At 59.1% G+C, this 57,210-nt stretch carries 48 protein-coding genes (1 of these 48 only partly in view); 22 read left to right on the forward strand and 26 right to left on the reverse strand.

The window, feature by feature from the left end:
• Window positions 1-300 precede the first annotated feature (300 nt).
• Window positions 301-1,083 carry a DUF932 domain-containing protein gene (locus tag H5P28_RS10315; protein WP_185675623.1) on the forward strand — a complete coding sequence of 261 codons (783 nt, stop codon included), beginning with the start codon at window positions 301-303 and terminating at the stop codon, window positions 1,081-1,083.
• A gap of 324 nt (window positions 1,084-1,407) precedes the next feature.
• Here the strand turns inward: H5P28_RS10315 and H5P28_RS10320 are convergent, their stop codons facing one another.
• The gene (locus H5P28_RS10320) at window positions 1,408-2,367 is read right to left on the reverse strand and encodes a DNRLRE domain-containing protein (protein WP_246456042.1); all 960 of its coding nucleotides are present in this window, start codon (window positions 2,365-2,367) and stop codon (window positions 1,408-1,410) included.
• Here H5P28_RS10320 and H5P28_RS10325 point away from each other — a divergent pair.
• Both H5P28_RS10325 and H5P28_RS10330 read left to right on the forward strand, forming a co-directional pair.
• On the forward strand, window positions 2,366-2,995 hold the full coding sequence (locus tag H5P28_RS10325; RefSeq protein ID WP_185675625.1) for a sugar transferase: 630 nt from the start codon (window positions 2,366-2,368) through the stop codon (window positions 2,993-2,995). The genes H5P28_RS10320 and H5P28_RS10325 overlap by 2 nt on opposite strands.
• A 63-nt stretch (window positions 2,996-3,058) precedes the next feature.
• Window positions 3,059-3,628: a DNA-3-methyladenine glycosylase I gene (locus tag H5P28_RS10330; protein ID WP_185675626.1), complete on the forward strand. Its 570-nt coding sequence runs from the start codon at window positions 3,059-3,061 to the stop codon at window positions 3,626-3,628.
• 150 nt (window positions 3,629-3,778) lie between these two features.
• Here the strand turns inward: H5P28_RS10330 and H5P28_RS10335 are convergent, their stop codons facing one another.
• Window positions 3,779-4,867: a ligand-gated ion channel gene (locus tag H5P28_RS10335; RefSeq protein ID WP_185675627.1), complete on the reverse strand. Its 1,089-nt coding sequence runs from the start codon at window positions 4,865-4,867 to the stop codon at window positions 3,779-3,781.
• Window positions 4,868-4,939: 72 nt separating this feature from the next.
• Entirely contained in the window at window positions 4,940-5,671 is a 732-nt protein-coding gene (locus H5P28_RS10340; protein ID WP_185675628.1) for an exosortase C-terminal domain/associated protein EpsI, read from the reverse strand.
• A 152-nt stretch (window positions 5,672-5,823) separates the two neighbouring features.
• On the opposite strand from H5P28_RS10340, the gene H5P28_RS10345 reads away from it, so the two are divergent.
• Window positions 5,824-6,957, forward strand: a complete 1,134-nt coding sequence (locus H5P28_RS10345; RefSeq protein WP_185675629.1) for a DegT/DnrJ/EryC1/StrS family aminotransferase — start codon at window positions 5,824-5,826, stop codon at window positions 6,955-6,957.
• Here H5P28_RS10345 and H5P28_RS10350 read toward each other — a convergent pair.
• The gene (locus tag H5P28_RS10350; protein WP_185675630.1) at window positions 6,945-8,081 is read right to left on the reverse strand and encodes a glycosyltransferase family 4 protein; all 1,137 of its coding nucleotides are present in this window, start codon (window positions 8,079-8,081) and stop codon (window positions 6,945-6,947) included. The two genes, H5P28_RS10345 and H5P28_RS10350, sit on opposite strands and share 13 nt — an antisense overlap.
• A gap of 319 nt (window positions 8,082-8,400) precedes the next feature.
• Between H5P28_RS10350 and H5P28_RS10355 the strand changes: the two genes are divergently transcribed.
• Window positions 8,401-10,263: a polysaccharide biosynthesis protein gene (locus H5P28_RS10355; RefSeq protein WP_185675631.1), complete on the forward strand. Its 1,863-nt coding sequence runs from the start codon at window positions 8,401-8,403 to the stop codon at window positions 10,261-10,263.
• 220 nt (window positions 10,264-10,483) lie between these two features.
• Here the strand turns inward: H5P28_RS10355 and H5P28_RS10360 are convergent, their stop codons facing one another.
• The 3 genes from H5P28_RS10360 to H5P28_RS10370 are packed head-to-tail and all read right to left on the reverse strand — an operon-like array spanning window position 10,484 to window position 13,441.
• A complete protein-coding gene (locus H5P28_RS10360; RefSeq protein ID WP_185675632.1) occupies window positions 10,484-11,626 on the reverse strand; it encodes a hypothetical protein in 1,143 nt (380 codons plus the stop codon).
• Window positions 11,586-12,626: a hypothetical protein gene (locus tag H5P28_RS10365; protein ID WP_185675633.1), complete on the reverse strand. Its 1,041-nt coding sequence runs from the start codon at window positions 12,624-12,626 to the stop codon at window positions 11,586-11,588. The genes H5P28_RS10360 and H5P28_RS10365 overlap by 41 nt, the downstream gene beginning before the upstream one ends.
• The gene (locus H5P28_RS10370; protein WP_185675634.1) at window positions 12,623-13,441 is read right to left on the reverse strand and encodes an ExeA family protein; all 819 of its coding nucleotides are present in this window, start codon (window positions 13,439-13,441) and stop codon (window positions 12,623-12,625) included. Before H5P28_RS10370 ends, H5P28_RS10365 begins: the two co-directional genes overlap by 4 nt.
• Window positions 13,442-13,623: 182 nt before the next feature.
• Between H5P28_RS10370 and H5P28_RS10375 the strand changes: the two genes are divergently transcribed.
• From H5P28_RS10375 to H5P28_RS10390, 4 genes are all read left to right on the forward strand, one after another.
• Window positions 13,624-13,923: an FtsB family cell division protein gene (locus tag H5P28_RS10375; protein WP_185675635.1), complete on the forward strand. Its 300-nt coding sequence runs from the start codon at window positions 13,624-13,626 to the stop codon at window positions 13,921-13,923.
• A 156-nt stretch (window positions 13,924-14,079) separates the two neighbouring features.
• Entirely contained in the window at window positions 14,080-14,469 is a 390-nt protein-coding gene (locus H5P28_RS10380; RefSeq protein WP_185675636.1) for a hypothetical protein, read from the forward strand.
• A 325-nt stretch (window positions 14,470-14,794) separates the two neighbouring features.
• Window positions 14,795-16,222: a UTP--glucose-1-phosphate uridylyltransferase gene (locus H5P28_RS10385; protein ID WP_185675637.1), complete on the forward strand. Its 1,428-nt coding sequence runs from the start codon at window positions 14,795-14,797 to the stop codon at window positions 16,220-16,222.
• A 153-nt stretch (window positions 16,223-16,375) separates the two neighbouring features.
• On the forward strand, window positions 16,376-18,340 hold the full coding sequence (locus H5P28_RS10390) for a phospho-sugar mutase (RefSeq protein ID WP_185675638.1): 1,965 nt from the start codon (window positions 16,376-16,378) through the stop codon (window positions 18,338-18,340).
• A gap of 158 nt (window positions 18,341-18,498) precedes the next feature.
• Here H5P28_RS10390 and ppnP read toward each other — a convergent pair whose 3' ends face one another.
• Complete coding sequence (gene ppnP, locus H5P28_RS10395; protein WP_185675639.1) at window positions 18,499-18,819, reverse strand: pyrimidine/purine nucleoside phosphorylase; 321 nt, start codon at window positions 18,817-18,819, stop codon at window positions 18,499-18,501.
• 208 nt (window positions 18,820-19,027) lie between these two features.
• Here ppnP and H5P28_RS10400 point away from each other — a divergent pair, with 208 nt between their 5' ends.
• On the forward strand, window positions 19,028-19,297 hold the full coding sequence (locus H5P28_RS10400) for a hypothetical protein (protein WP_185675640.1): 270 nt from the start codon (window positions 19,028-19,030) through the stop codon (window positions 19,295-19,297).
• A 116-nt stretch (window positions 19,298-19,413) separates the two neighbouring features.
• On the opposite strand, the gene H5P28_RS10405 is transcribed toward H5P28_RS10400, so the two are convergent.
• The 9 genes from H5P28_RS10405 to H5P28_RS10445 all read right to left on the reverse strand — a co-directional run bounded on the left by H5P28_RS10405 (window position 19,414) and on the right by H5P28_RS10445 (window position 30,892).
• Window positions 19,414-22,872, reverse strand: a complete 3,459-nt coding sequence (locus H5P28_RS10405; RefSeq protein ID WP_185675641.1) for a PAS domain S-box protein — start codon at window positions 22,870-22,872, stop codon at window positions 19,414-19,416.
• A 32-nt stretch (window positions 22,873-22,904) separates the two neighbouring features.
• Window positions 22,905-23,357 carry a response regulator gene (locus H5P28_RS10410; protein WP_185675642.1) on the reverse strand — a complete coding sequence of 151 codons (453 nt, stop codon included), beginning with the start codon at window positions 23,355-23,357 and terminating at the stop codon, window positions 22,905-22,907.
• Window positions 23,338-25,212 (reverse strand): sensor histidine kinase, encoded by a 1,875-nt coding sequence (locus tag H5P28_RS10415; RefSeq protein ID WP_185675643.1) that lies wholly within the window; start codon window positions 25,210-25,212, stop codon window positions 23,338-23,340. Before H5P28_RS10415 ends, H5P28_RS10410 begins: the two co-directional genes overlap by 20 nt.
• Window positions 25,213-25,393: 181 nt before the next feature.
• Window positions 25,394-26,785 (reverse strand): pyruvate dehydrogenase complex dihydrolipoamide acetyltransferase, encoded by a 1,392-nt coding sequence (locus tag H5P28_RS10420; RefSeq protein WP_185675644.1) that lies wholly within the window; start codon window positions 26,783-26,785, stop codon window positions 25,394-25,396.
• A 134-nt stretch (window positions 26,786-26,919) separates the two neighbouring features.
• Window positions 26,920-27,309: a GxxExxY protein gene (locus H5P28_RS10425; protein ID WP_185675645.1), complete on the reverse strand. Its 390-nt coding sequence runs from the start codon at window positions 27,307-27,309 to the stop codon at window positions 26,920-26,922.
• Between the two features lie 70 nt (window positions 27,310-27,379).
• The gene (locus H5P28_RS10430; RefSeq protein WP_185675646.1) at window positions 27,380-27,829 is read right to left on the reverse strand and encodes a GIY-YIG nuclease family protein; all 450 of its coding nucleotides are present in this window, start codon (window positions 27,827-27,829) and stop codon (window positions 27,380-27,382) included.
• 314 nt (window positions 27,830-28,143) lie between these two features.
• Window positions 28,144-29,118 carry an alpha-ketoacid dehydrogenase subunit beta gene (locus tag H5P28_RS10435; protein WP_185675647.1) on the reverse strand — a complete coding sequence of 325 codons (975 nt, stop codon included), beginning with the start codon at window positions 29,116-29,118 and terminating at the stop codon, window positions 28,144-28,146.
• Window positions 29,119-29,224: 106 nt separating this feature from the next.
• The gene (pdhA, locus tag H5P28_RS10440) at window positions 29,225-30,283 is read right to left on the reverse strand and encodes a pyruvate dehydrogenase (acetyl-transferring) E1 component subunit alpha (RefSeq protein WP_185675648.1); all 1,059 of its coding nucleotides are present in this window, start codon (window positions 30,281-30,283) and stop codon (window positions 29,225-29,227) included.
• An 87-nt stretch (window positions 30,284-30,370) separates the two neighbouring features.
• The gene (locus tag H5P28_RS10445) at window positions 30,371-30,892 is read right to left on the reverse strand and encodes an NUDIX hydrolase (RefSeq protein ID WP_185675649.1); all 522 of its coding nucleotides are present in this window, start codon (window positions 30,890-30,892) and stop codon (window positions 30,371-30,373) included.
• Between the two features lie 134 nt (window positions 30,893-31,026).
• Here H5P28_RS10445 and H5P28_RS10450 point away from each other — a divergent pair, with 134 nt between their 5' ends.
• The 6 genes from H5P28_RS10450 to H5P28_RS10475 all read left to right on the forward strand — a co-directional run bounded on the left by H5P28_RS10450 (window position 31,027) and on the right by H5P28_RS10475 (window position 39,203).
• Window positions 31,027-31,617, forward strand: coding sequence for a hypothetical protein (locus H5P28_RS10450; protein ID WP_185675650.1), 591 nt, complete (start codon window positions 31,027-31,029; stop codon window positions 31,615-31,617).
• A gap of 86 nt (window positions 31,618-31,703) precedes the next feature.
• Entirely contained in the window at window positions 31,704-33,344 is a 1,641-nt protein-coding gene (gene pilM, locus H5P28_RS10455; protein WP_185675651.1) for a pilus assembly protein PilM, read from the forward strand.
• A gap of 9 nt (window positions 33,345-33,353) precedes the next feature.
• The gene (locus H5P28_RS10460; protein WP_185675652.1) at window positions 33,354-34,442 is read left to right on the forward strand and encodes an Amuc_1100 family pilus-like protein; all 1,089 of its coding nucleotides are present in this window, start codon (window positions 33,354-33,356) and stop codon (window positions 34,440-34,442) included.
• A gap of 16 nt (window positions 34,443-34,458) precedes the next feature.
• Complete coding sequence (locus H5P28_RS10465) at window positions 34,459-35,403, forward strand: hypothetical protein (protein WP_185675653.1); 945 nt, start codon at window positions 34,459-34,461, stop codon at window positions 35,401-35,403.
• A 45-nt stretch (window positions 35,404-35,448) separates the two neighbouring features.
• A complete protein-coding gene (locus H5P28_RS10470; RefSeq protein ID WP_185675654.1) occupies window positions 35,449-38,244 on the forward strand; it encodes a type II secretory pathway, component PulD in 2,796 nt (931 codons plus the stop codon).
• An 80-nt stretch (window positions 38,245-38,324) separates the two neighbouring features.
• Window positions 38,325-39,203 (forward strand): 5'-3' exonuclease, encoded by an 879-nt coding sequence (locus H5P28_RS10475; RefSeq protein WP_185675655.1) that lies wholly within the window; start codon window positions 38,325-38,327, stop codon window positions 39,201-39,203.
• Window positions 39,204-39,267: 64 nt separating this feature from the next.
• Here H5P28_RS10475 and H5P28_RS10480 read toward each other — a convergent pair whose 3' ends face one another.
• Together H5P28_RS10480 and H5P28_RS10485 are read right to left on the reverse strand one after the other, a co-directional pair.
• Window positions 39,268-40,017, reverse strand: a complete 750-nt coding sequence (locus H5P28_RS10480; RefSeq protein WP_185675656.1) for a PEP-CTERM sorting domain-containing protein — start codon at window positions 40,015-40,017, stop codon at window positions 39,268-39,270.
• Between the two features lie 276 nt (window positions 40,018-40,293).
• A complete protein-coding gene (locus H5P28_RS10485; protein WP_343075475.1) occupies window positions 40,294-41,031 on the reverse strand; it encodes a response regulator transcription factor in 738 nt (245 codons plus the stop codon).
• Between the two features lie 179 nt (window positions 41,032-41,210).
• Here H5P28_RS10485 and hisG point away from each other — a divergent pair, with 179 nt between their 5' ends.
• From hisG to H5P28_RS10510, 5 genes are all read left to right on the forward strand, one after another.
• Window positions 41,211-42,071 carry an ATP phosphoribosyltransferase gene (gene hisG, locus H5P28_RS10490; protein ID WP_185675657.1) on the forward strand — a complete coding sequence of 287 codons (861 nt, stop codon included), beginning with the start codon at window positions 41,211-41,213 and terminating at the stop codon, window positions 42,069-42,071.
• Between the two features lie 434 nt (window positions 42,072-42,505).
• Window positions 42,506-43,363: a carbon-nitrogen hydrolase gene (locus tag H5P28_RS10495; RefSeq protein ID WP_185675658.1), complete on the forward strand. Its 858-nt coding sequence runs from the start codon at window positions 42,506-42,508 to the stop codon at window positions 43,361-43,363.
• A gap of 115 nt (window positions 43,364-43,478) precedes the next feature.
• The gene (locus H5P28_RS10500) at window positions 43,479-44,510 is read left to right on the forward strand and encodes an agmatine deiminase family protein (RefSeq protein ID WP_185675659.1); all 1,032 of its coding nucleotides are present in this window, start codon (window positions 43,479-43,481) and stop codon (window positions 44,508-44,510) included.
• Window positions 44,511-44,833: 323 nt separating this feature from the next.
• The gene (rpsA, locus tag H5P28_RS10505; RefSeq protein ID WP_185675660.1) at window positions 44,834-46,495 is read left to right on the forward strand and encodes a 30S ribosomal protein S1; all 1,662 of its coding nucleotides are present in this window, start codon (window positions 44,834-44,836) and stop codon (window positions 46,493-46,495) included.
• Between the two features lie 263 nt (window positions 46,496-46,758).
• The gene (locus H5P28_RS10510) at window positions 46,759-49,683 is read left to right on the forward strand and encodes a hypothetical protein (RefSeq protein WP_185675661.1); all 2,925 of its coding nucleotides are present in this window, start codon (window positions 46,759-46,761) and stop codon (window positions 49,681-49,683) included.
• 52 nt (window positions 49,684-49,735) lie between these two features.
• On the opposite strand, the gene H5P28_RS10515 is transcribed toward H5P28_RS10510, so the two are convergent.
• The 7 genes from H5P28_RS10515 to H5P28_RS20000 form a co-directional block, all read right to left on the reverse strand.
• On the reverse strand, window positions 49,736-50,713 hold the full coding sequence (locus H5P28_RS10515; protein ID WP_246456044.1) for a sigma-70 family RNA polymerase sigma factor: 978 nt from the start codon (window positions 50,711-50,713) through the stop codon (window positions 49,736-49,738).
• A 175-nt stretch (window positions 50,714-50,888) separates the two neighbouring features.
• On the reverse strand, window positions 50,889-52,400 hold the full coding sequence (gene trpE, locus H5P28_RS10520) for an anthranilate synthase component I (protein WP_185675663.1): 1,512 nt from the start codon (window positions 52,398-52,400) through the stop codon (window positions 50,889-50,891).
• A gap of 15 nt (window positions 52,401-52,415) precedes the next feature.
• Entirely contained in the window at window positions 52,416-52,670 is a 255-nt protein-coding gene (locus H5P28_RS10525; RefSeq protein WP_185675664.1) for a Txe/YoeB family addiction module toxin, read from the reverse strand.
• A 5-nt stretch (window positions 52,671-52,675) separates the two neighbouring features.
• The gene (locus tag H5P28_RS10530; RefSeq protein WP_185675665.1) at window positions 52,676-52,927 is read right to left on the reverse strand and encodes a type II toxin-antitoxin system Phd/YefM family antitoxin; all 252 of its coding nucleotides are present in this window, start codon (window positions 52,925-52,927) and stop codon (window positions 52,676-52,678) included.
• A gap of 35 nt (window positions 52,928-52,962) precedes the next feature.
• Window positions 52,963-53,532: a hypothetical protein gene (locus H5P28_RS10535; RefSeq protein ID WP_185675666.1), complete on the reverse strand. Its 570-nt coding sequence runs from the start codon at window positions 53,530-53,532 to the stop codon at window positions 52,963-52,965.
• A 76-nt stretch (window positions 53,533-53,608) separates the two neighbouring features.
• On the reverse strand, window positions 53,609-55,243 hold the full coding sequence (locus H5P28_RS10540; protein ID WP_185675667.1) for a recombinase family protein: 1,635 nt from the start codon (window positions 55,241-55,243) through the stop codon (window positions 53,609-53,611).
• Window positions 55,236-55,835 carry a tyrosine-type recombinase/integrase gene (locus H5P28_RS20000; RefSeq protein WP_185675668.1) on the reverse strand — a complete coding sequence of 200 codons (600 nt, stop codon included), beginning with the start codon at window positions 55,833-55,835 and terminating at the stop codon, window positions 55,236-55,238. Before H5P28_RS20000 ends, H5P28_RS10540 begins: the two co-directional genes overlap by 8 nt.
• Before the next feature lie 214 nt (window positions 55,836-56,049).
• Between H5P28_RS20000 and H5P28_RS10550 the strand changes: the two genes are divergently transcribed.
• On the forward strand, window positions 56,050-57,210 hold the 5' portion of the coding sequence (locus tag H5P28_RS10550) for a hypothetical protein (protein ID WP_185675669.1). It continues 348 nt past the right edge of the window; 1,161 of the gene's 1,509 nt are visible here — the first part of the coding sequence; the start codon lies at window positions 56,050-56,052; its stop codon lies beyond the right edge, outside the window.

Raw genomic sequence — 57,210 nt, forward strand, 5'->3', positions numbered from 1 at the left:
GTCGGGGCCGTCGATGAGGCCAGGGAGGTCCTCAGCCCCTTCCTCGTCGTCTCCGTGGCCATCCTCATCGGATCCATCGGCTACGCCGTGGGGGCCGTCAGGCGCTCCCCCTTCGTCCCCGAGTACCCCGAGCGCGAGCACCCCTACCGCTGAGGCGGTCAGGGATACGTGTACCCAAAACCCAATACAGCCCCGTCCCGGTCCCTCCGGGGCGGGGCTTTTTGCTTTCCCGAAACCAACCACACAAAACCCACAACCCGAACCCAACAAATAACCACCAACCGAAAGGAAACCCGACTCATGATCCATACATTACTGGAACCGCCCGCAGCGGCGGCCACCGTCCATCCCCAACCCCGCTGCAACCTCCTGCTGCACTGCGGCTCCCAGGCCGTCAACCGCAGCCGGATCGCGGAGGTCCCCACGCCGCCGTCCACCCGCACCTGGCAACCCGTTGCCCACCTCACCGTCCTCAACACGGTCGAGCGGGCTCTGCTCGGACGCGGCCTGGCCATCGTCAACAGCGCCTACGCCCTGGACAAGGAGGCCAACCGCTTCTTCGCCCTGCTGGAGATCCGCACCGCCCGCGACGCCGGGGACTACAGTTGGATCGTCGGCGTCAGAAACTCCCATGACAAGAGCTTCCCCGCCGGCATCGTCGCCGGGACACAGGTGCTGGTGTGCAGCAATCTGGCCTTCTCGGGCGAGATCAAGCTTGCCCGCAAGCACACCCGCTTCATCCTGCGCGACCTCGACGAGTTGGCCGACAACGCCGTCCAACGCCTCGTCGGGCGCTTCGGCGAACAGGCCCGCCGCATCGAAGCCTACAAGCAGGCCCGCCTCCGCGACACCCGCGCCCACGACCTCATTATCCGGGCCGTCGATGCAGGGGTCTGCTCCAACCAACACATCCCCAAGGTCCTCGACCACTGGAGAAACCCCGAGCACCCCTGCTTCCGCGAGCGCACCCTGTGGTCCCTCCAGAACGCATTCACCGAAGCCCTCAAGGGAAACCTCAACCTCCTGCCCACCAGAACCGAGAAGCTACACTACCTTCTCGATCATCACGCCGGGATCAACTGAACGAGCGAACGGCGGAAGCAGCCTAAGGGCTGCCTCCGCTGTCCCCGAGCAGGCCGGAGGCGAACAATAAAAGAAGCCGCTTGGGGTGCGGCTTCTTTTTAGCTCGAAGCAAGGTTAGCTCATTGCGTAAGAAACTGTAGGATAAGTATTACTCCTGAAAATTAAGTTATTTTTGCTATTTATTGTGAGTGATGTAATGGAGGGCAAATTAGGTTTGACTGCTGTAAGTAGAGCATGGTGGTTTTAGCCTCAGAGCAGGCATGCTCATGCTTAGACGCGAATTGCTGCCATCGTATGGGAATGATGCAGTGGTAGGCGCTCAATTCATCCGTTCGCAGCGACAGTTTTACGGCGGTAATGAAGCGTGGTCACGCTGGCGGCAAGTCCGAGCACTCCAAGCGTCAGCACGTAGGTTGAGGCTTCCGGGATGTTGACGCTATACTCAATCTGTAGTTTCGGCGCCATGCTTCCGTTTTCGGAGGAATAAAACCAGGCCAGTTGGCGGGTGCTCTGGGCTTCCACTGCGTCTGTAGCCCTCAGCAAAAGCAGCAACGGGGAATCCGAGTCATAGGCGGATGCTGTCAGGGCGGTCAACGCGACGGAACTCCAGAAATATTCCTGGGCGTCGTTGCCCATAGTGACGTCTTGGGAAGCCAAAATCGTGGGTGTGTAAGAACCTCCTGCTGTATCCCATTCATTTTTAACTCCGTCGATGACACTGGAGCTGTTCCAGGTTGCCGTATCTATGTCGAAGTCCTGGGCGAGCTCAAACAGGTTGATGGTCAGAGGTCCGCCCGAGGCCCTTGCGACGGACGTTAGGCTGAGTTGAACTGAGGTGATCGTGATATTGCTGGGTAAGAAACCCAAGTCGATGGAAAGAATCGACCGGTACTTGCGGTACTCGTTTAAAGTTCCAACTGTCAGCGAGTCGTTTCCATTCAGGGCACGTCGGCGCTTCCGCCGCTGAGCAGTCCGGTGTCTTTTAGGACAGGGATTTCGACCGTAACCGCCCCCAGTGAGGACAGGAACAAGTATACAATGCCTGTTGTCAAAATTGCTTTGGAAAGTCGCATAGGTGTTGTAATGAAGAGTGAAGAGAACTAATTCCAACCTCAGGCTAGGTCCGCGTGTATCCGTGTCAATAACGTGAATTTGCTTTGAGTCTGGCTGACAGGTGGTGGGGCGGAGATGGCATTGGCAAAGCCAGGGCCGGGCGATACTTCTGCTTGTTGAGGCGGGGAAATCCTGAAAGAGTCGGGCCTGACCGCGAATTTCCTTTCTCATGGCCAAGCGTATCTTCGACCTCGTAGCCTCCGCCTGTGCGCTGCTCGTGCTCTGGCCACTGCTGGCGGTGTTGTATCTGGTTTCGTGGCGTATGCTGGGGCGTCCGGTCTTTTTCCGCCAGAGGCGGCCCGGCCTGCACGGGAAGGTCTTTAACCTCATTAAGCTGCGGACGATGAGCGATGCGCGTGGCCCGGACGGCCAGCTCTTGCCCGATGCGCAGCGGCTGGACAGCTATGGGCGATTCCTGCGTTCGACCAGCCTGGACGAGTTGCCGGAGTTAATTAACATCCTGCGCGGCGACATGAGCGTGGTCGGCCCTCGCCCGCTGTTGGTGCGGTATCTGGAGCGTTACTCGCCCGAGCAGGCGCGGCGGCACGAGGTCCGCCCCGGCCTGACCGGCTGGGCGCAGGTCAAGGGCCGCAACGCGCTCTCCTGGCCCGAGCGTCTGGCGCTGGATGTGTGGTACGTGGACAACCGCAGCTTCTGGCTCGACCTGAAGATCATCCTGCTGACTGTGCGGGCCGTCCTGCTGCGGGAGGGGATTTCCGCTCAGGGCGAGGCCACGATGGGCGAGTTCATGGGCGAGCCCGCGACGGGCGAACAGGACCGGGGACAGAAGGGCGAGTAATAATCCCGCTGATTCGTATCCGGTGGATTGCTTCCGGTGGCGGGGGCGTGCATCTTCGCAGCCATGCCAACACAGATCAGCCGGTGCGGGTGGGCCAACCACAGCGAACTTGAAATCGCCTACCACGACGAGGAGTGGGGAATACCTGTCCACGACGACCTGTACCTGTTCAAGATGCTGATCCTGGAGGGCAAGCAGGCGGGCTTGAGCTGGTCCACCATCCTCGCCAAACGCGAGACGATGTGCGCCGCTTTTGATAACTTCGACCCGCACGCGCTCATCCGCTACGACGAGCGCAAGATCGAGGAGCTGTTGAAAAACGACGGCATCATCAAGAGCCGCCAGAAGATTAACGCCGCCATTCATAATGCGGGCGTTTACTTTGAGATCGTGCGCGAATACGGCTCGCTGGACGCCTTTCTGTGGCGCTACGTCGATCACCAGCCCATCGTCAACGGCTGGGAGCGGCTGGAGCAGATACCGGCCAGCACGCCACTGTCGGAGCAGATCAGCCGTGACCTGAAGAAGCTCGGCTTCAAGTACGTGGGGCCGACCATTATGTACGCCTTCATGCAGGCGGTGGGGATGGTCAACGACCACCTGACCTCGTGCTTCTGCTACCGGCGTGGCTGATCGAAGGGTCGACTGGGATGTTTATCTGAACAGGCCGTAAATGACCAATGGTTGATTGTTGGATGCTGAACGTAGTAAACAACAATTAGCCATTTAATCATTTAGCCATTCGATTTTTAGCAGACGGCTACGACTTTATTTAAGAGGGCTCTAATTGTAAACGAAGTAGCTGACGATCAGCCCGATAAAGTACACGATGGGGAAGAACCAGCGGAACACGTGGTCGAGCTTGTCGGCCAGCGGGCGGTGCCCGTTTTTGCACAGCGAGTACAGCAGCAGGCTCTCGAAGATGGCCAGGCACATCACGACGAACGAGTACAGCAGGACCGCATCAGTGAAGGTGAAGTAGTCGATCCGCGGCATGGAGCCGTCGATCAGGAACTGGTAGGCCACGATGGTGAGGATGCCGATGAAGGCGACATTGAGCCGGTCGGAGAGGTTGTCGGCCTCCAGCCAGAAGACCGCCCACATCAGCAGCACGAGGATGATGAGCGGGAGAATCACCTTCCAGATCATGTTGGCGGACTTGCGCTCCATTGTGATTACCAGCGTCAGCTCGGAGAAGGCCTTCTTGCTCCCGTAGTAGCTGAAGTCGGCTTCGCCCGCCTTGAGGTCGAGGTGGCGCAGCTTCCACTGGGCGATGTTGACCTTTTGCTGGACCTCGGCGTACTCCTCGCTGGCTCCGAGTACCCGCTCGTCCACCACGAGCTTGACCTCGTCGCTGTAGTCGCCGAACGACACGATACTGGCTTCCAGCTTCTGCACATCGAAGGGAAAGGCTTGCAGGTCCATCGGCGTTTCCAGCAAGACGCTGCGCTGGTCCAGGTAGCGCACCCGCCCGTCGGGGTAAATGCTGATCTTGATGGCGTTGTACTCGCCGCTGCCGATCTGGTTGACGAAGAGCAGTTGCGGCCACCAGGCCGAGTAGATTTCGTTAAACTGGAACGTGCCCTGGAAAAGTTTCACCGGGACGCCTGCCTCTGCCGGGTCGAAGGCGAGGCGGGGGTCGTTCCACTCGGCGGTGAGGATCAGCTCGGCCTCGAAGGTCTCGTTCAACTCGTCCAGATTGATGATGTCGGCCAAAAAGATGCCTACCTTCACCTCTGTGGGGCTGTTGGGCGGGTTGGGCATACCGGGTTCCACCTCACGTTGGGCTTGCGCGCTTGAGAGCCCGACCAGGGTGAATACCGCGCACGCGAGACAGGCCAGCTTGAGACGTGTCCGGATAGTCCTCATCATAGGAGAGGACGGTAGGTTCAGGGCCGTCGCTGTCCAGCGATTTCCCGCAAAATCGGCGGAATCTTTACCTGCTCAGGATGCGCCCACTGGGGCGGCCTGGTCGCTGGGAGGAGGCGGGGGCGCGGCCAGAGTGATGTCGGCCAGTTCCTTCATCAACTCGCGCATGCCGGGGTCGGTCTGGAAGATTTCACCGAAGGGCTTGTTACTGGAGATGCGGACGAAATACTGCTCCTGCATCTGGTCCAGTCCATACCTGAAGACGGTCTTGATCGGGTCGAGCCGGTCCCATTCGCCGACGGTGCGGTTGACGTAAATGGTGTCGCCCACCGTGTGCCAGTAGTAAACGTAGGTCAGGTTGCCGCCCTCCTGGCGGTTGTAGGCGCGGTACTCGGCGGGGTGCAGGGGGGTGCCGTCGGCGCTGAGGGAGACGCCTTCCTCGGCCTCGCGCTGGTGCCAGCCGTTGCGGACCCAGCAGATGTCGGGGGTGTGGGCCTCCACCTGCCGCACGGGCATTTGTTTGGGCTTCCAGTAGGCGACATAGACGCCTATTTCACGGTCGCCCTGTTTGTAAACGCGGTACACGGCCTGCTCGAAGTTGAGGATCTGTTCGGTGCGCTCCTGCATCTCGGGCGAATCGGCCAGCGGGAGGTCTTCGCTGGTCCAGCCGGGCAGGTCGGGCGAGATGATTTCGGCCAGTTCCCCCTGGAGCGTGCTTACCGGATGATAGAAGTACTCCTGGCGGATGATGACGCCAATCAGGGCTACGGCGATGACGGCTCCAAGGCCGAGCAGGATCTTTTTCATGCGGAGACAGAAAGGGTTTGTGTTGGGGGACCGGTAAAATACGGTAAAGTTCATCGTCAATTTTGCAAGCGTAACCCCCTTTCCGTCCCCGGCTGGCCTATGCGGATCAAAAACTCCCTGAGGGACGGCTGAGCGGGAGACTTTTCAGCCCTATGAGCGCCGAGCGTATCTATCTTTCTCCGCCGGATATGTCCGAGGCCGATCTTGCGGCCCTGACCGATGCCTTTCGCAGCAACTGGATCGCCCCGGTGGGGCCGGCGCTGGCGGCGTTCGAGGCGGAGATGTGCCGCCAACTGGGGGTGGCCCACGCGGTGGCGCTGGCTTCCGGCACCGCCGCCCTCCACCTCGCCCTCAAAGAAACCGGAGTCAAGCCCGGCGACCGGGTTTTCTGCTCGACCATGAGCTTCGCCGCCTCGGCCAATGCCGTGGTTTACTGCGGGGCTGAGCCGGTTTTTATCGACTCGGAGCGGGCGGGCTGGAACATGGACCCGGCTTTGCTGGAAAAAGCCCTGCGCGAAGCCGCCGCGTCCGGGCAGCTACCCGCCGCCGTCGAGGTGGTACAAGCCTACGGGCAATGCGCGGACATGGATGCCATCTGCGCCCTGTGCGACCGCTACGAAGTCCCGCTGATCGAGGATGCCGCCGAGGCCCTCGGCGCGAGTTACCGGGGACGCGCCGCCGGGAGTTTTGGACGGGCGGGTGTTTTGTCTTTTAACGGGAACAAGATCATCACCTGCTCGGGCGGGGGGATGCTGGTCACGGACGACGCCGCGCTGGCCGCGCGCGTGCGCTACCTTTCGACGCAGGCACGGGAGCCGGGGCGGGAGTATATCCACCGCGAGGTCGGCTACAACTACCGGCTCAGCAACCTGCTGGCCGCGTTGGGCTTGTCGCAGCTCAACGGTCTGCCGCAGCGGGTGGCCCGGCGGCGGGAGGTTTTTAACCACTATGTGAAGCGCCTGGGCGCACTGCCGGGGGTGACATTTATGCCGGAGGCCGAGGGGGGCACCTGCACGCGCTGGCTCAGCTCCCTGCTGATCGACCCGCAGGAGGCCGGGTTGACGAGTCACGAACTGATGGACGCTCTGGAGGCTGAAAATATCGAGGCCCGTCCGCTCTGGCGTCCGCTGCACACGCAGCCGTGTTTCGCCCATTGCCGTAGCTATGGTGGCGAAGTGGCCGAGGAATTGGCCTCACGCGGTCTCAGCCTGCCCAGCCAGTTGACCGATGAGCAGCAGGAGCGGGTTTGTCGCTGCGTGGAGCGGGCCTTCGCTCAGAAACGGTAGGGGAAGGCTCCGCCGGTCGAGAGCAGGCCGCGATGCTTGGGCTTGCGGCGCTTTTTGAGCATCTCGCGAATGTTTAGATACCCCAGTCGCCAGACGACCGCGACGATGTAGAGGGCCGCCAGGAAGAGGATCAGCAGGGCCATCCAGTCGTTGGCCAGGCACAGCAGGATCGCCAAGGCGCCCAGTACGAGATTGATGTAGTACAGGCGGGCGACGGCAATGCGTTGCGTGCCGCCGAAGACCTTGCGCACGCGGTGGTGGATATGGTCCTTGTCCGGGTAGAAGACCGGACGGCCCCTCAGGGCGCGGCGGCTCATCGACAGCAGGGTGTCGAAGACGGGCAGGCCCACGGCCAGGATCGGCACCATGAACATGAAGTAATTGTCCCCGAGCGTGCTGGTCTTGAGCGAGTAGCAGGCGATCACGTAGCCCAGGAACAGACTTCCGGTGTCGCCCATGAAGACCTTGGCCGGGTGGGTGTTTAGGGTGAGGAAGCCCAGGACGGCTCCGCTCACGGCAAAGATGAAAACCAGGTCCAGTGTGCTGCCCATCAGCCAGTAACAGATGGTGAGCGTGAGCAGTGAAATCATGAACGTCCCCCCGGCCAAACCGTCCATCCCGTCGATGAGGTTAACGGCGTTGATGACTCCGATGATCCACAGGAATGTCACCGGAATCGAGACCATGTGCGCATAGCCGGGGAAAATGCCGAAATCCAGCTCCAGCCGGTAACCGGCCAGGATGATGTAAACCGCGATCAGGCACTGGGCGACGAGCTTTTGCCGGAAAGTGATGCCCTTGAAGTCGTCCACCAGGCCGGTGACGGCAATGACGATGCCCCCCGTCATGAAGTAAATATTGGGCATGGCCAGCGCTCCGACCTCCAACGGCCAGGCTTGGCGGATAAACGAGAAATACAGCAGGCTGACCATCAACCCGGCAAAAATGCCCAATCCGCCGATTCGCGGGATGGGCGTGCTGTGAATTTTCCGGTGGTCGGGTTTGTCGATCAGCCCGAGCCGCTCGGCGTACTTGCTGAGGACGAGTGTGGTGGCGATGGTTACGACAAAGGCCGTGGCCAAGCCACCCAGAAGCAGCAGTATTCCGAATTGTTCGCTGAACATGGTGAGTAGAAAGAGAGGGAGCAGACACTACCGGGCCTGTCCGAACCGGTCAAGCTGGATGCGCGAGAACGGATAGATGCCTTTGGGCTTGTTTCGGCGGGGTAGATAAACTAGATATCCCGCCCTTTGAGGCATGTCTTCAAATCATGAAACCAGCCAGTAAAAGCTGATTTTGAGAACGTTTTCCGTTTTTCAAGGCGAGCAGTGCCTCGGCCGGCGAAATCAAAAACGACCCCAAACCCAGCCCCGCGAGAGAATCTGGAATGATTTTTGGACATGGCCAACGCCTGTAACTCTCGACTAAAGCGCTCTCACTCTCATGGCTAAGAAAATCAACCGGGAAGGTCTCGTTTACGCCGCCTTGATCGCGTTCCTGTGCGTTGCGGGCTTTTACTTCGCCTACGAGATCCGCTGGGAATTCCAGGTTCCGAGCGAACCGACCAACCACCAGCGCCTGCGCGTTGAGATCATGCTCTGGCTGATCCCGCTCGAAGTCGTCGTCCTCTACGCCTTTGGCCAGTTCGAGGTGGCGGCAGCGCGTTTCCGCAGTTACGATTTCTTTCAGTTGGCCATGGCCTTGGGCGTGACCACGTTGTTCCTGCTCTATCTGTGGTATGTCTTTGGGGGCAAAGACTGCCCCTCGCGCGGAGTGATTATGATTAATTTCATGACCACGCTGTTGGCGTTGACGCTTTTCCGGGGCGTGCTGCAATACGTGCGCGGAGACGCCCTGGGCATCGACGAGCGTTCGGGTTTCCGCAATAACCGCGTCGCCATCTACGGGGCCGGTTTTGTCTGCGATTCGCTTATTCAGGAGCTTCAGTCCAAGCGCGGTTTCGGGATGCAGCCGGTCACGATCCTCGACGATAATCCCGCCGTGATCGGACACAAATACCAGGGGCTGCGTGTGTTTGGCGGCATCGAGACCCTCAGCCGGGCGGTGGCCCGTTATGACCTCGACCGGTTAATCATTGCCCGACCGGATATTTCCCCTTCGGCCATCCGCGAGGTGCTCCTGCGCACGCGCCGGGAGCGTCTGGACACGCTGATTGTGCCCTCTCCGCAGGAGCTGCTCTACGGCCAGGTACGGGCCGAGCAACTACGCCCGGTCGAGCTGGAGGATTTTCTGGGCCGTATCAGCCTCGATACCAACGCCATCGAGATTCATCAGTTAGTCAGCCAGAACGTGGTCATGGTGACCGGGGCCGGGGGCAGCATCGGGGGCGAGCTTTGCCGTCAGATCGCGGCGAAAAACCCGTCCCGTATCCTGCTGGTCGAGCAATCGGAGGCGGCGCTCTTTGTCATCGAACAGGAACTGCGTTCGGAGGGCTTCGGGGCTATCTTGTTGCCGTTGCTGGCGGATATCAGCGATCACAAGCGGATGGAGTTTCTGCTGGACCGCTACCGCCCGACGATTATTTTCCACTCCGCCGCGCACAAGCATGTGCCGATGATCGAGCTTCAGCCCGGTGAGGCGATCAAGAACAACACGTTGGCCACGGCGCAGTTCGCCCGGCTGGCCAGCAAGTACCGCTGCAAGCGCTTCGTCTTCATCTCCTCGGACAAGGCGATCAACCCGACCAGCGCGATGGGCGCTTCCAAGCGCCTGGCCGAACTGTATTTGCAGGCCTTCCAGACCGACCCGGCCAACGAGACGGTATTCCTGGCCGTACGCTTCGGCAATGTGCTCGGCTCCTCCGGCAGCGTGGTCCCGATCTTCAAGAAACAGATCCGCGAGGGTGGGCCGGTCACGGTGACGCACCCGGACGTGACCCGTTACTTCATGTCCATCCCCGAGGCGGTGGGTTTGGTCCTGCAAACCGCCATCCTCGGGGTCGGCGGCGACATCTTTGTGCTGGACATGGGGCTGCCGATCAAGGTGGTCGATGTGGCCCGTCAGATGATCGAATTGAGCGGCTTCGAACCCGAGGTGGACATCGAAATCCGCTTTGTCGGGCTGCGCCCCGGTGAAAAGCTCTTCGAGGAGCTCAAGCACAAGGGCGAGGAATACATGCCGACCGAGCACCCGCGCGTGCAACGCTACATCTCCAAACCCGGCGATCTGGCCGACCTCGACGCCAAGCTGGCCGAACTGGAAGGTAAGGTGGAGCACTACGACCGCAACCAGATCAAGCAGATGCTTCAGCGGCTCGTCCCTGAATATTCCCCGTACCTGGACTGATGTTGGGGGCTGTGCCTGAAGATGGATTTAACCACAGAGGACACAGAGAGCACAGAGGGGGAGTCGAGCGGGTTAAGAAATTTTATAGCTACAAAAGAGCCAATGAATCACGGAAATGGCTCAAAGCTCATCCCTTGAGAAAAATCCTCTGTGCTCTCTGTGTCCTCTGTGGTTAAATTCGCTTTTTCGAGCGCCATTACGGGCGGGAACTTGACGCAGGTCAGTAGTCTTTTTCGTAAATGGTGCCGTTGGCGTCGCGGAAGGTGAGCACGTTGAGGTCGGGGTCGTGGCCGGTCCAGATGATGACTGGGTCGGAGTTGACCTGGTCGCCGAGGCGGTAAGTGGTCCCGTTGATACTCATGCGGGTGCCCATCAGGGCGTTGGGGCGTAGTTCCTCGACCCAGGCGGTGACGCTCGGGCTGGGCTGGCCGGGAGAGGCATCGGTCAACGCCAGGGTCGGCGTCGCGGGAACAGCCTCGGGTAGGTCCGGTTGGATCTCGATCGCGACCGGCTCCGGCTCGGGGGGCGCAAGGGCGGCGGCACTTTCATCCTCAATGGGGGAGGCGGAAGAGTCATCACCCGAAGACTGGGTGGGCTTGGTGCTCCATTCCTCCCATGTGTCGTCCTTGTCGCCGATCAGGGACAGGATGCCATAGGCGATCCCGCCCAGCGCGCCGAGGATGAGGATAAATATGAGCAGCACGGTGAGGACGTTCCGGCCGGTTCGGTGTCTGACCGGTTGGACATCCAGATCGCTGTCCATCAGCGTGACCGGGACGGAAACGGGTCGCATGGGCTCATCCGCGATCGGCGGCGGCGGTCCCAGTACGGGCGGTAAATCGGAAGCGGGGGCCTCGCTTTTACCGGAGGCCGGGGCGGGCTCATCCCGGACGATCTTCACGCCGGGCGGGATTTTCGGGGCTCCCGGTGACGAGGGCGGAGGGGGTTGCCGGGCGCCGGGCGAAGTTTGGGAGAAGCTGAGTGGAACGCTTGCCGGGGCGGTATTGTTTGTCGCTTCGGGGGAAGACGGCTCTGCCGGAGCCTCGGAATCATCGGCGGGCGGTGGGGTGAAGTTGGCCGGTGTCGTGCGCAACTTCGGTTTGGGGGCAGCTGATGTTTCCGCAGAAGGCTTGGCCAGGGGCGTGGACGGAACCAGCGGCTCCACGGGCGGTACTGGCGTTGCAGATGATGACTTGTCCCCGGTGTTCTTCGGACTGAATTTCATCCGGGGGAGCGCCGCCGGGCCGCTTCCGTCGGCGGCGGGGTGCGGCGGGGTGCTATCGGGGGCGGCGGTTTTGCCACGCTTGAGGGTGAGCTTCCGCTTAGCGTTGGAACCGTTTTCTGTATTCGAGTCCTGACTCATCGACAAATTCGATTTCGCTGTTGGTTATGGCCTTGATGCGCAGTTGGGTGACGGGGTCAACGACCGAACCGACAAAAAAGACCTGGTTGTTCATGAGTACGCGGCTCTGCTTGCCCGCGATCTTTACCCCCGCGATGTGGGAAGACTTGAGAAAAGCCAGTGCCGCCGGGTCGCCCCCGGAGGAAGTCACGGCCTCGGGATCGTCAGCCGTTGCGTTGGGCGCAGCAACGGCCACCGTGACCGGCTGTGCCGGCATCGCGAATTTAATGGGCGCGGGGCCTTCGGCGGTTGGGGTCGAGGAAGCAGACGGAGCCGGGGAAACGGCCGAGCCAGTTGCTCCAACCGGGGCCGGGCTGGCTGCGTCGGCGGTGGTTGCGGCGGTGTCTGCTTGTGCGCCGGAGACCGGGTTGGCGGTGGACGCATCCGCCGGAGCAGGGGAGGCTGTGGGCGTTGAGGTGTCCGGAGCGGAGCCAGCGTCAGTTGCGTCGCCGGAGGTAAGGTTGAAAGCGATGGCCGGATTTGTGGAGGGGTCGGCGGCCGGAGTCTGGGGCGTGGCCGAGGGGACAGAGGCGGTGTTAGAAGGCGCTGGTGAGGTGCCAGGGGTGCTGCCGGGTGAGGCAGGCGTTTCGGGGGCTGCCGGGGTGTTTTCTCCGGTGGTTGAGGCGGGGCTGGCAACGGTGGAGCTTCCCGCCTCTGTGGGGGTGGCCTCCCCGGCAGGGCGGGGGAGCTTGATGTGGACGGCGACTTCGCGCGGGGGCTGGAACTCCGGGGCCGGGTCGGGCCGGATGAGCACGAGCAAAAAGAGCACGGCTGCAGTGGTTCCGGCGGTGACGAGCGTCCCGGCGACGATCCAGCGCGTCCACCGGAACGAGCGGCTGGCGGCGGGATTGCCCGGTCGCGGCCCGGCGTGAAACACGGGGGCCGGTCCGTCGTTGTCGGGCCGGGCCGGGCTTTCGCGGTCGCGTTGGGCCTTTTTCAGGGCGTCGTTGATGAGGCTCATGCGTGTTCGAGGCGTTTGATTTCCTTGACGGCGCGGCGTACGTCCCACCAGTTGACGTCGTCGGCGCTGCGGACGTAGGCCGAGAGCAGGGCCTTGTCGCAGAGGTTGTTGATCAGGCGGGGCGTGCCGCGGCTGGCACGGTAGATTTTACGCAGGGCGCGCGGGGTGAAGCGCGGGCGTCCGTTGGCTCCGGCCAGGGAAAGACGGTGCTGGATGTAGGCCTCGGTCTGGGGGCGGTCCAGCGGGTGCAGGTCGTAGTAAACCAGGACGCGCTGGCGGAGCTGGCGCAGGCGCTTTTCGCGCAGTTTCTGTTTCAGCTCGGGCTGGCCCATGAGGATGATCTGGAGGAGCTTCTGCTCGTCGGTTTCTAGGTTGGACAGCAGCCGGACCTGCTCCATCACCTCGAAGGACAGGTTTTGCGCCTCGTCGATAATCATGACGATCTCCTTGCCCGCGTGGATGCGGCGCAGGAGGGCTTCGTTCAGCCGCCCGGTGCGGTCGGCGTGGGTGTGCTCGTCCACCGGCTCGCCCAGTTCGCGCAGGATGGCGAGCACGAGCTGTTCCTCGTCCACCCGGGGGTTGAGAATGAGCACCGACTCGTAGCGCTCGCTGTCCAGCTCGTTGAGCAGGGTCCGGCAGAGGGTGGACTTACCACAGCCGACCTCGCCCGTGAGCACGATAAAGCCTTTCCGCTCCGAGATGCCGTAGCGCAGATGGGAAAGTGCCTCCTGGTGCGTGGGACTGAGGAAAAGAAACTTCGGGTCCGGCGTCACATTGAAAGGCATCGCCTGAAAACCATAGAAGTGCTGGTACATGAATCAGAGGGTGCCGCTCGGGCTGGTGATGAAGCGATTTTGAGCCCCGAAATTAGGTGCCAGACCCGGATTTGGCCAGTATTTTCGCCATTATGGGCAGTAAGGGACTTGTAAAAGTCCCGGCGCTAAGGTTTGCTCTTTACCGGACCCGATAAGTGTGTTACTTATTGACTGTTTAAGGAATGCGACTTTCTCCCAAGTTCATGCACCAGTTTTTGACTGGCTTCCTGGCCGTTGGCCTGGTGGCGGTGGTGGCCGTGTTTTCGCTGCTGCTGTTGAGGACCTGGCGGGAGTATTCGGTGCACCAGACCCGCGAGACCGCCTTGCAGCAGAGTCTCGAACGGGCACAGGCGGAGAGCGCCTACAAAAAAGCCTATCTCAACAAGCTGTTGACCGATTCCACTTTTTTTGAGCGTGTGGCCCGCGAACGGCTGGGCTATTCGCGTGAAAACGAGATTATTATCCGTTTCGAGGACGAATAAACCGCAAACTACTTTTTTAGATTCCGCGCTGCCGGCGCGGCCCGGAGGAATGGGCACAGGTAAAGACCACCGCTTGAAAAAAGGCGATTCTGTGTGTAGGTTTACCCCAGCCTGCGAGCCGTTGAGCCTTGCCGGGCCCGTAACCCGACCCTTGCCATGATTACCCACAAGCTAGTGTTCGGCAATTTCACTTTCCACGAGAACTACATGGTAGGCGAGTTCGCGGAGGGGGTGAACTTCGAGTTGCCGATGCTGGACACGCTTACCTCGCTGGCCCAGGAGCACTTTACCAAACCCTTCGGCTACGTCGCCAACCGCGTCCACAGCTACTCCATCGACCCGCGCATTTATAAAAAACTCGACCAGGTGCCGCTCCTGAGCGCCTTTGCCGTGGTCACCTACCGCACGGCGACCTGGCAGGCCCTGCAGGTGGAGCGCGGCTTCATGCCGCAGATGCCGATTGGCTTTTTCTTCGACCTGACCGCCGCGCTCAACTGGGTGGAGTCGGTCCTCGAACGCGCGACCAGCGCGAACCGCCAGCCGTAGAACGAAGCGGAGGGAAGGCCGAATAACGGCCCTAATACGACTCTGCGCCGCTTCGTGATTTTAAAGGCACGATCAAGGGTACCGGTAGTTAAATCCTTAATGTAAGTCTTTGGGGTGCAAACCAGTCGGATACTGGACGCGATGAGCCAGTATCGAAAGTGCAGGGTCCGGCTGGACCAGCAATCAGGTCTGGCGGCCTACAGGTCTCGCGCCTCACGCCGGTGGTGCTTGGCGAAGTTCGTTTGAGTCGGCGTCCATCACCGCTGCAGGACTCTGTCCTGCTTTTTCGTTGCCCTGCGGGCGGGGTGGCCTTACACACGGCGGCATGTCTGATCATGCTGCGTTACGGGAAAAGTTTAAAGCTGCCGGGCAGGAGCAGGTGTTCCGTTTTTGGGACCAGCTCTCGGGGGAGGAGCGCGAAAGTCTTTGCGCTCAGGCCGGGCAGATTGATTTGAAGGAGATCGACCGTCTGGTCGAGGATCTTGTCTTTGGCCAGGGGGCACAGGGCATTGACCTGAGCGACCTCGAACCGGCCCCTTACACGCCGCTTCCGTCCCAGGGCGGAGACGCCGCCGAGTGGGCCGAGGCCAAGGCTTTGGGCGAAAAGGCGCTCAAAGCCGGGCGCGTGGCCGCCTTTGTGGTGGCCGGCGGGCAGGGCACGCGCCTGGGCTTCGACGGCCCCAAGGGCACCTACCCGGTGACACCGGTGCGCAAGCACTCGCTCTTCCAGGTTTTCGCCGAGAAAATCCTCGCCGCCAGCCGCCGCTACGGCAAGCCGGTCCCGTGGTTCATCATGACGAGCCACATCAACCACGCCGCCACGGTGAAGTTCTTCGAGCAGCACGCCTATTTCGGCCTCGACGAGGAGCATGTGCACTTTTTCCAGCAGGGGCTGATGCCTGCCGTTGACTACGACGGCAAGGTGCTGCTCGAAGAGCCCGGCAAGATCGCCATGAGCCCGGACGGGCATGGCGGCTCCCTGCGCGCGCTGGTGCGCAGCGGCGCGGTTGCCACGATGGAAAAACTGGGCATCGACATCGTCAGCTACTTCCAGGTGGATAACCCGCTGATCAAGATCATCGACCCGGCCTTCATCGGCTTCCACCTCAAGGGGCAGTCGGAGATGTCCTCGAAAATGCTCCCCAAGGCCCACGCCAGGGAAAAGGTCGGGCACTTCTGCGTCCAGCGTGGCAAGACCGTGGTGGTCGAGTACAGCGACATGCCCGACGAGCTGGCCGAGGCCCGCGACGACAAGGGCCAACTGCGCTTCCTCGGGGGCAGCATCGCCATCCACATCCTCAGCCGCGAGTTCATCGGGCGCATGGGCGGGAACAACCCCGACGCCAGCCTGCCCTTCCATCGGGCGGACAAGAAGATCGCCGTCGTGACCGCCGAGGGGCATCAGATGAAGCCCGACGCGCCCAACGGCGTGAAGTTCGAGATGTTTGTCTTCGACGCGCTGCCTTTCGCGCAGAACCCGGTCATCATCGAGACGTCGCGAGCCGACGACTTCAGCCCGGTCAAGAACGCCGAAGGCGACGACTCCCCCAAGACCAGCCGTGAGGACCAACTCCGCGAATACGCCCGCTGGCTTGCCGCCGCCGGAGTCAAGGTCGAGCAGGACGGCAGAGGTCTGCCTGCGATCAGTTTCGAGATCAGCCCGCTTTTTGCCGACAGCCAGGACGCCTTTGTCGAGGCTTGGAAAAAGCTGGAAAATCCGCCCGCCATCGTCGAGGGCCTTGTGATTGAGTAAGAAAGAGCTAAACGGCTGAAGGGTTAAATGGTTATTGGGACAGGCTCCCGATCGGACTGATTCCTCCGGCCACGTCCCGTTAGCCATCCAGCTTCCAGCCATTTAACAATCAACCATTCAGCCATTTTAACCATTTAACTATTTCCACCACTCATGAGCACATTGGACACCGTCAAACAGGCCGGAGCAGCGGGTAAGCTGCTGCCTTCGAGCGTCGAAAACATCACCGCCTGGCTCGAAGCCGGTTTTCTGCCGCAATGGGCCGTTGCGGCCATCGACGAGTTGGTCGCCCAGGAAGCCTGGGACGAGCTTAACAACCGGTTTTACCAGTTGATCAAGTTCGGCACCGGTGGCATGCGCACGCGCACCATCGGCGAGATCACCGCCCCGAGCGAAGTCGGCACGCCCAGCCCGCTGGGCGCGCCCGAACACCCTGCCGTGGGCACGAACATGCTCAACGACTTTAACCTCATCCGCGCCACCATCGGTCTGTTCCGGCACTGCCAGGAGTACCTGCAGGAGGTGGAGCAGTTCGAGACCCCGAAGCTGGTCATCGGCCACGACGTGCGCCACTACTCGCGGCACTTCTGCGAGCTGGCCGCCTCGACCTGGACCAAGCTCGGCGGCCTGGCCATGATCTTCGAGGGTCCTCGGGCTACTCCGCACCTGAGCTTTGCCGTGCGCCATCTCAAGGCCACCGCCGGGGTCGTCATTACCGCCAGCCACAACCCCCCGCACGACAACGGCTTTAAGGCCTACTTCTGCGACGGGGCACAGGTCGTCAGCCCGCATGCCGAGGCCATCATCGAGCAGTTCAAGGCGGTCGAACTGGGCGAACTGCCCGCCTTCCTTGATGTTGATTTGGGCAAGGTCGTCACCCTGCCGGTTTCGGTGGACGAGGCTTACTACGAGGCGCTGGAGGACAATGTGCTCGACCCGGAAGTGTTCGAGACGGCCACGCCGAAGTTCGTTTTCACGCCCAACCACGGGACCGGGGCGATCAGTGCCATGCCGATGATGGAAGTTTTTGGCGTGGAAGTGCATCCGGTCGAGGAGCAGATGGTGCAGGACGGGCGTTTTCCGACCGTCAAATCGCCCAACCCCGAAATCAAAACGGCCTTCGATCACGCCCTCAAACTGGCTGAAGAGGTGCAGGCCGATGCCGTTATCGCGACCGATCCCGACGCCGACCGTCTCGGCGTGGGCGCGCGCAACCCGGCGGGCGAAATGATCCTTTACACCGGCAACCAGCTCGGTTCCTGCCTGGCCGAGTACCGCGTGGCCAAGCTCAAGGAAATGGGCATCATCCCGCTGGAGGGCAGCGAAAACGCCGCCCTGATCAAGACCTTTGTCACCACGCCGATGCAGGAAGCCATCGCGCAGGCGCACGGGGTCAAGTGCATTGACACCCTGACCGGCTTCAAGTGGATCGGCGAAAAGCTCAAGCACTACGAGGAAGACCTCCAGGACCGGCTCTTTGAAGAAGAGGGCCTGGCCCTCGACTACGACGAGACCGACCTCTCGACCCGCGTCAGCCTGCTGCTGGACTACAGCACGTACTATATCTTTGGAGGCGAGGAGAGCTACGGCTACCTGGCCTCGGACCGCGTGCGCGACAAGGACGCCACCGGCGCGATCCTCATGTTCAGCGAGCTGATGGCCTACCTCAAGGGGCAGGGGCTGACCCTGGCCGAGTACCTCGACGGGCTTTACCTCAAGTACGGCTACTACGCCGAGACCCTGCTCAACCTCTACTTTGAGGGCGCGGCCGGTTCGCAGAAGATCCGCAACATCATCGACAGCTACCGCACCAACCCGCCCAAGGAAATCGCCGGGGCCAAGGTGGTCAAGCTGATCGACTTCGGCCGCGACGACATCGAGGACGCCGACGCCAAGCCCATCCCGAAGGAAGACTTCTACTTCGTCGAGCTGGACAACGGCTACCGCTACGCCGTGCGCGGCTCCGGCACCGAGCCGAAGATCAAGTTCTACTGCTTCGCCCGCGAAGACGTGGACTCGGACGAATCGCTGGAAGCGGTCAAGGCCGCCACGATGGAAAAGGTCGAGGCCATGAAAGCGGCCCTCGAAGCCGACGCCCGCGCCCGCGCCGGGGAGTAGTAGCGGTTCAGAATCGCTTTAGGGTTATGCGAGAGGGTGTTTTTTGAAAAAAACACCCTCTCGCGCTTTCCCCAAAAAACTTTTGAGACGGAACTTCGTTCCTTTGTGCTTGCTGGGGTTCATCTTCCACTCCACCCGTATGAGGGAGCGGAAAACCGTTACGCCTGCGCGTAGGAGCAGCAGTAATCGGCGCCGGGGGCGGCGATTTTCAGGGAGAAGCTGGAGTTGGCGGGGACATCGTAGGACTGGCCCACGGTGAAGGTCTGCCACTCGGACTGACCGGGGAGGAGGACGGTCATCTCGCCGCCGATCACTTCCATGATTTCGGCCACGCCGGTGTCAAAGGTGTATTCCCCGGCCTGCATGTAGCCGAGCGTCTTGCGGGTGCCGTCGGCGAAGTGCACGGTGCGGCTGACGACCTTGCCGTCGAAATAGACATTGGCCTCGCGGACGAGGGTGACGTTTGAGAATTCGGACATAAGCCCGTCGATATGACGCTTTCGCCGCAGCGGGTCAAGTGCGCCGACGGAAGAAAATGCGCCGACGGTCTCCGCCTGGAGTGGTCGAAACACCTGCTTGGTCATGCCGCAGGCGCACATTGGCGTACGCGTTCGTGCGTAGACTAAAAAGGAGCTTAGTTATTCACCTGCTTGACTTTGGGGGAAAGCCCCGGCTTACTTGCCCGTAATGAAACCGGTTATTCTCCTCAGCTTATTGGCGGCCTGCCTGCTCGGAACGGCCGGTTGCGAGTCCTATCAGGACGATGTCGGCATGGACCCGATCCGCTCGACGATCACGGGACACCCCGATGACGCCTCGACCTACGCCGATCGCGTCAAGGCGGCCAATGAAAAGCGCACCTCCGAAGCGGCGGAAAACCCGATGCTGAAAGAAGGGCACTCCTCGGGCTCGAACTTCAGTGCCCCCACCTACGATCCTTCGCAGCGTTACCAGTAGGTCGCGTTTTCCTTTTTTGGGGAGGGGTCGGAGGCGTACGCCTTTGGCCTTCCTTTGCGTCCTTCCCGGGCTTCCTGTTAAAGCTCCTGCTTTAGTCGGGCTGTTTAAAGGCGGACTCAGCTTTCGAGCAGGGCGCGGATGGTCTTGGTCAGGTCGGTCAAGGAGTAGGGCTTCATGATGAGGCTGGCCCGGCCGAGGGCTTCGATGCGTTCGGGGGAGACGGTACGGCTGAAGCCGGTCATAATGACGGCGGGCATGTCCTTTTTTACGCGGCGAATGCGCTCGACCAGTTCGAGCCCGGTGACGTTGGGCATGACCTGGTCGGTCACGACGATGTCGAAGCTGGTCGGCTGCCGCATGACGGCTTCGGCGGCCTCGGTACTGTCGGAGAAGATGGTGACGTCGTACCCCAGAAAAGTCAGGTGCCGCTGCATGACGTTGATAATCTCCTTCTCATCATCGACCAGCAGGATGCGCTCGGAGCCGCTGCGCGGCTTTTCCTCGACCTCCGGAGCGGCGGTCTCGGCGGTATTGTCCTGGATGCAGGGGAAGTTCAGCAGGAAAGTGGCTCCCTTGCCGGAGGTGCTTTCCACCGTGACCTGGCCGCTGTGGGAAGTGACGATACCGTGCACGACGGACAGCCCCAGTCCGGTGCCTTCGCCGACTGGTTTGGTGGTGAAGAAAGGCTCGAAAATACGTGAAAGATGCTCCTTTGGGATGCCGGGTCCGGTGTCCGAGACCTTGAGGCAGAGACAATTACCTCCGGGGAAGCCGGTGGGGGCATCAGGGGCAGTTTTGGGCAGGATACACTTGCTCAGAGTCACTTCAAGCTCGCCGCCGGCGTCGCCCATGGCCTGGGCGGCATTGGTGCAGAGGTTGAAAATGACCTGATGGAACTGGCTGGGATCGGCCTTGATCATCCCGAGACCCTCAGGGATGTTCTTCTTGATAATGATGGTCGAGGGGATGATGGAGCGGAGCATGTTCATCGCCTCGTTGGCGACGAGCGCCGGATCGATCGGGATCATATTGCCGATGCTCTCGCGGGAGAAGGTGAGGATCTGCTCGACCAGCGCGCGGGCGCGCTTGGTGGCGACGAGCACGTGTCGGAGGTCCTCCAGGGCGTCGTCGTTGCCGTTGGCGTGGCGCTGGGCCAGCTCGGTCCATCCGCGGATCGCGCCCAGCAGGTTGTTGAAGTCGTGGGCGATGCCACCGGCGAGAGTACCGATGGTCTCCATGCGCTGGAGTTGGAGCACCTGTTTGTTAAGCTCCTCGCGCTTGGCCTCGTTTTCCTTGAGCTCGGTGATGTCCTCCTTGGCCGCGGCGAAGTGGGTGATGGTGCCGTTGCGCCCCTTGATGGGGAAGATGGTGGCGCGCTCCCAGTAGTATTCGCCGTTCTTTTTCTTGTTGAGAAATTCGCCCTGCCACTCGCGGCCGTGGGAGATGGTGTCCCAGAGCTTGCGGTAGTGGTCCTTGCTCATGCGGTCGGACTTGAGGATGCGGGGGTTGTGGCCGAGGGCTTCTTCACGCGTATAGCCGGTAATCCGGCAGAAGGTGTCGTTGACGTATTCGATATTGCCCTTGGGGTCGGTGACGACGACGCAGCTCGGGCTCTGGTTATTGAGTCGCTGGAAGAGGCGCAGGCGTTCTTCGGCCCGCCAGCGTTCATCGATGTCCCAGACGTTGCCGACGATCTGGGAGAGGTGGCCCTCGTTGTCGCGGAGGGCCTGTGCGCGCACCAGCGCGCGCCGGAAGCTGCCGTCCTGGCAACGGATGAAGCACTCCTCGGTCAGGTTCTCGTCCTGGCCGTTGAGCAGGCGGCGGAAAACGAACTTCAAGTGCCCGCGCTCGTCTTCCGGAATGAGGTCGAGCATGTTGTCGAGCTGGTCGAAGGGGTCGTTGCGGCTGTAGCCGAAGAGCTTGTACCAACTATCTTCGAGGATGAGGCGCTTTTCCTTGATGTCGTAGTCCCAGACGCCGAGGTTGCCCAACTCGATCGCCATGGCCAGCCGCTGGCGGCTTTGCTCAACCGCATGCTCAATGGCCTTGCGTTCGGTGATGTCCTGAATGGCTCCTTGCAGGCGGACGCACCGGCCTTCCTCAAAGATGCTTTTACCGATGGCGCGGACCCAGATCAGAGTGCCTTGGGCGGTGATGAGAGGGGCTTCAAAGTCGTAGGATGAGTCGCTTTTGGCGGCATTCTCGACATGTTTTGCCACCTGGGAACGGTAGGGCTGAGGAAAGAACGAAAGCGCCGTTTCGAGCGTGGGTTGGAAATCCTCATCGACCCCGTGGATCTGGCGGGTGATGTCGGTCCAGGATATCTTGTTATTGACCAGGTCGATCTCCCAGCCGCCGATGCGGGCGATCTCCCCGGCGGCGTGCATGACGGCCTCGCTACGCCGGACCATTTCCTCGGCCTGGACCTGCTCGGTGATGTCGCGCTGGATGACAATGTAATGCGTGAGGTTGCCGTTCTCACTGTAAACCGGGTCGAATCTCAGCTCGTTCCAGAAGACATGGCCGCTCTTACGGTGGCTTTTCAGGGTGGTGGTGGTGCTGCGTCCGCGGGCCATGGTCTCGTGGATTTCGCGGATATCCTTTTCGCTGGCGTCCTCGATCTGGAGAAAGAGGCTGTCCTGCCCGAGAATCTCCTCCATCGTGTAGCCAGACATGCGCAAAAAGGCCGCATTGGCCCAGGTGATGGGGTTGGCCTTGCCGTCGTAGCGGCAGATGACGACGCCGTTGTTGGTGCACTGGAGGGCGCGGTCCTGGAGGGCCAGGGTCTCTTGCGTGGCGACCTGCTCGCTGATGTCGAGCAGTCCGCCGACGACGAGCCAGCGCTCGCCGAGGCGGAGGCGGTTGAGCGTGACCGAGTAGTGAATGGGGGTGCCGTCCCGATGCTGGTGGACCCAGCGGAAAGTAGGCTGGCTGGCGGCGGCAGCATCGTCGTAGAGGCGTCGGGCCTGCTCAAGGGAAGATTTTGAATTGGGCTGGAGCGACGGCGAGAACTCACCGGGGGTTTTCCCGACAATTTCTTCTTTGGCATAGCCCCATTGGTCGCAAAGGGTCTGGTTGCAGTCCACGATTATGCCCTTGCTGGTGAGCATGTATCCGGTGGTCGAATTTTCCCACAGGGTCTGGTAGCGCAGTTGACTTTCGCGTAAAGATTTCTGGGCGACGCGGATTTCCTGCCGGATGTCTGCTTCGCGCATGTTGCGCAGGATGACGCTGGGGAGGCGCTTGAGGTTTTCCTTCAGGACGATGTCGTTGACGCCCAGGCGCATGATGTCGGCCGTGGCCTCGTCTCCGATCGCGCCGGTGACAAGGATGAAGGGGCGCATCGGGTTGTTTTCGAGGGCCAGGGCGAAGGCGTCCTCCATCCGCAGGCCGGGGATGTGGTGGTCGCACAGGATGAGGTCCCAGTCCCGCTCGGCTAGCGCCTGCTTGAGCGCGATGAAGGAATCCACCCGTTTGGCTTCCACCTCGAACTCCAACTCGCGCAGTGCCCGGCGGACGAGAAGGAAATCGTCCTCGGAGTCCTCAATGTGTAATATGTCGAGCGCCTTGCTCATGGGATGGGGTCAAGTTGCCTTGAAGGGGAGGGTCAGGAAAGCTTGGGAGGCGGTTCGTTGACCAGCAGCCAGTAAAGCCCGAGCTGCCGGATCGATTCGCTGAACTCTGCAAAATTTATCGGCTTACACACGAAGCTGTTAACCCCAAGTTGGTAGCCTTTGGTCAGATCGGATTTTTCCTTGGAAGAGGTGAAAATGACAACGGGAAGGGTGCGGGTCGCCTCGTCGCTGCGGATGATTTCAAGCACTTCAAGTCCGTCGAGCATGGGGAGCTTGAGGTCGAGCAGAACGAGTTGGGGGAGGTCGTCGGGGTCGCGATCACGGAACTTCCCCTGCGCCCGCAGGTAATTGACGGCATCCTGGCCATTGTGGACGACATCGACCTCGTTGGCGACGCCGCATTTGCTCAGGGCGCGCAAGGTCAGGGCCTCGTCATCGGGATTATCTTCGACCAGCAGGATTTTTCTAACTTTCGTGATCGGCATGAGAGAGGTGATCCAGAGTGAAGAAAAAGGTCGCGCCTCGTTCCGGAGCGCTGTCGGCCCAGATTTGACCGTTGTGACGATGGATGATTCTCTCCACGGTGGCCAGCCCGATTCCTGAGCCCTGGTATTCTTTTTGGGTATGAATGCGCTGGAAGGGCCGGAAAAGCTTGTTAACGTAAGCCATGTCAAAGCCCGACCCATTGTCGCGGACATAGAAAACCTCCTGCTCGGTCGAACCTTCGCCGGGCGGGGTTGCCCGTGTTGAGCCGATCTCGATACGGGCTGAGGGTGTTTTGGAGGTGTATTTCCAGGCGTTGCCGATCAGGTTTTCCAGCACGTTGCGAATCAGCCAGTTGTCCCCCTCCGCGCTCAGGTCAGGGGCGATGACCACCTCGGGACAGTGGCCGGGATCGGCCTGCCGCAGATCGTCAACGACCTGCTGGGAGAGGCTGGAAATGTCCAGCGGGGCAATTTTCAGCTCGCCCGTTGTGGAGCGGGAGAGGCTCAACAGGCTGTCAATGAGCTCAGCCATGTTATGGGTAGCCCGCAGGATACGGCTGATGTAGTCAGCCGCCGTCTGGTCGAACTTCTCGCCGTACTCCTCCTTGAGCGCCTCGCTGAAGCCGGCCATGGCGCGCAGTGGGGCGCGCAGGTCATGCGACACCGAGTAGGCGAAGCTCTCCAGCTCGCGGTTGGCCACTTCGTACTGCGCGGTGCGCAGGCGCACCTGGGATTCGAGTTGGGCGTTGAGCTTGCGGAGGGCTTCCGAGTTGCGGCGGTCCTGGGTGACATCCTGGTGGATGCCGATGATGCCGAGGGTGTCGCCATCGTTATTTTTCAGCGGACATTTGAGGTAGCGGATGATGCGCTCATCGCCGTTGAGGAACTGTGTCTCGTAGCCGGTGAGGGTGATGCCCTCGTTGAGTACCCGCTGGTCATCGGCGAGGTGCTGACTGGCGGTTTCGGGGGGAAAGATGGCCTGGTCGGTCATGCGTGGAATGGTCTTCTTGTTCACGCCGTAACGCAGGTAGAAGTAGCGGTTGGCGGTGAGGTAGTTGCCATTGCCGTCCTTGAGAAAGACACATAATGGGACGTTGTCCATCAGCGTGCGGTAGCGGTCTTCGGTGAAGGCGAGCTTGGAAATAATGCGGCGTCCCTCGCGCCAGAAAATCAGGCTATAGATGATGATCCATACGGTGCCAAGGAGCAAGGTCACGATAATTGCGCGCCGGTAGGGGGCGCTGAACTCCGACATATCCATCTTGACCACGACGGCGGCATCCAGTTTCGGCAGCGGGACCAATGCGGCGATGACCTTTTTATCACGGTAATCCTTGGCAATGATTGTCCCGCTGTCGCCAGCGAGGGCGCGCCGAAGTGGTTCCGGAAGAGGGTCGGCCCGCTTCAGGATATAGGGGCCTGCCCCTTCCGGCTCCCGGCTGCTGAAAATATAAAGGTCGTCCCCTTCGTAGTAGCCGAGCACGTTCTCTCCGGTCTGGCGAAAGCTGCCGCTATGGGTGATCGCATTGGCGAGGTGGGAGAGGATTTTGGAGGGGTCCTGATTGTCGGGTTCGCGGCCGGTGTTGAAATCCTCGTCGATGGCGTGGGGGGAGGCCGGGCTATGGTCATCGAAGATGTGGGAGTGGGTAATGTGCTCCAGCAAGGAAATCTTGTTCTGCGCGGAGGCGAGGAGATTCGCGCGGTACTGTTCGAGTCGGGCATTGTAAATGATCCAGATGGCCAGCCCGGCGACACCGTAAACCATCAGCGCCATGAGCACGATGACCGTGGCAATTCGGCGGGAGTCGAGGTAACGTTCCGAATCTATGCTGCCTCCGTCCGAAGTCTGCTGCATAGGCTACCGTCATCTGCTTGCCTCATAAGTCAAACGCTTTGACAGGATTAGGGATCTTCTAATGCGTGGGAAATGCTCACTGGGTGCGCGTCCGCTTGGGGGAAAACAAAAAGACCTCTCCGTCAGTTCGCGGAGAGGTCTTTTTTAAAGAAAACGGGGAGCACCCCCCGCGCTATGCGGGCTAGACGAGCATCAGGGCCGGGGTCTCCAGTACGGCCTGGAGAGCCTGGAGGAACTCCGCTCCGGTGGCCCCGTCGATCACACGGTGGTCGCAGGAGAGGCCGATCATCATGCGCTGGCCAGCGGTGATGTTGCCGCTCTTGTCCACGACCGGCTTGTTCAGGGTGGCGCCGACCGAGAGGATGGCGGCGTTGGGCGGGTTGATGATGCCCAGGAAGCTGTTGATTCCGTACATGCCAAGGTTGGTCACGGTGAAGGTCGAGCCGCTCATTTCGTTCGGCGTGAGCTTCTTGTTACGGGCCTTCTGGATCAGCTCCTTGGTCTCGATGCTGTACTGGCGCAGGGTCTTGGCGTGAGCGTCGCGGATGACCGGGGTGACGAGCCCGTCCGGCACAGCCACACCGAAGGCCATATGGACGGCCCCGTGCTGCTGGATATGGTCGCCCATCCACGAGGCGTTGACGCCCGGCACGCGACGCAGGGCCTCGGTCGAAGCCTTGAGGATGAAGTCGTTGACCGTCAGCTTGAGGCCGCCTTCCTCCGGTGCGCGGTTGGACAGGCTGTGGTTAATCTCGGCGCGGAGTTGGAGCAGCGGAGCGGCGTCCACCTCGATCTCCAGATAAAAGTGCGGGATGGTGGTCTTGGACTCGACTAGGCGCGAGGCAATGGCTTTGCGCATGTTGGTGACCTTGATCGGGCCTTCTTCGGCGATGCGAGCGCCCGCGGGCACGTACTGGGCCGGAGCAGCGGAGGAGGCGGACGGCTTGGACGACTGGGCGGCCGGGGCCTTGACGCCTTCTTCGATCGCCTTGAGCACGTCCTTTTTCACGATACGGCCGCCGGGACCGGTGCCGGAAATGGCCGTGAGCGGGATGTTCTTCTGCTCGGCCAGCTTGCGGGCGAGGGGAGAGACCTTGATGCGACCGCCTTCGGTCGGCTCGGGGGCGTCGGAGGATTCCTCATCCTCGGGGATGAACTCCTGCTTGCGGCCCTCGGGCTGGGGCTTCGAGCTGCCGGAAGGTTGGGCGGGAGCCGGTTCGGTCGGGGCCTCCTCGGGCTTTTCGGCCGGTTTTTCCCCGGAATCGTCCTCTTCCTTTTTCAGCGCTTCGGCCTTGTCGGCAATGGCCTCGGTATCGACAGCGGGGGGCTCTTCGCCCTTTTGGCCCACGGCGCACATGGGCGCGCCGACGGGGATTTCGCCGCCCTCGGGGACGTAGTGCTTGAGAATGACGCCGTCAACGAAGCACTCGACTTCCATGGTGGCCTTGTCGGTCTCCACTTCGCAGATCATGTCACCGGAAGCGACCTCGTCGCCCTCCTTCTTCAACCAGTTCACGAGCGTACCCACCGTCATGGTGTCGCTCAGTTTGGGCATTTCGATAATCTCGGCCATGGTGTGTTGTAAAGTAGTGTGCAGATCGGCGGCGTCAACGCCAGGGTGGAAGAAAGAATTTAGCCCCAAAAAGAGCAAAAGCGTCTAAATGAACAATTTTTGTGTTTTATGTGCCTTTTTGCTGCAATGAAAAATTAAGCTGATGATTGGGATAATATGTATTTTTTGATCTCCAATTTCGGGCCCCCAAAGTTGATCAGTAATCCATGTTCAATTCGAGCCGCGCGTAAATACCCCAAAAGTTGTGCTGTGTGTTCATCGGCGAGTGCTTTGCCGGCTTTGAGTTCAATGAAAAGAAGATTTTCAACGTAAAGGTCCGCAAAATATTCGCCTAGCACGGTGCCGTCTTCGTCATAGACGGTAAGCGGGTGTTGCTGGGCGACTTTCAGTCCCTGCTTGGTGAGGCGGTGGGTGAGGGCGTTCTCGTAAACTTTTTCGAGGTGGCCGTTGCGCAGGTAGCGGTGGATGGCAAATGCAGTCTCGCGAACGATGTCGCAGAGTTCATTGATGTTTTGCCAAGACATAGTCGAATGGAAGGAGAATATTTATTGGCCGCAAAAAGGCGCAAAAGACACAAAAAGGAAATGACATAGACTACATGAACTTTCGTTTCTTGAACGCGGTGACGTCGGAGCGGCTGAGACGAAACCATTCTCCATTCAATCGTTTGTTCTCAAAACGGTTGTGCCAATATTTTTCGATTCCAACGCAATCGTCGGTCTCAATTACGTGAATTTCTTCAGTTTCGAGCGGCATTTGAACCCTGATTTGTTTATATCGCTGAGTGGCGTCGAAGCTATGGCCGATTTTATAATCTCTGTCATGCTTGAGCAGATAGACGTGTCCTTTTTTCAGGTTATTCTGCTCGTCACGCTCAGATGAGTTGCTTGCAAGCGGACGGCACATCTCAACGACATCCGAAAATTCGGGGTTGTCGTCACAGAACTCCATAACCCGAGAGGCCATAGTGTTCTTATTGTCAAAGCGTTTACGGATACACTCTTCTGAAGGGAAAGCTGAATCATTGCGTCTCTTCAGCCTCATTTCTCGCTGGGTGGGGAAATGCCCAAGTTCTCGTGTTAACTGTGCTACGGCTAAAAGAAGGTCATGAATAGGAATGGCTTGATTCTTCTGGTTTGGGGCAAAGCCCGCTTCTATGACGGCATCGCTCCATCGGCTCCAGTATTTACCTGCCCAATCCGACTCCTTGATCCTGTCTCTTTTTCGAAACGCGCCGTTCCCAAAGACACTTCATTGTTTTCCAGAGCGGTTCGCCTGATTTCGGCCAGAATGCGCTCCTTCTCCATTTTTGTGCCTTCTGTGCCTTTTTGTGGCTAAAATAAATCCCATCTTGCCCCTTACGCCATTTCGAGGACCTTGTTGACGACGCGCTCGACGCTGGGGATCTGGATGTCTTCGAGCTTTTTGCAGTAAATCTGCGGGGCGTCGATGGAACTGATCCGGCGGATGGGGGCGTCGAGGTAGTCGAAGGCCTTCTCCTGGATGATGAAGCTGAGTTGGGCGCCGACGCCGCAGAAGGGCTTGTTTTCCTCGACCAGCAGGACGTTGTTGGTCTTCTTGACGGTTTCGAGGATGGCCTCCTCGTCGAGCGGGCGGATGGAGCGCAGGTCGAGCACTTCCACGTCGATGTCGTGCTTGGCTTTGAGCTCTTCGGCGGCCTTGAGCGAAGTGATGGCGGCCCGCCCGTGGGCGATGATGGAGAGGTCCTTGCCTTCGCGCAGGATGTTGGCCTTGCCGAGCGGGACGAGGTATTCCTCCTCGGGCACTTCCCACTTCTCATTATAGAGGATGGTGTTCTCCATCACAAAGACCGGGTCGTTGTCGCGGATGGCGGTCTTCATCAGCCCTTTGGCGTCGTAGGCGTTGGAGGGGCACACGATCTTGATGCCGGGGTGGTTGGCGATGATGTTCTCCGGTGTGTGCGAGTGGGTGGCCCCGACGTTGGTGCCGCCGTTGGCCGGCCCGCGCATGACGATGGGGCAGTTAATAAGCCCGCCGGACATGTAGCGGATGGCCGCCGCGTTGTTGCAGAGCTGGTCAAAGGCCACGTAGGAGAAGCTCCAGAACATCAGCTCCATGACGGGGCGGATGCCGAGCATGGAGGCGCCGATGCCCATGCCGATGAACCCGGCCTCGGAAATGGGCGTGTCCACGATGCGTTTCGGGCCGAAACGCTTGAGCAGGCCTTCGGTGACTTTGTATGCGCCGTCGAACTGGGCGACTTCCTCACCCATGATGACGACGTTTTCATCGCGTTCGACCTCTTCACTGAGGGCGTCGTTAATGGCTTGGCGGTAAGTGATCTGTGCCATGGCGAAACTTGGACGTTAAATAAATAGAGAATTTAGAAGGGGGGACGGGTCCGCGTTCAAAATAAGCGCGGGGCCGGAGCCTCGCGTTGTCCGCGGGGACGGCCCGCTATTCAAAGATGATGGTTCCCTGCGAGGTGGTTTCGTCGGTGCGGTTGTCTTCCTCCCAGTAGATGTCCTCGGTGATGGACTCGACGGGCGGGAAGGGGCTCTGGTCGGCGAAGTTGGCGGCGTCGTCGGCCTCCTTCTTGGCCTCCTTGTCGATGGACTGGATGAGCTCGTCGTTGAGCACGCCCTCTTCGAGCAGGATGTTTTGGAAAACGGTAATCGGGTCCTTCTTTTCCTTGTACTCCTGAATCTCCTTCTTCTCGCGGTAGGTCTTGTCCGGGTCGGACATGGAGTGGCCGCGGTAGCGGTAGGTGATGATCTCCAGCAGGGTCGGCATGGACTCCTCGTGGGCCCGCTTGATCGCCTCGGCGGTGGCGGCGCGCACGCTGTAGAGGTTGTTGCCGTTGACGACGTCCCAGGCCATGGCGTAGCCCTCGGCGCGCTTGGCCAGATACTCGTTGAAGGCGGAGGAGCGCACCTGGCTCGTACCCATGGAGTAGCCGTTGTTCTCGATCACGTAAACGACCGGCAGCTCCATCAGCTGGGCGAGATTGAACGCCTCGTGCACGGCTCCCTGGTTGACGGCCCCGTCGCCCATGAAGCACAGGCAGCAGCCCTTCAGGCCGCGGTACTTGAGGGCGTAGGCTATCCCGGCCCCGAGCGGGGTCTGCCCGCCGACGATGCCGTGGCCGCCCCAGTAGTTCTTGTCCGGGGCGAAGAAGTGCATGGACCCGCCCTTGCCTTTGGAGCAGCCGGTGTGCTTGCCGGTGAGTTCGGCCATGCATTCGTTCATGTTCATGCCCACGGCCAGGGCGTGCCCGTGGTCGCGGTAGGCGGTGATGACGTGGTCGTCCGCCCCCAGCAGGGAAACCGTGCCCACGGCGATGGCTTCCTGGCCGATGTAAAGGTGAAGAAAGCCTCCAATCTTGCCCTGTTGGTAGACCCGGATGCTGCGCTCCTCGAAGCGGCGGATGCGGACCATATCCCGGTAGAGCTGGATTTTCTGTTCCGGCGTGAGGACTTTGTTTACCTCGGCGTCGGAGTAATCCTTATCGGGCATTACGCTGATATATTCAGGCTTTTTGTAGATATCTGTTTCGCTGCTCACGGCATAGAAGAGTTGGGCCAGGGAGTGGAGACCCGGCGTTCAGGGCTGACGAATGTGACTTAGCTGGTGCGTTTCTTCAACAACAATCTGTAAATCGCTTTCAGGGAGGCAATCGGCCCGCAGGGCGATGAAGCCGCTTCTGTGCCGATCGTAGTTGGGCCAGATCAGGTGGCGGTCGGAGGGGGGCACCTTGAGGCCGTCCACTTCCTCGCGGGTGAAGAAGCCCATCGGCCCCTCGTCGATCTCCGGGGGCAGGGCGGTAAGCGGCTTGGCGCAGTCGAAAAGGAACATCAGCCAGTGGCCGCTGCCTTCGTAGCCTTTTTCGGAGATCATGGAAAACAGGTGCAGGTCTTTTTCGGTGATTTTGAGCCCGGTCTCCTCGTGCGTTTCGCGGATGGCGCATTCGAACGGGGACTCGCCCTGGGCCATCTCCAGTTTGCCGCCGATCGGGCTCCAGCATCCCAGATTGGGTGCCTTGCGGCGCTCAATGAGCAGCAGCCGCCCGGATTCGTCCCGGATAAAAAGAAGCACGCTGATGCGAAAAGGAAGGACAGAACTCATGGCGGAAGTGATAGGGATACTGCGGAGCGGGTCAACCGTGGGTTATGCACGATTGCGGTTCCGCTTATTTTTTACGCACCCGAGATTTTAGATTGAACTGACCTGCCCGAGTCCTTTTTACTCCTCCGATGACCATGTTCCGTTGCTGCCTCCCCCTCGTACTCCTTTTCGCAACCCTGCTTCCCCTTCATGCCCAGAACGACCCGGTCGTCGTGCAGAATGTGAATTTCAACAGCAGTGTCAGCCCCTTTGACTGGAATAACATCATCGTCAAAGTCCGCGGTCAGGAAAATCCGAACAAGGAAGCCCTCAACGACAAATACGTCGATAATGTCGGGGTTCGCATGACCCTCGGCTACCGCGTCGGCAATCCGCGCGACAATAAATTTTATTTTCTGCAAAGCGAAGTTACCATCGCCACCCTCGAAATCGGCAAGGACAAATCCTTCGCCTTCTGGGTGCCCTACGACATCATCAAGCGTGGTAATTTCAACAAGGAACCCGACTACTGGGTGATCGAATTGACCGTTGATGGTCAGGCGCTTCCGATGCGCCCCTCCAACACCTCCAGGAATGTGACCGACGCCGCGGGACTGACCAGTTTCATGAACGCCGCCAACGCGCAGGTGGGCCAGACAGAGGGCATCATGATGCCCGGTTATCTGTCTCCCTATCCGCCGATTGACCGTTCTCCGGCTGCTTTTATTCGCAAACAGCCGAAGTAATCAAAAACAAGGTGATATAACCGTATCGCCGTGAATATTTTACTTGCCCTGCTGCCCGAACGCCTGGAAAACCCCTGTCTCCCCGCATGAGTGCTTCCAAGACCCTGATTATTAATTGTGGCGCCAGCCACGTGTCCGTATCCACCTTCTCCGCCAACGGCGCAGATCTGCTGCTGGAGGACTTCGTCATCGAGGAGCTTGATTACGACTACTCGATTGATGAGGAGTGGTTGGGTGCGTTGAGCCTTAAATTAGGCGACATTCTGCGCCGAAAGAAGTTCCATGGGCCGGCCACGCTGATCTCCCCCGGGTATCAGTTGCTGACCAAGACCATCAAGGTCCCCCATGTCGAAGCTGCCAAGCAGGCTCAGATCATCGCCTTTGAAGCCCAGCAGAACATTCCTTATCCGCTCTCGGATGTGGTCTGGGACTACCAGGTGATCGCCGATGACGGCGTGGAAACCGAGGTCATCCTCATCGCGATCAAGTCCGACGCGATCAACAGCTTCTGCCAGCAGGTCAGCGGTTTCGGGATTAGCCCGGAGCGCATCTCCGCCGCCTCGATCCTCGACTACAACGCCTACAAGCTCAGCTATCAGGACAACGAAGAGGACACCCTGCTGGTCAACATCGGCGCCCGCTCCTCGAACCTGATCTTCATTAACGAAGACGGCTTCTTTATCCGCAACATCGCCCTGGGCGGCAACTCCCTGACCCAGAATCTGGCCGACAATCTCGGCAAGGGCTTCACCGAAGCCGAAAAGGTCAAGATCGCTTTCTTCTCCGGCCAGACCAGCTACGAACCGGATCACCCCTCCGTCCAGATTCTCCAGAACAACGCGCAGATCTTCCAGCGCCGCATGGGGCAGGAGATCACGCGCTCGATTGTCAATTTCCGCCGCCAGCGCGGCGCCAAGGCTCCCGCCCGCATCCTGCTGACAGGGCGCGGCTCGCTCCTTCCGGGCCTGCCGGAGTTTCTCGCCGAGCAGCAGAAGATGCCCGTCGAGTACTTTGACCCCGCTCAGGGCATCAGCGTGGGCGGCTCGCTCGACAAGGACAGCCTGGGCGAAGACCTTTATTCCCTCGGAGAAGTCATCGGTGAGGCGTCCCGCCTGGTCCTGCCCGAGCCTGTCGCCATCGACCTGCTGCCCTCGGGCCTGGCCGAGGAAATGCGCTTCTCGAAGCAGCGCCCCTTCATTGCCCTGGCGGCGATCCTCTTGGCTCTGGCCACGGTCCCGCCGATCCTCGCCTTCAAGGGCACCTCTTCCAAATACGAGGAGGCCACCCGTCAGGTGCAGAGCAAGGTCGCTCCGCTCAACACTCTGCACTCGGAGATCGTCTCCAACCGTGAAAGTGCCACCGCGCTGCGCAAGGATGTCGGCGACCTCGAAGAGCTTGTCAATGCCCGTTCGAACTGGATCATCTTCTTCACTGATTTGCAGCAGCGCCTGCAGGATGTGCAGGACGTCTGGTTGGAAAACCTTCAGCTCGACCGGGCTTCGGGCGACCGCCTGAAAATGACGGGCCGTATCCTGATCACCAACTACGATCCGAATAACCCGACCGCCAGCAACCAGGAGGCCGCCGACCGGATCAACCGCCTGCTTGAGAGCTTTAAGGAGTCTGAATTCATCAAGGATGTCGCCAACCTGCGGATCGACACCTCCATGCAGCGGATTCTCAAGTTCGAATTCACCCTCATTACCAATCCGGAGAAACCCCTTTAATTTCCGAACATGGGCTTCTTTAAAAAATACCCTGTTTTTGCCAGTCTCGTCACCGTCTTCGTTCTGTTGTTCGTGGCGGGGCTCGTATTCATTTACCTGTCCTTCGCCGGACTGGGGAAGGCCAAGAAGGACTTCTCCCGCGCCGAGAGCAGCTACCAGTCCGCCCTGAGGTTGAGCCCCGCGCCGACCCAGCAGAATGTCGCCAGCTCGGAGCAAAACGTCGAGCAGCTCGCTTCGGCCTTGCAGACCCAGATCGACGCCACCAAGGGCCGGGTGCCGACCTTCATTTCCAAGGATGTCCCCAAGACCGAGGCCGATATGCTGTTCCAGCTCGAAGCCTTCAAGGATCAGTTCACCCGTGATGCGGCCCAGATTAAGCCCTGGGGCGTGGATAGCGACGATGATTCGGGCATCAAGCTGCCCGAGGGGTTCGACTTCGGCTTCGCCCGCTTCCTGTCCACCGGTACTCCGCCACCCGAAAAGTACATCCCCGTCGTTTTCGAGCAGAAAGAGATTCTCGCCTATGTGCTGCGTAAGCTCTACGACAGCGAGCCGGTCTCCATCGAGTCGATCCAGCGCGAAACCAAGGTCGTCGAAATCGCCGCCAATCAGGACGAGCAGAGCAACACGACTTCGCGTCGCTCCACCCGCACCAACCAGCGGGACGCCGGCAACTCCGGCTTCAAGGACGAATTTGAAATCGGCGGCATCTCCGCCCGCGTCCCCGACGCGGTTGAGACCGTTGCCTTCCGCCTGGTCTTTACCGGCTATACGCCCAGCCTGCGCAGCTTCCTCAAGAGCCTTGAGGAGTTCGAGTTGCCGCTCGTGGTCCGCAGCGTCGAGGTCCAGCCCTTCCAGCAAAAGCAGCAGAGGAGCAGCAGTTCGAGCAGCCGGGCCGACAATCCCTTTAGCCTGTTCGATACCGGCTCTGCCGCCGCGGGCACCGAAGAGACCAAATCCGAATACTCGCCCGTCCCGGTTGTGGAGGAAAATCTTTCGCAGTTCACCGTTGTGGTCGAGTACATCAAGGTCCTCATCAAAGCCCCCACGGATGTAGCCGCGCTGGAAGACGCTACCTCTTCGCAAAACCCCATGTAATTCATCGGACTGCCGCATGAACAAGTTTTACGACAAGATTCTTTTCGCCGTTGCCCTGTTGCTCCTCGCCGGGTCTTTGGCCTTCTACTTCACGGGCTCCGATACGGGGCCTGAAGCCAAGTCCCTGAGTGGTACTCCCTCGGGCGCAGCCTATGATGTGGTCGCGGTTCCCCAACCGCAGTTGCAGGGCAGTACTGACTGGCCTGAGGTTCAACCCGTTGGCGACAACGAGAACCGTCTCTACCGTGTTTTCACCCCGCCGAAGATCTACTGGGATCCGGTTGAAAAGGCCCTGACCTGGGACGCCCCTGGCGAAAAGGCTCCGCCGCCTCCCTTCGGCCTGGTCCTCGAAAGCGTCAAGCGCGAGCTCTTCCGCATCCAGTTCGAAGCCTACTTCGAATCCGATGACGGCAATTACGACCACTCCATCGTGCAGTTCTACAACCACGAGAATAGCGAAACGGTTCGCGGCAGTGTCGGTGATGCTTTCCCTGAGAGCGGTTTTGAGATCGTGTCCTTCAATGTCGAACGCAAGGTGGTCGAGACCGAGGGCTCTACGGAAATCTTCCGTTACCCGACCGCTGTTATCAAAGATACGCGCAGTGGCGAAACGCTGACTCTGACCACAGCCGAGCGCCTTTACGTGCCCGACCAATTCGAAATTCATATGGCCACGACTGCTCCTTATCCGGCTGAAAAGTTCACTTGGACAAAAATCGGGGATAAGAAAACCTTTGACGATGCTGAGTTTACTTTAGAAGAGTTTAACTTTGACAACCAGTCCGCAACCGTCGAAAAAACTCCACTTACTTTGGTCGACGGCGTTCCGGCGGAGCCCGTTATCAAGACGTTGTACCCCATAAAAGTTAACCCTGAAACAAAACCTGAAGAAAAAACCCAGCCAAACGCTCCGAAAAGTGATAGTGATTTGGCTGAAGGATTCGAAAGCTTTTTTAATTAATCAGTCACCTCAGCGTTAGTATTGCTGATCTACGTTGCCTCACACATGACAAACATCCTAAAACTCCCTCGCCTGACGACTCTTGCCTGCTTGGTGCTTGTGCTGACGGGACAGGTTTTCCTTGCCTCCTCCTCGATGGGCCAAAGCAGCGACACGCAGGACAAAATCCGCCTGATGTCTTCCGCCATCCGTGCGCGTGACGCTGGTGACCTGCAGCAGGCCAAGACCGATTTGGAAGAACTGCTCCGCCTGGCCCCGAACGACGTTAATGTTCAGCGCCTCCTGATGTCCGTCAACAAGGACATCGAGCGCCAGAGCCAGGGCCAGCAGACCGTTTACGGCCAGGCCGCTTCGGTCAGGGAGTTCAGCCCCTCGTCCACCAGTTCCACCGGCGTGCAGTCCACCAGTGTGGTCGCCGTGGCTGGAAACCCGAATGGCGAGCTGATTACGGATGCCCAGCCTTACACTCCGCCCTCCGCTTCTGCTGAACTCGACGCTGTCCTTGAAGCCGAAGCCGCTTCTCAGGAAATGGCTCTCGATATGGCCAAGGCCGCCATGGCCGATGCCAAGAAGCTGATCAAGGCCGAGCGCTACGCCGATGCCGACGCCCTTCTCGCCGACGCCCAGAGCGCTCTTACGCTCAACACCGCCACCGCCCCGACGATCGAAAAGATCCGCGAAATGCGTGGCGACATCATCCTCGATCAGGGCAATGCTGCGCTCAAGGACCACAATGCCGCCGAAGCCGCCACTTATCTGGCCCAGTATCGCGAAAAGCTCGGCGATGACCAGCGCGCCCGCGAATTTGAAACCAAGGTGACCGCGCTCGAGAACAATCCCTGGTACCAGAACCCGGAGGAACTGAGCCCCGACTTCATGCAGAACCAGAGCGTGGTTGACCAGCTGATGGTTAAAGCCCGCGCCCAGATGCTCTACGGTGACCTCGAAGGCTCTGCCGCCACCCTGCGCGAGGTTGAAGCCCGCGACCCGAACAATTCCGCCGCCAAGGGCCTGCAGATTGAAATCATGCAGCAACTCAAGGACTCCAACTACCTTGACCACTCCAAGACCCGCGACGCCATGCTGCAGGAAGTCGCCCGTTCCTGGCAGCGCCCGCAGATTTTCCAGCTGACCCCGACTGACACCGGTCCCAAGACCACTGGTACGCTTTTGGAAAAGCTCGCCCGCATCGAGATTCCCCGCGTGAGCTTCGCGCAGGTTCCGCTCTCCCGCGTGGTCGAGACCCTCTCGGAACTGTCGGTCGAGTATGATAAGGTCAGCGAAGACTCCAAGGATAAGGGCGTGAACATCGTCCCGGCCAACTGGGGCGGTAACGACCCGATGGTCAGCATCACCCTGCGTAACCTGAGCCTCGACAAGATTCTCGATTTCGTGACCCAGTCCGTGGATTACACTTGGGACGTGCAGAACGACGCCGTTGTCGTCCGTCCCGGTGACGAAGGTAACTACCTCGAAACCGACTTCTTCCCGATCTCCCGCGGCGTGGTTATCCGCCTGACGGGTGTGGGGGAATCCTCCTCCGGCGGCGGTTCCAATGATCCGTTTGCCCCGGCTGCCCCCAGTGGCGGCGGTAACAGCACTTCCGATACCGAGCAGTCCCTGCTCCGTTTCTTCCAGAAGGCCGGCGTTCCCTTCGAAAGCACCAGCGGTTCCAGCCTCGCTTTCGACGGCACCCAGCTGATCGTGACCCAGACCCCGAAGAACCTCGAAAAGATGCGCAACATCCTGCGCCGCTACGACCAGCCCAAGCAGGTCGAAATCGAAGCGAAGTTCCTCGAAGTCAATCAGGGCGTCCTCGACGAAATGGCCATCAACTGGAACATCAATACGCCGCTCTCTGCCGTGGTCGGACCCGGCACTCAAGTCCAGACCGGTAACCGCTCGCTTTCGAGTGCCTTCAGTATCAACTCCGCAACGAGTAATTTGGTTATTGACCAAGGGCCGGTTGACGTTGGCGGCATTGTCGTTGATCCTAACCCTCTTGAGTATCCGCAGACTCCGCCCTCCCTGCCGAATACGATTGACCTCGGTCAGGCTGGTGGCCTGCAGGCCAATGTTGGCTTCAGCATCATGGGGACGAATGTCCAAGCCGTCATCAGTGCCCTCTCCCGCAAGCAGGGCAGCGACCTCCTGAGTTCGCCGCGCCTGACGGTTCTCTCCGGTCGTACCGCGCAGATTGTTGTCGCTCAGGAACTCCGTTACCCGGAAAACTACAGCGACATCGAATCTGAAGTGGGCAGCACCAGCAGCTCGACCGGTTCCTCCGGTTCCGCCGGTGTGACCATTACCGCCGGTACGCCGCAGGACTTCACCGTCCGCAACGTCGGTGTGGAAATGGAAGTGACCCCGACGGTGGAAGAAAACCAGAACATCTCGCTCAAGCTTGAGCCGCGGGTGACTGAGTTCGAAGGCTTCGTCGAGTACGGCGGCACCAGCGTCGCTATCTCCTCGGGCACCACGGTTTCGGTCCCCTCCGGTTTCTACCAGCCGATCTTCAGCACCCGCGAGGTGCGCACCGAAGTCACCGTCTTTGACGGCGCCACGGTGGTCATCGGTGGTCTGACCCGCGAAGAAATTAAGACGGTCAACGACAAGGTTCCGCTTCTGGGTGACATCCCCCTCCTAGGCCGTCTCTTCCAATCCAAGGGTGAAACCTCGACCAAGAAGAACCTGCTGATCTTCGTCACCGCCAACCTGATCTCCCCCGGAGGTTCGCCGAGCGGCCAGCGCCTGCGCAATGTCGAAGCCAACTCGCTCTTCCAGAACCCGATCCTCGTGACCCCGGGTGGTGGCATCAGCCGCGAAATCAGCGAGCAGTAATTCCCAAGGGAATTGATCTTTACAGGCGGCAGGACCGGATTGGTCTTGCCGCCTTTTTTTTATTCGGGGTTACTGTCAGCATGGCGAAAGTTCTCCTTCTGGACGGGTTCAATCTGGCGTTCCGCAGCTACTACGCGCTGCCCGAGCTGACCCGCAGCGACGGCGTGCCCACGGGGGCGCTGCACGGCTGGGTCAAGACGCTCTGGAAGCTGGAGGACATGGAGCGGCCGGACCGGTTAGCCGTCTTTTTCGACGAGGGCGGGTCCGACCGCCATCTGGAGCTGTTGCCCGAGTACAAGGCGAACCGCGACGAAATGCCCGAGGCTCTGCGTGCACAGATGGCGTCGATCCGTGAAATCACCCGTCTGATGGGCTACCCGGTCATTTCCCGGTGTGGGGTCGAAGCGGACGATTTAATCGCCTCAGCGGCCCGCAAATGGGCCTCACCGCAGGAGCGCGTCGTCGTGGTCAGTGCGGACAAGGACCTTGCGCAGCTCGTTAATGGCGAGATCCACCAGTTGCTCCCGGCCCCGACGGCGAATCCCCGGCTTGGTTGGCGGCGGCTCGATGGCGACGGAGTGGTGAAAAAGTTCGGAGTCACCGCGGCTCAAATCCCTGACTACCTGGCACTGGTGGGGGATGCGGCGGATAACATTGCCGGTATCGCCGGGGTCGGCCCGAAGACCGCCGCGAACTGGATTGGGGCCTACGGCGACATTGCGGGCGTGCTGGCCGCCGCTACAGAGATTAAGCCCCCACGCTTCCGCGAAATCCTTCCAGCCTCGGCTGAGCTGCTCCGGCGAAACCTGGAGCTGGTCCGTCTGTGTGATGATTTTGAGATTCCCGAAGTCCAGATCGAAGCCCCGCATACGGCTGAGCTGTCCGACTTTCTCGCCTCGATGGAGATGAAGACCGCCGCCATGCAGGCGCACGAGCGCTACGGACTGGGGCTGCGTTAGTTTCGATAGCGATAAAAAAAAACGGCACTGAATGCGCCGGTTTTTTTGCCATGTTTGAAAGGTCTTACTTGCGTCGCCGGCGAATGACAGCGACGGCAAAGGTTGCTGCCGCGAAGAGGGCGGCATAGGTCGCCGGTTCGGGGACGAGGGCAGCAGAGGTACCGGTGATTTCACCGTATTTGCTGGAGATGCCGCTGGTTGAGCCCTGCTGGAAGGTCATTTCCAGGCTGGAGCTGGTATAGGGGGCGGTGGTATTATAGGCGTCCCAATCGGACAGGGTAAGGGTTTCAGGGAAGAGGGGCCATTCACCGCCAGCGTCCATAGTGAGGGTGTCCAAGGGGCCTTTCAGAGTGAGTCCGATGGAGGTCAGATAGTAAGAGCTGGCCGTGGGCGTTCCCTGGTCGATGTAGGTGTTCTCCGGGAGACTGGAGGAGAAGACGAAGCTATCGTAAGGTTCGCCAAAACCGGGGTTGTAGACATGGCTTAGGAGCAGGGTGCCCGTCGGGGAGGTCAGATCGACGGTTACGATCGAGCTGCTGGCACTCGTGATCGTCAGGGTGGAGGAGAGGATATTGACACCGTTCACATAGGTCGTGCCGTACTGCGGGCCGCGGGAAGTCGGCGTGGCGTTGGTGTCGATGGAGAAGGCGAGCTCAAACGTGTCGCCGGTCTTGACATTCGCCTTGCTACTGCCATTGGGCGAGGTGCCCTTCATCACGCCAGTGAACGTGTAGTTGATAATCTCGGCCTGGGCATTCCAGGCGATCAGACATGCGATAAGAGGAAGAATGCGCTTAAGGCTTATGGGTAGCATGAAATAAGCTAATGCCTCTGACCTTTGAAGGGTCAATACATTTACTGCGTCAAAATAGGCCAAACCATCTAGTTTTTGGCCTTGGAGGACAATGAATCCGAGGAGTTATCGGGCCTGAGATGCGTCATGCCCTGTATTTTTAGCATGAACAGAGTTAGGAGTTTGACGTTTTTTTGACGAGGGAATCGCGGAAGCCGTCAAGGCATACTGGCAGGGAGCATTACCGATTGCTTTGGCTTTTTAGAGCGTCCCGGCTCACGTCAGTGAGAATGACGGCTACTTCGACTCGCCGGATTCGTCGTAGATGTAGCCGACTCCGTGGATGGTGCGGAAGTGCTCGATCGGGCACTGGTGGCGGGCCAGGAGGTCACGGATTTTAACGATGTACTGGTCCAGCGAGCGGCTTTTTACGTCGGCGTGGACGCCCCAGACCGCGTGGATGAGGCTGCGGCGGGTCAGCACCGTGCCGGGGTTGGACACCATGTAGATCATGATACCCAGCTCCTTGCGGCCGATTTTTTCGGTCTCACCGTCGGTGAAGGCAGCTTCGAGGCGCAGGGGGTTGATCTCCGCCCCGCAGAAGGCGAAGGGCTCCTCGGTCAGCTTGGCATTCTGGGTGATCTGGAAATCCTTGGCCGTCTCGGCGCGGCGGAGCACGGCGTTGATGCGCGCGATCAGCTCGGGGAAGCTGAAGGGCTTGGTGATGTAGTCGTCCCCACCCATGTCGAGGCCGCGCACCTTGAGCAGTTCCTCGTTGGCGGCGGTGAAGAAGATGACGGGGATGTTAATGTTGCGCTTCTTGAGGTTCTCGAACAGGTCGAAGCCGTTGCCATCGGGCAGATCGACATCGAGCAGCATCAGGTTGGCGAAATTGCGGCTCAGATAGCGCTCGGCGTTGGCCACGGTGTGGAAGACCTGCGTCATCATGCCCGACTCCTCAAGCTGCTCGGCGACCATGCCGGCGAGCTCTTTCTCGTCTTCGAGGATCAGGATTAGAGGTTTGGTAGTGGCCACGGTGGGGAGATTTTCGATCTCGTTGCAGGTGAACTTGAAAAGGTTTTTTTACATTTGTGGGAAGTAATATCAAATCATTTTTTTACAAGTGATGACCCTAGATGTCCCGGTTTTAGCTTGCCCTCACGGGCACCTGACGTTGTCACTGGAGGGCTGTGAACCAGAATAAACCTATGCTCATGCTCGGCCTTCCGAAGGGTAGCCTCGAAGAGGCGACTCTCAAGCTGTTTGCCAAGGCCGGCTTCAAGATCACCAAGAGCTCACGGTCGTACCGCCCCGGTTTCGACGATCCGGAGCTCGACGGGCGCTTCATCCGCGCCCAGGAAATGAGCCGTTACGTCGAACACGGCTTCTTTGATTGCGGGCTCACCGGGCATGACTGGGTGGTGGAAAACGGTTCCGACGTGGTCGAGGTCTGTGACCTGATCTACAGCCGCGCCTCCAATGTCAAAAGCAAGTGGGTGCTTGTCGTGCCCGAGGCTTCCTCTGTCCAGACCGTCAAGGACCTGGAGGGCAAGCGTATCGCGACCGAAGTTGTCAGCCTGACCCGCAAGTACCTGGAATCCAACGGCGTCACCGCCGACGTGGAGTTCTCCTGGGGCGCGACCGAGGTCAAGGTGCCCGACATGGTGGACGCCATCGTGGACCTGACCGAGACCGGCAACTCCCTGCGCGCGAACAAGCTGCGCATCGTTGACGTGCTGCTGGAAACCAACACCAAGCTCATCGCCAATAAGCAGGCTTGGGAAGACCCGGCCAAGCGCGCCAAGATCGAGACCATCGCCCTGCTGCTGACCGCCGCCCTGACCGCCGAGGCCAAGGTCGGCATGAAGCTGAACATCCACAAGGACAAGGTCGCCGAGGTGCTCAAGGAGCTGCCCGCCCTGCGTAACCCGACCATCTCTCCCCTGACCAACGGCGACTTCGTCGCGCTGGAAGTCATCGTGGACGAGAAGGTCGTGCGCGAGATGATCCCGACCCTCAAGGCCCACGGTGCCGAAGGCATCATCGAGTACCCGCTCAACAAAGTCGTCCCCTGAGCAGGTTGCACCTGCGGGCAATGAGGGGTCCGGCTGGACCAGCAATCGCCCCTGCGGAGCCAGAAAGGCTCCTGCCCCGTGGGAGTGTCTGTGGAAGATAATTTTATCAGCGCCCGGTTTTGCGACCGGGCGTTTTTTGTGTCCGGGGGCAGGGAGGGCGTTGCCTTGTGGTTCGGATGTTACTGCGAATCTGTGTTATCCGTGGCATCCGTGTTTGACTGCTCGCTACGCGAAATCGATGGGTCGGAGGGGTATGTGGAGGGTGAGGAGTTGGCCACCCGGTAAAACTTCGCTTTCGACAAAGTCCGTCGGGTTCTTTTAATGCGTGGTTTTCGAGAACGGGCGATCAGGGAAGAGCAGGCGGGAGTTTTTATTTCGCGCTCTGTGTCCTCTGTGCCCTCTGTGGTTAATCTTATCCTACTTCTTTCTGTCCTATGAACGTCACCCTCGGACTTGTCCAGATGGGCATGGTGTCTGCGCCTGCCGACAACCTCGCCACTGCGGAGCGTCTCATTCGCGAGATAGCCGCGAAGGGGGCGCAGATCGTCTGCCTGCCGGAGATGTTTACCACCCTGTACTTCTGCCGCACGCAGGACCCGGACGCCTTCGACCTGGCCGAGCCGATCCCCGGCCCGACCACGGACGCGCTTTGCACGCTGGCAAAGGAGCTGGCCGTGGTCATCGTGGCCCCGTATTTTGAGAAGCGCATGGGCGGCCTCTACCACAACACCGCCTCCATCATCGACGCCGACGGCACGCTGCTGGGCAAGTACCGCAAGATGCACATCCCGCAGGACCCCGGCTTTGAGGAGAAGTTTTACTTCACGCCGGGCGACCTCGGTTTCCGCGTCTGGGATACGCGCTACGGGCGCATCGGGGTGCTTATCTGCTGGGACCAGTGGTTCCCGGAGGGGGCGCGGCTGGCGGCGCTGGCCGGGGCGCAGATCCTTTTTTACCCGACGGCCATCGGCTGGCTCCCATCGGAAAAAGCCGAGCTTGGCGTGGCCCAGCTCAATGCCTGGCAGACGGTCCAGTGCGCCCACGCCGTGGCCAACGGCTGCACCGTCGCCGCCGTCAACCGCGTCGGTACCGAGGGCGAGACGGAGTTCTGGGGCCACTCCTTTGTCGCCGACACCTACGGGCGTCGCGTGGTCGAGGGAGGCGAGGGCGCGGAACTGCTGTTGCACACGGTCGATCTCGACGCGCAAGAGGAGTTCCGGCGCTGGTGGCCGTTCCTGCGCGACCGCCGCATCGACGCTTACGGCGACATCACCAAACGCGCCATCGACTAGATGAATTTGAGTGACTTTTTGAGGTCACAAAGCACACAAAGAAGCCACGAAGCGCACGAAGGGACTTTTTTAGGAAAAACTCCGTGTCTCTGTGCCTCTGTGTGAGAATAAAACCATGTCAGCCGAACCGACTTTCATCCTCCCCGCCGAGTGGGAACCCCAGGACGCGATCTGGCTCTCGTGGCCGGTCAGCACGCACATCTGGAGCGATTTCCGCGAAGAGATCGAGCCCGCCTTTGCGCAACTCGCCGCGCAGTTCAGCTACTTTGAGCCGGTCAGGATCAACGCCGATGGTCGCGCCCACGGGAAAATCCGTGAGCACCTCAACCGCGCGCGGGCCGACCTCTCGGTGATCGAGCTGTACGACCACCCGACGGACGACGTGTGGTGCCGCGACCACGGGGCGGTCTTCGTCCGCGACGCCGCCACGGGCAAGCTTGCCGCGACCGATTGGCAGTTCAACGCCTGGGGCGGGAAGTTCACGCCTTACGACCGCGACAACACAGCTGCCGCCCGCATGGCCGACGCGCTCGGCATACCCTGCCACCGCTCGGAGCTGATTCTGGAAGGCGGCGCGATCGAATCCAACGGCGCGGGCGTGCTCCTGACCACGGAGGAGGTCTTGCTCAACCCGAACCGCAACCCCGAGTGGTCCCGCTCCCAAGTCGAGGCCGAGTTGCGACGGCTCTTTGGGGTGCGGGAAATTTTCTGGCTTCCGCGCGGGCTCGACCACGACGACACCGACGGCCACATCGACAACATGACCCGCTTCATCGGCGAGAACGCCATATTGACGGCAGTGGAACCCAAAACAATGCCAGCAGGTGCAACCTGTCAGCCGTGGCTGGAAGAGGCCCGCCTGCGGCTGAAGGAGCGATTCGAGACCGTGCTGGAACTACCGCTTCCCGAGCCGGACGCGACCTGGCCCGAACCCCGCCCGGCCAGTTACCTGAACTACGCCCTCGTCAACGACGCCGTCATCGTGCCGAGCTTTGGCCAGCCCAAGAACGACGACTTCGCCCGGGGCCTGCTCGCGGACTGCTTCCCAGGCCGCAAGGCCGTCAGCTTCGACTGCCGCCTGTTCCTCGAAGAAGGTGGTGCCGTCCACTGCCTCAGCCAGCACCAGCCGCAAATGCTCGGCGTTTGATCCGAATGAGGGGTGCTGCCCCCGCGCGGCACTGCGTGCCTACTCATTTCGCGACGGGAGGAGTAAACAAAGCGACCTCGGGGCAGCGGCCTTTTTGGCCGCGATGGGGCAGAGCCCCATCAGGATGCGGAAGCATCCAGAGTGCAGGGCATGCCCTGCTTTTGGGCTTGTCAGGGTGGGGGAAAAGGTGCATTTTCTTCCCCCTTTCGCCGCTCTAACCAGCGGGCCCCAGTCAAAACCGATTAACCAAACAACCTAACCTTAACCCCGGAGCGCCACCGAATATTTGGGGGGTGTGCTATCCGGCTAACAGTCAAAGACCTATGAGTTCCATTATGGAAGAACTGCTCGCTATGAGCGAGCTTGGTAACCTGCATTCGGGTACCATCGTCAAGGGCACCATCACTGAAGTCCGTCAGAACGAAGTCATCGTTGACATCGGCGGCAAGTCCGAAGGGTCCATTTCCGCCAGCGAATTTTTCGACATCGGCGAACTCTCCATCGGCGAGGAAATCGAAGTGTTCCTCGAAAAGCTCGAAGACAAGGACGGCAACCCGATCCTGTCCTTCGACAAGGCCGAGCAGAAGAAGAACTGGGAGAACATCCTCAGTAAGTGCGAAGAAGGCACGATCATTTCCGGTCGCGTCAAGAGCAAGGTCAAGGGCGGCCTCATCGTCAGCATTGGCGTGGACGCGTTCCTGCCGGCCTCGCAGATCGACATCCAGCCGCCGAAGAACCTGGACCAGTACCTGGCCCAGACCTACGACTTCAAGATCCTCAAGATCAACACCGAGCGCCGCAACATCGTCATCTCGCGCCGCGAGCTGATCGAAGAACAGCGCCAGGAAAAGCGCCGCAAGCTGCTTGAGGAAGTCAAGCCGGGCGACACCCGCCGCGGCACGGTCAAGAACATCACCGACTACGGTGCGTTCATCGACCTGGACGGCCTCGACGGCCTGCTCCACATCACCGACATGAGCTGGGGTCGCATCTCCCACCCGAGCGAAATGCTCAAGGTGGGCGAAGAGATCAACGTCATGATCATCGAAGTGGACCGCGACCGCGAGCGCGTCTCCCTCGGCCTCAAGCAGACCACGGAAAACCCCTGGGAGAACATCGAAAAGAAGTTCCCGGTCGGCGCCAAGGTCTCCGGCAAGGTCGTCAACCTCGTCCCCTACGGTGCCTTCGTGGAACTGGAAGAGGGCGTGGAAGGCCTCGTGCACGTCACCGAGCTGTCCTGGACCAAGCGTATTTCCAAGCCGAGCGAAGTTCTCAAGGTCGGGGAAGAAATCGACGCCGTTGTTCTGGGCATCCAGAAGGACGAGCAGAAGATCTCCCTCGGCGTTCGCCAGCTCGAAGTCAACCCGTGGGATATGGCCCGCCACAACTACCCGGTTGGTGCGCGCGTCCGCGGCAAGGTTCGCAACCTCACCACCTACGGTGCGTTTGTTGAGCTCGAAGAAGGCATCGACGGGATGGTTCACGTCTCCGACATGTCCTGGACCCGCAAGATCAATCACCCGAGCGAAATGCTCAAGAAGGGTGACGAGATCGACGCCATCGTCCTCGACGTGGACGTGGACCAGCAGCGCATCTCCCTGGGCATGCGTCAGCTCACCGACGACCCCTGGAGCGAAATCGACCGCTACTTCAAGATCGGCGACGTGGTCAAGGGCAAGGTCACCAAGATCACCTCGTACGGCGCGTTCATCCAGCTCGATCAGGACATCGACGGCCTGGTGCACATCAGCCAGATCGCCGAAGACCACGTCGAGAAGATCAAGGACGTGCTCAAGGAAGGCGACGAAGTCGATGCCCGCGTGATCAAGATCGACCGCGACGACCGCCGCATCGGCCTGTCGATCAAGGCCGCCTCTTACGACCGCGACCAGCTCGCCGCCGAAGTGGCCGCCTTCGACAAGGTCCGCAGCGACACCGACCTGACCAACCTCGGCGACATCCTCGACGAAGCCACCAAGGAGTAAGCGGGTCGCACCCCGCGGGCTATGAGGGGCTTCCGTCCCTATGCTGCCGACAGGCGGCTACCCCGTGGAGTGCTTCACGAAGATTCCGACAGTCATTTACACAAAGCCCCGGCAATATGCCGGGGCTTTTTTTGTGCCTGCGGCAAAGGGGGCCAGGGATCATCATTCCAGTTGCTTGGATCGGTTATCAGCGGGATTTATTGGGATGTGTGGAGTGTGATTGATATTGCGAAAAGAGGGGGTCTCTGGGTACGGTGACTGACATGCGCCGTCTCCCCCTTGCGTTGCTTCTGTTTGCGGCTGTGCGTTTGGTCGCCCTCGATACCCTCGACCCGGATTTTGCGCCGGAATTTCGAACGTTTGGAGGAGTTTCTGGACTGGCAGTGCAGCCATCCACGGGGAGCGTTTACGCACTCGTCTCAGCCGAGTTTATTGGGGAGCAGGAGTTGGCTACGCCCCTTGTCCGGCTTAGCGCGGCGGGGGAGTGGGACGAGAGCTTTCAGTTGAGCGCCGACGGGGGTATTGGCGGACTAGCGATGCAGCCGGACGGCACGCTGTTGCTATGGGGGGATTTTACGCGGGTCAACGGTCACGAAACCAGGAACGTGGCTCGCCTTCTGGCTGACGGAACGGTGGACACCGCGTTTCGGCTGGTGGATGACCTGCTGAGTTCCGACATTGCCTCTTTGGGAATACTGACGGTAGTCCCGACTTCTTCGGGCGACATCTACGTCGGTCTGTATGCGATGTTAGGCGGTGTGCCTGAAACCGAACAGGACTGGCCGAGGCTTGTGTACCGACTGACTCCCAGTGGAAGCGTGGATACCGCTTTCTCCCCCGCGACCAACGCGGTACTGGAAGGGGAAGTCGGCTTTGGCGAATACCGGATCGACAGCATTTGCCCGGATTCGGCGGGTCGAGTGCTGATCGGCGGGAGCTTTTATGCGGTTAACGGCGTGGTGCAGCCCTGCCTGGCCCGTCTAAATGCGGAGGGGAGTCTGGATGAGACCTTCGCTCCCGTGCTGGATGGCACCGTGAAGGCCATACTGGAAGCTCCGACCGGTGGTTACTACGTGGGCGGGGAGTTCACAACGGTTGGCGGAGAGGATCAACTGTACCTTGCGCGGCTGACGGATACGGGGGCACTGAATCCTTCCCTGAGCGTGCCGTTTGCTGACGACTATCATATTTATCCTTATGGCCCAGGCGTTTCCCTGCTACACCTCGACCATGAGGGGCGTCTGTGTGCGTGGGGAGAATTCTGGGTGGATGAGCAAGCTTCCAGGCTGTTGCGTTGCGCGCGTTTTGATGTATCCGATCAGTGGGAGACGGAATTTCGCCCTCGTGTGCGATGGTCGCAATGGGTTGCACTCCTGCCGGGGGGAGACCTGCTGACTGGCAGCGTTGGCAGTAGCATATTGAATGGCGTGCTGATGGCCCCGCTGTGCCGTGTGGAGCCGGAGAGTGGTGCCGTGACCGGCTTCGGTCCGGAATTGCTCAGCAGACATTACCCGGAATTCATTCGGCAGCGGCGAGACGGTAGTTTGCTGGTTGGCACGCGGTGGATCAAGAGGGTCGATGGGCGAGATATGTCGGGGTTGATCGTGCTGAAACCCGACGGCACGCTGGACCTCGCTTTTAATCTGGAATGGAGCCGTCATATTTCGGATGCGCTTGCTTTGCCGGATGGGCGCATTCTCGTGGCAGGGACGTTTTCCACCATCGGTGATGTGGAGCGGAGGTCTCTTGCGTTGCTGGATGAAAACGGTGAGCTGATCCCGGCTTTCGACTTGGGAAGCGGTCCTGACATTTCAGCGGATGGCTTGTATCTGCTGCCGGATGGAAAGGTGCTTATCACGGGCAGTTTCAGCCGAATTGATGGCGAAGATTTTGATCGAATGGCGTTGCTCGATTTGAGTGTGCTGGATGATCCGGAGTGGAGTGGTGACTGGCGAGACGGGCTGGTCGCGATGGACTTTCGCCCGCAATTTGATTATCATCTATGGATTGATGACGTGGCGGGGATGAGTAATGGCGACATTCTCATCGTATCAAGATCCTCTGTCGAAGTAGGAGGACTTAGCATCAAAGGGCTGGCCCGGATGCGGCGCGATGGGACGCTTGATCCGGACTTTAATCCTGCGGCGCAGTTTTCCTATTTCTATCCGAATAAAGTCTGTGTCGATTCGGTCCGCGGGTGTATTTACGTTGGAGGGCAGATGTCAGCGGTAGAGTCGCGGTATGTCTACCGCCTGTTGGCGGATGGGACGGTCGATCCGACTTTCGTTTGTGATAGCAGGCTTCGGTCTTTATATGCAATGCGTCTGGACGGAGAAGGCAGGCTGATGTGCATAGGCTCCCATCGTTTGTCTGCGGGAACTTGGTTGTCTAGTACACTGGTTCGTCTCCAGTCGGATGGTTCGCTCGATCCGGGGTTTGACCTTGGAGGCGAAGACCTGGGCTACTACAATCTCGACCTCCTTCTCCAGCCGCCGGATACGCTCTATCTGATCGGCTCGTTTGCTAGCCTTCAGGGCCAGCCGAGGAGCGGGCTGGCGAAAATCAACCTGACTGATCCGATCCGGTCGCTGGCGCAGGTGATGCCGATGGCCGCGAAGGAAGGCGAGCCAGCGACGCTGCGCTTGAGGCAGACCGCTCCCGGTGAGAGCTATGCCTGGTACTATGACGGTGAGCGTATCGAAAATTCCGATACGGCGGAGTTCACGCTGGCGGGATTGGACTTTATGGATGCGGGCAAATTCTCCGTGCGCATCACCAACGCGGCCGGAACCACCACCTCGCAAGCCGCGCTGGACATAACAGAGTACACCCTGCGCGAGTGGATGAATGCCTATGCTCTCGGTGGAGCGGTTTCGCCGGATGAAGATTCTGACGGTGACGGTTACTCCAACCGGGCCGAGTACCTGGCCCGAACCGATCCGACCGACCCGGTGCTACGGCCCGGCACGCGACTGGAGGCGGTGGTTGGCGGGAAGGCGATCAAGTGGCCGGTCATCCCCGGACGCGAGTACCTGGTGGAGACGTCCGTTGATTTGAAAAGCTGGGGCTCCGCAGCGGACGCGGCGTTAGCGGGGGAAGGACAGTTTGTGCTTCCCGATTCGACGGAGGACGCTACGCGTTTCTGGCGGGTGCGTATCAGCAAAACGGATACAGTCTCCACGGACTGATCCTTTGGGGATCGTTTCCCATGCTTATCGCAAGAACCAGGCGAAAGTTGCTCTAGTTGCGGGACTCGTCCTGGGCGCTCTGCTGGAAGAACTCGTGCAGGACCTGCATACGCTTTTTCTGGAGGTTTTCCTGGTGGACTTCCTCGGCGGTGCGCTGCTTCTCCTTTTTGGCCATCTCGCGTCGCATGCGCTGGAGCGCCATGTTCTGGAGCTGGCGGACGCGTTCGCGGGTGATGTTGAAGTACTGGCCGACCTCTTCGAGGGTCTGCGGGCGGTCGCCGCCGATGCCGAAGCGCATGCGGATGATGTCGGCTTCGCGCTCGTCGAGGGCGTCGAGCATGGCGTTGACATCGGTGAGCATGGACTTGCTCTTGAGGTTCTCAAAGGGCGTGGGGGCATTTTCGTCGCCGACCAGGTCGCCAAACTCGGTGTCGTCGTCCTCGCCGACGGGGGCGTCGAGCGAAGTCGGGCGCACACTGACGCTCTTGAGGTGGGCGATCTTGTTGACCGGCATGCCCATTTCGAGGGCGATTTCCTCGTTGGTGGGCTCGCGGCCAAAGAGTTCCTGCAAGGCGGCGGTGAGCTTGCGCATGCGGGCGATCTTGTCCACCAGGTGGACGGGCAGGCGGATGGTTTTGCTCTGGTTGGCCAGGGCGCGCTTGATGGACTGCTTGATCCACCAGGCCGCGTAGGTCGAGAGCTTGCCGCCCTTGTCCGGGTCAAAGCGTTCGACGGCCTTGATCAGGCCGATGTTGCCCTCGCTGATCAGGTCGAGTAGCGGGAGGCCAAAGTTGGCGTAATCGTGCGCGATCTTGACCACCAGGCGCAGGTTGGCCTCGATCATGTGCTGGCGGGCCTTCTGGTCGCCCTTGCGGATGCGGCGGGCCAGTGCGACTTCCTCGTCCGGCTTGAGCAGGGGAGTTTTACCGATTTCGGCCAGGTAGAGCTTGATCGCGCTCTTTTCGGAGTGGGGGAGGTCCGCGAGAGTCTCGGGCTCGGGCACACTCACGTCGGGCCGGTTGATGTTCAACGGTTGGTCCGCATCACGCGGAACACTAACCTGTTCACTCTGAGCAGGCTGCTTATGTGAGGAATTGGCCGACGGCTTGGCGGTTTCTTCAACCGCGGTTTGCGACGCCGACTTCCTGGGTGTTGCCTTACGGGAGGGCATATATGAATCAGTACGTGGCGCGGGCATTACCTTGTTAAGCATAGGTTATCTTAGCTATTTGCCGAGATAATGCAACCGCTTTGAGCATTCCTTTCGCCTTGTTGACAGTTTCCAGATACTCATGTTCCGGTACTGAGTCGGCGACGAGGCCCGCACCTGACTGAATAAATAAAGTTTTTTCCTTTAAAAGGGCCGTGCGGATGGCGATGCACGAGTCGAGGTTGCCGTTGTAGCTGAAATACCCCAGTGCGCCGCCGTAAATACCCCGGCATTGCTTCTCCAGTTCGGCAATGATCTGCATGGCGCGGATTTTGGGCGCGCCGCTGAGGGTTCCGGCCGGGAAAGTCGCCCGCATCAGGTCGAACGAGCTTTGCCCGTCGGCGAGCTGGCCCTCGACCTGAGAAACGATGTGCATAACATGGGAATAACGCTCAATAATGGCGTAATCCTTGACCCGGACAGAGCCGATTTGGCAGACCCGGCCGATGTCGTTGCGGGCGAGGTCCACCAGCATGAGGTGCTCGGCCCGTTCCTTGGGGTCGGCCAGGAGGTCTTTTTCCAGTTCGGCGTCCTCGGCGGTGGTGGCCCCGCGCGGACGCGTCCCGGCGATGGGACGGATCTCCACCCGGCCCTCCGTGCTGCGGACATGAACCTCGGGCGAGGCCCCGATGACGGAAAAATCCTCCGTCTCGAACATGAACATGTACGGGGACGGGTTGACGATGCGCAGCGCCCGGTAAAGGGCCAGCCCGTCCTCCTCGTAGGGGATTTCAAAGCGCTGGCTGCCAACGATTTGGACGGTGTCGCCGGCGCGGACGTATTCCTTGGCCTGCTCGACGATGGCCATGAAGCCCTCTTGCGTAAAATTCCCCTGCGGGACGGTGATTTCGGGCACCTCGCCCAGTGGGATCGGGTCGAGCTGGTGTTGCCCGGCATGAAGCTCCTTGAGCGTCTCCTCAATGGCGGCAGTGGCGTGGGCGTAGGCGGCTTTGGGGTCGCCCGGATAGTCGTCGAGCCGCGCGTTCGAGCAGATGCGCAGGGTCTGCCGCACGCGGTCGAAAACCACCACCGTGTCCACGATGGCGTAGCACATCACGGGCATGCCGAGGGTGTCCTCGGCGGCGCGGGGGACGGTCGGCTCGATATTGTGAATATATTCGTGCCCGAGGAAGCCCACAGCCCCCCCGGTGAAGGGCGGCTCGTCCTGCGCGCGGACGGGGTTGAGGCCCTCCATCTCAGCCTCGACCAGCTTGAGCGGGTCGGCGGGGGTGGGAAGCTCCTCGCGGGTGCCGTCGGCATGGGTAACGAGGGTTTTGTCGGCCCAGGACGTGATGACCTTGCGCGGGGCCGAGCCGAGAATGCTGTAGCGGCTGATGTGCTCGCCACCCACAATCGACTCGAACAAAAAGGCGGGCTTGCGCCCGCGCAGCCGCGCAAAGGCCGAGACGGGCGTCTCGAAGTCCGCCGTCACCTCGGCGTACACCGGGATGAGGTTGCCCTGCTCGGCCAGTTGGCAGAATGCGTCCTGTGTCGGGTAAAATTTCATGGTTCGCGCTAAAGCCTAGTAGTGAAACCGAACCTGCGCGATGAGTAAATCCCCGTTTTCGACCGTGTACACCAGCCGGTGCTCGCCGGTGATGCGCCGCGACCAGAAGCCCTGGAATTGGTGCTTGAGCGGTTCGGGCTTGCCGAGGCCGCCGAAGGGCTCACGCAGGCAGTCGCGGATGAGCTGGTTGACGCGCTTGAGGACTTTTTTGTCCGTCGCGACCCAGTACTGGTAATCCTCCCACGCCTGTTCGGAGAAAACGATCCGCATGGGCGTCATTCGCTGAGTTCGCGCTCGGTGCCTTTCCCGCCGCGCAGGGCCGCGATGGAGTCGAGCAGGCGGCGGGCATTGGCCGGGGAACTGGCCAGATGAGCCGTCTCCAGCAGCGATTCGTACTCCTCCTGCGCCAGCATGACCACGGCTTGGCTGCGGTTGCGGGTGATGATGACCGCATCCCTGCTGTCGCAGACATCCTGCATGGTTGCCGCCAAATTCTCGCGAGCTGCCGTGTACGTGATGGCTTTCATGTGTACAGGATCATGTACGGGCTTGAGCGGGCTTGTCAAACTTTCAATGCGCCTTCCTCAATCGGTTGACTTTGGGAGGCTTGCTGAATCCTGGCTATGAACTGCTGCTTGTCGGCCTCGGTGGCGAAGACGCGCTTGGGTACGGTGCAAAGCCCGTGAGGCATGAAGTCCAGCTCGATGAAGGAATCGTCCTCGCGGATGTTTGCCAACAGATTGAGTCGAAAGACCAAAGCCGTTGTCCCGCTGTCGCAGGTCAGCCAGCCGGGATAGAGGAAGTATGTCGTCGTGGTGGTTTTACACGCATCCCGGTTTGATTTTATGCAGGCTGTGATGTTCGCGATAGCCCTGGGCACATGGGAAAACCAATCGGCGAGCCCCGCAAATATAACGGCTGAAATAATAATAAAAAGCTTCAGACTGAAGTTAAAGCTGTCGGGGAGCTGAGGGGCAATGGCTATCCCAATGGCAGCGACAAGCAAGCACGACCCGTAGGTAGTCTTGGCGCGCACTTTCATACTTCTTGGGGTGCGTTTGTAGAGACGTATCTGCGGCTCCGCAGACTCTTCCAGCGTCGGTTCGTAAGTCAGTAGAATATTGTCGGGCATGAAGATGGCATTGATAAAAGAGCCCGGCCGGTCGGTAGATTACTCCACCGTGGTAATGTAGATTTCCTATAACAGTTTATTTCGGCTGAAGTGTTTTGTTTGTGGGCTTTTTTTTAGTCTCAACAGTCAGGGTTTTAACATATGGTCCCTCTGGGGTTTGGCCTGTTTCGTCGGCCCGATCGGGGTTTAAATATCCGTTAACGTACGGTAAGTGGAATTTGATTTTAAGTTGGTGTGTCCTCTTATCGATCGTGCGCACTGAAATATACTCGATAATGCCTTTAAGAAAGTTTTGGCATTCTTTCTCAGTCATGTCATCCAACTCATTGAGTTTTTCTGAATATTTTGTAAACCAATCACTTAACTGCTCTTGGTGGTCGAAATTATACAAAGTCTCTTCGAGCTTTTCCTTTTCCGCTTGGGCAACCAGCATCCGGCGTTGGATCTCGGATATGACTTTCATGAAGCTGAGGCGAGTGTTGCTTGTCTTCTCAAGTAGATGATCTGCCTCCAGTATGGTTATTTTGGACCGGATATCATTGATGTCTTTGGTAAGTGTCCTAATCCGGGCTTTGATTTTTCGTCTATCGTCCTTGCTGGGTAGCTGCTCTTGATTCTGCTGTAGGTAATGATCTCGTATCTCCTGCTTGAATAGGCCCGAGTTGGCCAAGACTTCCTTTACTGTGCTTACGATGAGGGCATCGGTTTCTTCGATTTTCAGGTATCTACTGTTATCGCATCGCTCTGGGGCATTGGCGTAATTTCTTTCCTTTCTGGGGCAATAGTAGCTAGAGCGCTTTTGGACTGCGTACCGTCTAGCGGAGAAGTGTGCCCCGCAATGATCGCACCGAAGTAAGCCTCGCAGGAGGTAGAAATGTTTCTGGTTGCTTTCTTTTGCCCTGAATTTTGACCGCCGCTTCTTCTCTTTCTGTGCCTCAATAATCAGCGTGGCAGGCAGTAGGCTAGGGCAGACGCTCGTGTGTACATTATCGTCTCTATTGTCTTTGTAGGTGTAGCTTCCGCCGTAATGCGTATTGGTTAGCAATTTTTCTATGGACCCAAGGCTCCAGATAGGCTTTTTCCGCCGTGTCATCACCTTGTTTTCAAGAAGCTTATTTCGTATCCATCTGACGGTCTGCCCCTTGCTGAACTGCTCGAAGATGAATCTCACCCATTTAGCTTCATCTGGGTCGATTTCTAGCTTCTTGCTTATGAGCTTGTACCCATATGGAGGGGGGCCGCCCATCCAGTAGCCTTCTTTGATCCTCTGGACTTTGCCTGTTCTTGTTCTTTCTGTTCTAAGTGTATTATCATAGGCACTTATTAGCGAAAGGAACCCGAGGGTTAATTTATCGGTTTCATTTGATAGCTGGTAGAGGCCGGAGTTCGTGTAGAGAGTGACTGCGTTCTTGACCAAGCTTAGGCGTATCATGCTCCAGGTGTTCTCGTTCCGTGAGAGCCTGTCGGTGTTGTAAACCCAAAGGTGCTTTACTCCCTTGGCTTCAACGTGATCCAGAAGAGATGCTAGGATTGGCCGGTTGCTCAAGTCATCATGGCTACTTGATCGCCCGCCTTCATTCCAAATACGATATTCAAACCCCAGCCCTTTTGCCTTTTTGATTCCTTGCTCTTTCTGCGAGTCGAGAGAGGTTCCGTCTTCCTTTTGAGCTTGGGTACTGACCCGAGTGTAGATGTGGAGTATTTCAGACAAGGTCTACTACCTTTCTTTGAGACTCAGAGTCGCATTCTATGTAACGTTGGGTGGTTTGGAGGTGCTTATGCCCAGCGATGGCCTGTACATCACGTATAGAGCCCCCAACTAGGCTTATTTTTCGTGCAGCGTTGGTGATAAAGGTTCGTCTCCCAGAATGAGAGGAACAGCCAATGAAGCCAAGCTCTCGATACCAGCGTTGGAACATATTGACGATGACCTGCGGGCTTGTTCTGTCCGAACGTTCAGACCGTACGACGTATGAAGCCTGTATCGTAAAGCCATCTATAGGCTGTTCGATGTGGAGTAGCTCATCTAGGGCAGTATAGACGGTCTTATTCATGGGGATAGTCCGTCCAGAGCTACCTTTGGCTGCGCTATCGGTGAGGCTGATGGTATGGGTTAGGCGGCCATCAGAGTCTACGACCATTGACCATCTTAAATTGGCTATCTCTTTGGCACGGAGTCCGGCTTTGGCCGAGAGAAGGAAGATCGCATTGTTTCGTATCCCATTTCTGCCGTTCCGCAGGTAGGTACTTATCGCATCGATCTGCTTGCTTGAAAGTGTCTTTGATTGCTTACCAAGGGCCATTTACTGATTATTTTATATAATAAAATTAGTATAATATAATCAGTGCTGAGCGTAAAATAAAAAGTCCCAAAATAAGTGAATGGTGGCCAACGACTTGTGTAACTGATTATGGAATTTATATTCTATAATATACTGATCGCAATATCGTGAGGAAGTGTCGTGGAGATTGTAAAAAAGTCTTGATGCTTATGGTTATAATTCAATGCTGGCACTTATGAGTGGCGAAAAAAAATGGTCGGTAGAAGACTTGGATACGATCAAAATCTTGCTTGATGCAGAAAATCCTCGGATCGATGTCAGGCAAAATGCGACCCAAGACCTGATACGTAAGCGATTATTGGAAACGGCTCAAGTTGATGAATTGGCCAAGAAGATCATCAAGTTCGGCGGATTATTTCCTGGCGAGAGAATTATTGTTACAAAAGAATTCGGTAAGTACGTTGTTTTGGAGGGGAATCGCAGAGTATGTGCCTGCCAACTGCTGCTAGACCCTGACCTGATTCCATCTGGGTATAAAAGCTCATTTCCGGCCGCTGATTCAGTGCTTCGAGAGACTATATCCAGTAGTGCGGTGGAGATTGCCCCAAGCCGTGAAGCTGCTGAGGTAACTATTACGCAAAAGCACTCAGGATCAGGTGTCCTTGAGTGGACACCTGCGGCAAACCATCGACGGATGAAGCGGTTGCTCGATCGAGGTCACTCGATTGATGAGGTTGCAAATAGCTTTGGAATCAGAAAGTCAGATTTCAATAGGTATTTAAGGGAGGGAGAGATATTGCAATATACCGTAAATATGAAGTGCTGGAGTGCAGATGAGCTAGATCAGCTTAATAGTCCTTTTATCAAGACGAACCCCTTCACACGATTTTTTACGTTGAGTGGTGTTAAGGATGCCGTTGGCATTAAATATGACAATGGCTATAAATTAAAATGGACAAAGAAGAGGGCTGTCCATGATTTATGGATAGAGAGTATCGCTCGTGGATTTTTGCTTAAAGGGGCGGCTGGAAAGCCAATATTTAACACTCGTTCTAAGCCAGATGATGTCTTTAGTAAAATTACTTCAACCTCATCGTTATTAAAAAGGGATTATTTAAAGCAAGCCTCAGATATGTCTTTGGGCACAGTCCCTGACGGACAAGCTAAAGCGTCTGGAGGGAATGCTCTCGATGCTGAGCCTAGTGATGACGGAAATACAATACCATTCCCGCAGAAATCGAGCTCAGATGATGCTTCTGATCCTAGTTTGGTGAATAAGGATACCCCAAGTAAGCCTCATTCTGTTGGTAAGTTCTTTGAGAAGCTTGAATGTAATGTATCTGATGATCGTTTAAACGCACTGGCCAAGGAGATTAGGCAAATTCGATACCAAAAT

Source organism: Ruficoccus amylovorans (assembly GCF_014230085.1).
GTDB lineage: Bacteria > Verrucomicrobiota > Verrucomicrobiia > Opitutales > Cerasicoccaceae > Ruficoccus > Ruficoccus amylovorans.

Bases quoted from the DNA above. Each gene is read 5' to 3' on its own strand.
- H5P28_RS10315 (WP_185675623.1), top strand. From the start codon at position 301: ATGATCCATACATTACTGGAACCGCCCGCAGCGGCGGCCACCGTCCAT.
- H5P28_RS10325 (WP_185675625.1), top strand. From the start codon at position 2,366: ATGGCCAAGCGTATCTTCGACCTCGTAGCCTCCGCCTGTGCGCTGCTC.
- H5P28_RS10320 (WP_246456042.1), bottom strand. From the start codon at position 2,367: ATGAGAAAGGAAATTCGCGGTCAGGCCCGACTCTTTCAGGATTTCCCC.
- H5P28_RS10330 (WP_185675626.1), top strand. From the start codon at position 3,059: ATGCCAACACAGATCAGCCGGTGCGGGTGGGCCAACCACAGCGAACTT.
- H5P28_RS10335 (WP_185675627.1), bottom strand. From the start codon at position 4,867: ATGATGAGGACTATCCGGACACGTCTCAAGCTGGCCTGTCTCGCGTGC.
- H5P28_RS10340 (WP_185675628.1), bottom strand. From the start codon at position 5,671: ATGAAAAAGATCCTGCTCGGCCTTGGAGCCGTCATCGCCGTAGCCCTG.
- H5P28_RS10345 (WP_185675629.1), top strand. From the start codon at position 5,824: ATGAGCGCCGAGCGTATCTATCTTTCTCCGCCGGATATGTCCGAGGCC.
- H5P28_RS10350 (WP_185675630.1), bottom strand. From the start codon at position 8,081: ATGTTCAGCGAACAATTCGGAATACTGCTGCTTCTGGGTGGCTTGGCC.
- H5P28_RS10355 (WP_185675631.1), top strand. From the start codon at position 8,401: ATGGCTAAGAAAATCAACCGGGAAGGTCTCGTTTACGCCGCCTTGATC.
- H5P28_RS10360 (WP_185675632.1), bottom strand. From the start codon at position 11,626: ATGAGTCAGGACTCGAATACAGAAAACGGTTCCAACGCTAAGCGGAAG.
- H5P28_RS10365 (WP_185675633.1), bottom strand. From the start codon at position 12,626: ATGAGCCTCATCAACGACGCCCTGAAAAAGGCCCAACGCGACCGCGAA.
- H5P28_RS10370 (WP_185675634.1), bottom strand. From the start codon at position 13,441: ATGTACCAGCACTTCTATGGTTTTCAGGCGATGCCTTTCAATGTGACG.
- H5P28_RS10375 (WP_185675635.1), top strand. From the start codon at position 13,624: ATGCGACTTTCTCCCAAGTTCATGCACCAGTTTTTGACTGGCTTCCTG.
- H5P28_RS10380 (WP_185675636.1), top strand. From the start codon at position 14,080: ATGATTACCCACAAGCTAGTGTTCGGCAATTTCACTTTCCACGAGAAC.
- H5P28_RS10385 (WP_185675637.1), top strand. From the start codon at position 14,795: ATGTCTGATCATGCTGCGTTACGGGAAAAGTTTAAAGCTGCCGGGCAG.
- H5P28_RS10390 (WP_185675638.1), top strand. From the start codon at position 16,376: ATGAGCACATTGGACACCGTCAAACAGGCCGGAGCAGCGGGTAAGCTG.
- ppnP (WP_185675639.1), bottom strand. From the start codon at position 18,819: ATGTCCGAATTCTCAAACGTCACCCTCGTCCGCGAGGCCAATGTCTAT.
- H5P28_RS10400 (WP_185675640.1), top strand. From the start codon at position 19,028: ATGAAACCGGTTATTCTCCTCAGCTTATTGGCGGCCTGCCTGCTCGGA.
- H5P28_RS10405 (WP_185675641.1), bottom strand. From the start codon at position 22,872: ATGAGCAAGGCGCTCGACATATTACACATTGAGGACTCCGAGGACGAT.
- H5P28_RS10410 (WP_185675642.1), bottom strand. From the start codon at position 23,357: ATGCCGATCACGAAAGTTAGAAAAATCCTGCTGGTCGAAGATAATCCC.
- H5P28_RS10415 (WP_185675643.1), bottom strand. From the start codon at position 25,212: ATGCAGCAGACTTCGGACGGAGGCAGCATAGATTCGGAACGTTACCTC.
- H5P28_RS10420 (WP_185675644.1), bottom strand. From the start codon at position 26,785: ATGGCCGAGATTATCGAAATGCCCAAACTGAGCGACACCATGACGGTG.
- H5P28_RS10425 (WP_185675645.1), bottom strand. From the start codon at position 27,309: ATGTCTTGGCAAAACATCAATGAACTCTGCGACATCGTTCGCGAGACT.
- H5P28_RS10430 (WP_185675646.1), bottom strand. From the start codon at position 27,829: ATGAGGCTGAAGAGACGCAATGATTCAGCTTTCCCTTCAGAAGAGTGT.
- H5P28_RS10435 (WP_185675647.1), bottom strand. From the start codon at position 29,118: ATGGCACAGATCACTTACCGCCAAGCCATTAACGACGCCCTCAGTGAA.
- pdhA (WP_185675648.1), bottom strand. From the start codon at position 30,283: ATGCCCGATAAGGATTACTCCGACGCCGAGGTAAACAAAGTCCTCACG.
- H5P28_RS10445 (WP_185675649.1), bottom strand. From the start codon at position 30,892: ATGAGTTCTGTCCTTCCTTTTCGCATCAGCGTGCTTCTTTTTATCCGG.
- H5P28_RS10450 (WP_185675650.1), top strand. From the start codon at position 31,027: ATGTTCCGTTGCTGCCTCCCCCTCGTACTCCTTTTCGCAACCCTGCTT.
- pilM (WP_185675651.1), top strand. From the start codon at position 31,704: ATGAGTGCTTCCAAGACCCTGATTATTAATTGTGGCGCCAGCCACGTG.
- H5P28_RS10460 (WP_185675652.1), top strand. From the start codon at position 33,354: ATGGGCTTCTTTAAAAAATACCCTGTTTTTGCCAGTCTCGTCACCGTC.
- H5P28_RS10465 (WP_185675653.1), top strand. From the start codon at position 34,459: ATGAACAAGTTTTACGACAAGATTCTTTTCGCCGTTGCCCTGTTGCTC.
- H5P28_RS10470 (WP_185675654.1), top strand. From the start codon at position 35,449: ATGACAAACATCCTAAAACTCCCTCGCCTGACGACTCTTGCCTGCTTG.
- H5P28_RS10475 (WP_185675655.1), top strand. From the start codon at position 38,325: ATGGCGAAAGTTCTCCTTCTGGACGGGTTCAATCTGGCGTTCCGCAGC.
- H5P28_RS10480 (WP_185675656.1), bottom strand. From the start codon at position 40,017: ATGCTACCCATAAGCCTTAAGCGCATTCTTCCTCTTATCGCATGTCTG.
- hisG (WP_185675657.1), top strand. From the start codon at position 41,211: ATGCTCGGCCTTCCGAAGGGTAGCCTCGAAGAGGCGACTCTCAAGCTG.
- H5P28_RS10495 (WP_185675658.1), top strand. From the start codon at position 42,506: ATGAACGTCACCCTCGGACTTGTCCAGATGGGCATGGTGTCTGCGCCT.
- H5P28_RS10500 (WP_185675659.1), top strand. From the start codon at position 43,479: ATGTCAGCCGAACCGACTTTCATCCTCCCCGCCGAGTGGGAACCCCAG.
- rpsA (WP_185675660.1), top strand. From the start codon at position 44,834: ATGAGTTCCATTATGGAAGAACTGCTCGCTATGAGCGAGCTTGGTAAC.
- H5P28_RS10510 (WP_185675661.1), top strand. From the start codon at position 46,759: ATGCGCCGTCTCCCCCTTGCGTTGCTTCTGTTTGCGGCTGTGCGTTTG.
- trpE (WP_185675663.1), bottom strand. From the start codon at position 52,400: ATGAAATTTTACCCGACACAGGACGCATTCTGCCAACTGGCCGAGCAG.
- H5P28_RS10525 (WP_185675664.1), bottom strand. From the start codon at position 52,670: ATGCGGATCGTTTTCTCCGAACAGGCGTGGGAGGATTACCAGTACTGG.
- H5P28_RS10530 (WP_185675665.1), bottom strand. From the start codon at position 52,927: ATGAAAGCCATCACGTACACGGCAGCTCGCGAGAATTTGGCGGCAACC.
- H5P28_RS10535 (WP_185675666.1), bottom strand. From the start codon at position 53,532: ATGCCCGACAATATTCTACTGACTTACGAACCGACGCTGGAAGAGTCT.
- H5P28_RS20000 (WP_185675668.1), bottom strand. From the start codon at position 55,835: ATGGCCCTTGGTAAGCAATCAAAGACACTTTCAAGCAAGCAGATCGAT.